The sequence below is a fragment of the Flavobacterium eburneipallidum genome (assembly GCF_027111355.2).
In the GTDB taxonomy this organism is placed as follows: Bacteria; Bacteroidota; Bacteroidia; order Flavobacteriales; family Flavobacteriaceae; genus Flavobacterium; species Flavobacterium eburneipallidum.
On sequence record NZ_CP114291.2, the window covers coordinates 634,386 to 692,056 of the forward strand.

General features: G+C 33.5%; 48 protein-coding genes (2 of these 48 cut by a window edge). 31 read left to right on the forward strand and 17 right to left on the reverse strand.

The window, feature by feature from the left end; genetic code table 11:
• On the forward strand, window positions 1–1,421 hold the 3' portion of the coding sequence (locus tag OZP15_RS02670; protein WP_281336930.1) for a CHASE domain-containing protein. 916 nt of this gene lie to the left of the window's left edge; 1,421 of the gene's 2,337 nt are visible here — the last part of the coding sequence; its start codon lies off the left edge, out of view; the stop codon is at window positions 1,419–1,421.
• A gap of 11 nt (window positions 1,422–1,432) precedes the next feature.
• Here the strand turns inward: OZP15_RS02670 and OZP15_RS02675 are convergent, their stop codons facing one another.
• The gene (locus tag OZP15_RS02675; RefSeq protein ID WP_281336931.1) at window positions 1,433–2,242 is read right to left on the reverse strand and encodes an SDR family oxidoreductase; all 810 of its coding nucleotides are present in this window, start codon (window positions 2,240–2,242) and stop codon (window positions 1,433–1,435) included.
• A gap of 270 nt (window positions 2,243–2,512) precedes the next feature.
• Here OZP15_RS02675 and OZP15_RS02680 point away from each other — a divergent pair, with 270 nt between their 5' ends.
• Window positions 2,513–3,004, forward strand: coding sequence for a hypothetical protein (locus OZP15_RS02680; protein ID WP_269226958.1), 492 nt, complete (start codon window positions 2,513–2,515; stop codon window positions 3,002–3,004).
• A gap of 225 nt (window positions 3,005–3,229) precedes the next feature.
• Here the strand turns inward: OZP15_RS02680 and OZP15_RS02685 are convergent, their stop codons facing one another.
• The 6 genes from OZP15_RS02685 to OZP15_RS02710 all read right to left on the reverse strand — a co-directional run bounded on the left by OZP15_RS02685 (window position 3,230) and on the right by OZP15_RS02710 (window position 8,665).
• Window positions 3,230–3,997, reverse strand: a complete 768-nt coding sequence (locus tag OZP15_RS02685) for a Bax inhibitor-1/YccA family protein (protein ID WP_269226959.1) — start codon at window positions 3,995–3,997, stop codon at window positions 3,230–3,232.
• Window positions 3,998–4,143: 146 nt separating this feature from the next.
• Complete coding sequence (pyk, locus tag OZP15_RS02690; RefSeq protein ID WP_281336932.1) at window positions 4,144–5,574, reverse strand: pyruvate kinase; 1,431 nt, start codon at window positions 5,572–5,574, stop codon at window positions 4,144–4,146.
• Window positions 5,575–5,579: 5 nt separating this feature from the next.
• Complete coding sequence (locus OZP15_RS02695) at window positions 5,580–6,068, reverse strand: IPExxxVDY family protein (protein WP_269226960.1); 489 nt, start codon at window positions 6,066–6,068, stop codon at window positions 5,580–5,582.
• A gap of 114 nt (window positions 6,069–6,182) precedes the next feature.
• Window positions 6,183–6,923, reverse strand: coding sequence for a ribonuclease III (gene rnc / locus OZP15_RS02700; RefSeq protein ID WP_269226961.1), 741 nt, complete (start codon window positions 6,921–6,923; stop codon window positions 6,183–6,185).
• Window positions 6,924–6,937: 14 nt separating this feature from the next.
• Window positions 6,938–8,191: a beta-ketoacyl-ACP synthase II gene (gene fabF, locus OZP15_RS02705; protein WP_281336933.1), complete on the reverse strand. Its 1,254-nt coding sequence runs from the start codon at window positions 8,189–8,191 to the stop codon at window positions 6,938–6,940.
• A 237-nt stretch (window positions 8,192–8,428) separates the two neighbouring features.
• Entirely contained in the window at window positions 8,429–8,665 is a 237-nt protein-coding gene (locus OZP15_RS02710) for an acyl carrier protein (protein ID WP_007137004.1), read from the reverse strand.
• A gap of 175 nt (window positions 8,666–8,840) precedes the next feature.
• Here OZP15_RS02710 and purN point away from each other — a divergent pair, with 175 nt between their 5' ends.
• From purN to OZP15_RS02735, 5 genes are all read left to right on the forward strand, one after another.
• Window positions 8,841–9,407 carry a phosphoribosylglycinamide formyltransferase gene (purN, locus tag OZP15_RS02715; protein WP_269226962.1) on the forward strand — a complete coding sequence of 189 codons (567 nt, stop codon included), beginning with the start codon at window positions 8,841–8,843 and terminating at the stop codon, window positions 9,405–9,407.
• Entirely contained in the window at window positions 9,407–10,009 is a 603-nt protein-coding gene (locus OZP15_RS02720) for a hypothetical protein (protein WP_269226963.1), read from the forward strand. Before purN ends, OZP15_RS02720 begins: the two co-directional genes overlap by 1 nt.
• A gap of 2 nt (window positions 10,010–10,011) precedes the next feature.
• Entirely contained in the window at window positions 10,012–10,491 is a 480-nt protein-coding gene (gene rnhA, locus OZP15_RS02725) for a ribonuclease HI (protein ID WP_281336934.1), read from the forward strand.
• 76 nt (window positions 10,492–10,567) lie between these two features.
• Window positions 10,568–11,491: a PfkB family carbohydrate kinase gene (locus tag OZP15_RS02730; RefSeq protein WP_269226964.1), complete on the forward strand. Its 924-nt coding sequence runs from the start codon at window positions 10,568–10,570 to the stop codon at window positions 11,489–11,491.
• Window positions 11,492–11,559: 68 nt separating this feature from the next.
• Entirely contained in the window at window positions 11,560–13,458 is a 1,899-nt protein-coding gene (locus OZP15_RS02735; protein WP_269226965.1) for an amidophosphoribosyltransferase, read from the forward strand.
• Window positions 13,459–13,748: 290 nt separating this feature from the next.
• Here OZP15_RS02735 and OZP15_RS02740 read toward each other — a convergent pair whose 3' ends face one another.
• A complete protein-coding gene (locus OZP15_RS02740) occupies window positions 13,749–14,354 on the reverse strand; it encodes a superoxide dismutase (RefSeq protein WP_281336935.1) in 606 nt (201 codons plus the stop codon).
• Window positions 14,355–14,501: 147 nt separating this feature from the next.
• Window positions 14,502–14,714 carry a helix-turn-helix domain-containing protein gene (locus OZP15_RS02745; RefSeq protein WP_269226967.1) on the reverse strand — a complete coding sequence of 71 codons (213 nt, stop codon included), beginning with the start codon at window positions 14,712–14,714 and terminating at the stop codon, window positions 14,502–14,504.
• 184 nt (window positions 14,715–14,898) lie between these two features.
• Here OZP15_RS02745 and OZP15_RS02750 point away from each other — a divergent pair, with 184 nt between their 5' ends.
• The 4 genes from OZP15_RS02750 (at window position 14,899) to OZP15_RS02765 (ending at window position 23,757) form a co-directional block, all read left to right on the forward strand.
• Window positions 14,899–15,966: a type I restriction endonuclease gene (locus tag OZP15_RS02750; protein ID WP_269226968.1), complete on the forward strand. Its 1,068-nt coding sequence runs from the start codon at window positions 14,899–14,901 to the stop codon at window positions 15,964–15,966.
• A gap of 152 nt (window positions 15,967–16,118) precedes the next feature.
• A complete protein-coding gene (locus tag OZP15_RS02755) occupies window positions 16,119–19,268 on the forward strand; it encodes a UvrD-helicase domain-containing protein (protein WP_281336936.1) in 3,150 nt (1,049 codons plus the stop codon).
• A gap of 220 nt (window positions 19,269–19,488) precedes the next feature.
• Window positions 19,489–20,931 (forward strand): OmpA family protein, encoded by a 1,443-nt coding sequence (locus OZP15_RS02760; RefSeq protein ID WP_269226969.1) that lies wholly within the window; start codon window positions 19,489–19,491, stop codon window positions 20,929–20,931.
• 63 nt (window positions 20,932–20,994) lie between these two features.
• Window positions 20,995–23,757 (forward strand): PD-(D/E)XK nuclease family protein, encoded by a 2,763-nt coding sequence (locus OZP15_RS02765; protein WP_281336937.1) that lies wholly within the window; start codon window positions 20,995–20,997, stop codon window positions 23,755–23,757.
• 118 nt (window positions 23,758–23,875) lie between these two features.
• Here the strand turns inward: OZP15_RS02765 and OZP15_RS02770 are convergent, their stop codons facing one another.
• Complete coding sequence (locus OZP15_RS02770; RefSeq protein ID WP_269226970.1) at window positions 23,876–24,658, reverse strand: alpha/beta fold hydrolase; 783 nt, start codon at window positions 24,656–24,658, stop codon at window positions 23,876–23,878.
• Window positions 24,659–24,853: 195 nt separating this feature from the next.
• Here OZP15_RS02770 and OZP15_RS02775 point away from each other — a divergent pair, with 195 nt between their 5' ends.
• Window positions 24,854–25,048: a hypothetical protein gene (locus tag OZP15_RS02775; protein WP_269226971.1), complete on the forward strand. Its 195-nt coding sequence runs from the start codon at window positions 24,854–24,856 to the stop codon at window positions 25,046–25,048.
• 90 nt (window positions 25,049–25,138) lie between these two features.
• On the opposite strand, the gene OZP15_RS02780 is transcribed toward OZP15_RS02775, so the two are convergent.
• Window positions 25,139–26,431, reverse strand: a complete 1,293-nt coding sequence (locus tag OZP15_RS02780; RefSeq protein ID WP_281336938.1) for an aminopeptidase P family protein — start codon at window positions 26,429–26,431, stop codon at window positions 25,139–25,141.
• Window positions 26,432–26,768: 337 nt separating this feature from the next.
• Between OZP15_RS02780 and OZP15_RS02785 the strand changes: the two genes are divergently transcribed.
• The 7 genes from OZP15_RS02785 (at window position 26,769) to OZP15_RS02815 (ending at window position 33,990) form a co-directional block, all read left to right on the forward strand.
• Entirely contained in the window at window positions 26,769–27,437 is a 669-nt protein-coding gene (locus OZP15_RS02785; RefSeq protein ID WP_269226973.1) for a succinate dehydrogenase cytochrome b subunit, read from the forward strand.
• Window positions 27,438–27,452: 15 nt separating this feature from the next.
• The gene (locus OZP15_RS02790; protein ID WP_269226974.1) at window positions 27,453–29,462 is read left to right on the forward strand and encodes a fumarate reductase/succinate dehydrogenase flavoprotein subunit; all 2,010 of its coding nucleotides are present in this window, start codon (window positions 27,453–27,455) and stop codon (window positions 29,460–29,462) included.
• A 7-nt stretch (window positions 29,463–29,469) separates the two neighbouring features.
• Complete coding sequence (locus OZP15_RS02795; protein ID WP_281336939.1) at window positions 29,470–30,231, forward strand: succinate dehydrogenase/fumarate reductase iron-sulfur subunit; 762 nt, start codon at window positions 29,470–29,472, stop codon at window positions 30,229–30,231.
• 113 nt (window positions 30,232–30,344) lie between these two features.
• The gene (locus OZP15_RS02800) at window positions 30,345–32,000 is read left to right on the forward strand and encodes a sensor histidine kinase (RefSeq protein WP_281336940.1); all 1,656 of its coding nucleotides are present in this window, start codon (window positions 30,345–30,347) and stop codon (window positions 31,998–32,000) included.
• Window positions 31,997–32,629, forward strand: a complete 633-nt coding sequence (locus tag OZP15_RS02805; RefSeq protein WP_269226978.1) for a response regulator — start codon at window positions 31,997–31,999, stop codon at window positions 32,627–32,629. Before OZP15_RS02800 ends, OZP15_RS02805 begins: the two co-directional genes overlap by 4 nt.
• Before the next feature lie 115 nt (window positions 32,630–32,744).
• Window positions 32,745–33,068, forward strand: coding sequence for a hypothetical protein (locus OZP15_RS02810; protein WP_281336941.1), 324 nt, complete (start codon window positions 32,745–32,747; stop codon window positions 33,066–33,068).
• Between the two features lie 154 nt (window positions 33,069–33,222).
• Window positions 33,223–33,990, forward strand: coding sequence for a nitrilase family protein (locus OZP15_RS02815; protein ID WP_269226980.1), 768 nt, complete (start codon window positions 33,223–33,225; stop codon window positions 33,988–33,990).
• On the opposite strand, the gene OZP15_RS02820 is transcribed toward OZP15_RS02815, so the two are convergent.
• The gene (locus OZP15_RS02820) at window positions 33,979–35,646 is read right to left on the reverse strand and encodes an Ig-like domain-containing domain (protein ID WP_281336942.1); all 1,668 of its coding nucleotides are present in this window, start codon (window positions 35,644–35,646) and stop codon (window positions 33,979–33,981) included. The genes OZP15_RS02815 and OZP15_RS02820 overlap by 12 nt on opposite strands.
• A 79-nt stretch (window positions 35,647–35,725) precedes the next feature.
• Window positions 35,726–36,409, reverse strand: a complete 684-nt coding sequence (locus OZP15_RS02825) for a ComF family protein (protein ID WP_269226981.1) — start codon at window positions 36,407–36,409, stop codon at window positions 35,726–35,728.
• A 98-nt stretch (window positions 36,410–36,507) separates the two neighbouring features.
• Here OZP15_RS02825 and OZP15_RS02830 point away from each other — a divergent pair, with 98 nt between their 5' ends.
• The 11 genes from OZP15_RS02830 to OZP15_RS02880 all read left to right on the forward strand — a co-directional run bounded on the left by OZP15_RS02830 (window position 36,508) and on the right by OZP15_RS02880 (window position 52,423).
• Complete coding sequence (locus tag OZP15_RS02830) at window positions 36,508–38,049, forward strand: glycine--tRNA ligase (protein ID WP_281336943.1); 1,542 nt, start codon at window positions 36,508–36,510, stop codon at window positions 38,047–38,049.
• A 355-nt stretch (window positions 38,050–38,404) separates the two neighbouring features.
• Window positions 38,405–39,241 (forward strand): LytR/AlgR family response regulator transcription factor, encoded by an 837-nt coding sequence (locus OZP15_RS02835; RefSeq protein WP_269226982.1) that lies wholly within the window; start codon window positions 38,405–38,407, stop codon window positions 39,239–39,241.
• Window positions 39,242–39,419: 178 nt separating this feature from the next.
• Window positions 39,420–39,719 carry a 3-oxoacyl-ACP reductase gene (locus OZP15_RS02840; protein ID WP_269226983.1) on the forward strand — a complete coding sequence of 100 codons (300 nt, stop codon included), beginning with the start codon at window positions 39,420–39,422 and terminating at the stop codon, window positions 39,717–39,719.
• 179 nt (window positions 39,720–39,898) lie between these two features.
• Window positions 39,899–41,848, forward strand: a complete 1,950-nt coding sequence (locus tag OZP15_RS02845) for a tetratricopeptide repeat-containing sensor histidine kinase (protein ID WP_281336944.1) — start codon at window positions 39,899–39,901, stop codon at window positions 41,846–41,848.
• A 12-nt stretch (window positions 41,849–41,860) separates the two neighbouring features.
• Window positions 41,861–42,553: a response regulator gene (locus OZP15_RS02850; protein ID WP_269226986.1), complete on the forward strand. Its 693-nt coding sequence runs from the start codon at window positions 41,861–41,863 to the stop codon at window positions 42,551–42,553.
• Window positions 42,554–42,687: 134 nt separating this feature from the next.
• Window positions 42,688–44,790: a prolyl oligopeptidase family serine peptidase gene (locus tag OZP15_RS02855; RefSeq protein WP_432419383.1), complete on the forward strand. Its 2,103-nt coding sequence runs from the start codon at window positions 42,688–42,690 to the stop codon at window positions 44,788–44,790.
• Between the two features lie 134 nt (window positions 44,791–44,924).
• Window positions 44,925–45,140 (forward strand): helix-turn-helix domain-containing protein, encoded by a 216-nt coding sequence (locus tag OZP15_RS02860; RefSeq protein ID WP_269226987.1) that lies wholly within the window; start codon window positions 44,925–44,927, stop codon window positions 45,138–45,140.
• Window positions 45,127–46,353 (forward strand): DNA cytosine methyltransferase, encoded by a 1,227-nt coding sequence (locus OZP15_RS02865; protein WP_281336945.1) that lies wholly within the window; start codon window positions 45,127–45,129, stop codon window positions 46,351–46,353. The genes OZP15_RS02860 and OZP15_RS02865 overlap by 14 nt, the downstream gene beginning before the upstream one ends.
• Window positions 46,338–48,554, forward strand: coding sequence for an ATP-binding protein (locus OZP15_RS02870; protein WP_281336946.1), 2,217 nt, complete (start codon window positions 46,338–46,340; stop codon window positions 48,552–48,554). The genes OZP15_RS02865 and OZP15_RS02870 overlap by 16 nt, the downstream gene beginning before the upstream one ends.
• A 3-nt stretch (window positions 48,555–48,557) precedes the next feature.
• Window positions 48,558–49,835: a hypothetical protein gene (locus OZP15_RS02875; RefSeq protein ID WP_281336947.1), complete on the forward strand. Its 1,278-nt coding sequence runs from the start codon at window positions 48,558–48,560 to the stop codon at window positions 49,833–49,835.
• Window positions 49,836–49,948: 113 nt separating this feature from the next.
• Entirely contained in the window at window positions 49,949–52,423 is a 2,475-nt protein-coding gene (locus OZP15_RS02880; protein WP_281336948.1) for an AsmA-like C-terminal region-containing protein, read from the forward strand.
• Here the strand turns inward: OZP15_RS02880 and OZP15_RS02885 are convergent.
• From OZP15_RS02885 to OZP15_RS02900, 4 genes are all read right to left on the reverse strand, one after another.
• On the reverse strand, window positions 52,409–53,563 hold the full coding sequence (locus OZP15_RS02885) for a beta-ketoacyl synthase N-terminal-like domain-containing protein (RefSeq protein ID WP_281336949.1): 1,155 nt from the start codon (window positions 53,561–53,563) through the stop codon (window positions 52,409–52,411). The genes OZP15_RS02880 and OZP15_RS02885 overlap by 15 nt on opposite strands.
• A gap of 225 nt (window positions 53,564–53,788) precedes the next feature.
• Window positions 53,789–55,060 (reverse strand): adenosylmethionine--8-amino-7-oxononanoate transaminase, encoded by a 1,272-nt coding sequence (gene bioA / locus OZP15_RS02890; RefSeq protein WP_269226994.1) that lies wholly within the window; start codon window positions 55,058–55,060, stop codon window positions 53,789–53,791.
• Window positions 55,061–55,118: 58 nt separating this feature from the next.
• Entirely contained in the window at window positions 55,119–55,736 is a 618-nt protein-coding gene (bioD, locus tag OZP15_RS02895; RefSeq protein ID WP_269226995.1) for a dethiobiotin synthase, read from the reverse strand.
• Between the two features lie 124 nt (window positions 55,737–55,860).
• Complete coding sequence (locus OZP15_RS02900; protein ID WP_269226996.1) at window positions 55,861–57,012, reverse strand: aminotransferase class I/II-fold pyridoxal phosphate-dependent enzyme; 1,152 nt, start codon at window positions 57,010–57,012, stop codon at window positions 55,861–55,863.
• Window positions 57,013–57,343: 331 nt separating this feature from the next.
• On the opposite strand from OZP15_RS02900, the gene OZP15_RS02905 reads away from it, so the two are divergent.
• On the forward strand, window positions 57,344–57,671 hold the start of the coding sequence (locus tag OZP15_RS02905; protein WP_281336950.1) for a DUF8693 domain-containing protein. 4,406 nt of this gene lie beyond the right edge of the window; 328 of the gene's 4,734 nt are visible here — the first part of the coding sequence; the start codon lies at window positions 57,344–57,346; its stop codon lies off the right edge, out of view.

The following is a 57,671-nucleotide window of genomic DNA, read 5'->3' on the forward strand; positions in this document are numbered from 1 at the left end:
TTTCTCAATCTTCCGAAAACGCATTTTTTTCTACCAAAATAGTATTTATATCCATAGGAGGAATTGTAATAAGCCTGTTGCTATCTGCCTTGTCCTACTCGTTACTTATCACCAAACAACGTGCAAAAAGTATTGCAGAACGATTGAGTTATGACTTGTCAGTTAAAAACCAAGAGTATGAAAGCATTAACAAAACACTCCATAAAAACTACAAAAAATTAATTTCATCCAGAGAAAAATTAAAAAAAGCCAATGATCAATTAGAAAAGGCCTTGATGAAAGCCAAAGAAAGTGATCAGTTGAAATCGGCTTTTCTGGCTAATATGAGTCACGAAATTCGAACTCCCATGAACGGAATTATGGGCTTTACGGAATTGCTAAAAGAAACCGATTTTAGTAGCGAAGAACATCAAAATTATATTGAAATTATCGAAAAAAGTGGTACTCGACTGCTCAATATCATCAACGATATTGTCGATGTTTCTAAAATTGAAGCAGGTCAAATGAATGTCAGTCTTTCGGCAACAAATATTGACGAGCAAATGCAGTACATACAAACTTTTTTTAAACCCGAAACTCATGACAAAGGAATTGAATTGGTTGTGAAAAGTTACTCAAACATGCAGCAAACAGTTATCACTACTGATAAAGAAAAACTATATGCTATTCTGCTCAATTTGGTCAAAAATGCTATAAAATATACCGTTAGAGGCACCATCGAGTTTGGGTATGAAATAAAAGGAGATTTCATAGAATTCTTTGTAAAAGATACCGGAATTGGAATTTCAAAAGACAGGCAAAAAGCTATATTCGAGCGTTTTATTCAAGCTGATTTCAATGATAAAATGGCTAGACAAGGAGCTGGTTTAGGTTTGTCTATTGCAAAAGCTTATGTAGAGTTACTTGGTGGCAAAATATGGGTTGAAAGCGAACTTCAAAAAGGGTCAACATTTTATTTTACGCTTCCAAATCATGCCGCTTCAAAGCTAGTTGATGAATCTCAAAAAGGCTTGGCAGTTCCTCCTGATGACTGGCAATTTCAAAAACTAAAAATACTGGTAACAGAAGATGATGCCATATCCAAGATGTTAATTCTAAAAGCGGTTGAGCCGTTTAGTAAAGAAATTCTAACGGCTCAAACAGGTTTAGAAGCTATAGAACTGTGTCATAATCATCCTGATATCGATTTGATTTTGATGGATATTCAAATGCCTCAAATGAACGGTTATGAAGCTATTAAAGAGATAAGAAAGTTCAATAAAAAAGTAATTATTTTGGCTCAAACCGCTTTTGCGCTTGAGGGTGATAAAGAAAAAACAATAGCTGCAGGATGCAATGGTTATATCTCTAAACCCATCAAAAAACAAGAATTAGCCATTATGATTCAGCATTATTTTGGCAATCGACCTAGTTTGAACTAGTAAAATTGGAATCACAAATTGGGTTTTACAAAAGTATAGCTTAAAATAGTTTCAATTTTAGTGCTCGAAATTGTTTTGCCAAAAGAACTGTTTTCGTCATTAAATTGAGGAAGTTCCAAATTCAAATCAATCGCTTTTTGAGTGTAATATTCCTTTCGACTCGGATGAAAAGGAGTTACGGCATTCAGTGTTTCGTTCCAGAAATTCAGTTCTATAATTTTCAGCATAATGCCAATGCAATCCTCCTGATGAATGAGATTGATAGGAGCGTTTGGGTTTTCTAAATTCGTTTTTCCAGCCAAGAATTTTATCGGATTTCGGTCTTCGCCAATTAATCCGCCAAAGCGTAGAATGGTAGTTTCAAAATTGGAATTGTTTTGCAAAAGCTGTTCGGTTTCCAGTAATTGCTTGCCACTTTCAGTTTGAGGATATGCAGCGGTTTCTTCTGTCACATCAAGCGCAGTCGAAGTATCGCCATAAACTGATGTGGAACTAACGAAAAGCACCTTCTCAACAGCAGATTTTTCTATAAATGGAACAGTGTTTTTAATCTTGGCTACAAAATTTTCTTTGGATAAGCCACGCAATTTAGGTGGAATATCAATGATTAGAATCTTCGAATGGTCTAAAAAATTCTCAAAATTTCCAGTTGTTTTGTCTTCTGAAAGTGTAATCACAAAAGGTTGAATTCCTGAATTTTCTAAAACAGAAAGTTTATCAACAGAAGTTGTCGAACCTTTTATTGAAAACCCTTTATTAAGTAAGGCTTTCGCCAATGGCAAACCCAACCAGCCACAACCTAAAATGCTAATTTGTGTCATTATATAAAAAATTGAATGCTCAAAAGTAGATTAAATTATTGCTATAACTACTTGAAAAGTGAAGAAATGATGACTTTGCAACCCACAAAATTAATCAAGCAAAACAAATGCTTATTTGTAATAAAAGACTATTATATTTGGATAATTTTACAAAAAATAAGGAGTATTGATTTTTTGAAAGTTAGAACTGTATATTGTAAAAGGGTACGAAGTCTCCCGACTTCGTACAGTGTTATTCTCCTTAATGTTAACCCAGAAAAAAAATAAATTATGAAAAGCGTACTGTTTATTAGCCTAATTCTTTTGACTTCTTGTATTTCCAGACAAGCAGATTATTCTGACGTTCAAATTGAAACCTTCAAAAAAAACATAATGAACAATAAAGACATCAATAGTTATGAAGATTATAGTTTGTATGTTATTAATGGGGAGGCGCCATGTGATATTTTGCCTTATGCCTTGAGAATGAAAGATGTTTATCCTGATGCGTATTATAATCTTTTTTATGCTTTTTTAAAAATAGATAATAAGGGGGAATATAGTATTCATAACCTTCTAAAACTCCAAAAACCAGAACAAGATTTACTTGTACACTATTTAGAAGAGGGAGCAAGAAAGGAATCTAGTTTATGTTTAGGTGTGTTAATAGAACTTTATAAAAATGAAATTTATTTCGAAAAAAACACCAAAAAATTAGATAGTTTAGAGTTCGTTGCAGACAGTCTTTCTAAAGATTTTGTTGAAAATCCAAAGTTTGAATAAAATCAAGATAGGCAGGAAACGAGGTGCTGTGCGAAGTCTCCCGACTTCGTACCCATTCCAATAGGCAACTTACGATGGCAACCAAAACAAAGAATTAAGATGAAAAATAAAGTAGGAATGGCATATAGAGATATTAAAGTAGGTTAAATCACTTCAATAATAATTTTTGTTCTAATAAAAAAACCACGCCAAATAGCGTGGTTCTAATTTCGTTAATCTTTATTTTTAATCTCTACTCGAAAGTTTAGAAAGCAATCTTAAAAACTCGATGTACAACCAAACCAAGGTAATCATCAAGCCCATTGCACCAAACCATTCCATGTATTTAGGCATTTTTTGTTGAACTCCTTTTTCGATGCTGTCAAAATCCAAGAATAGGTTTAAAGCTGCAATTACAATCACAAAAACACTAATTCCAATACTCATCATCGAACTACCGTGATGAACTGGAGTGAAGCTGGTAAACATAGAAACAACCCATGAAATAAGATAATATGTAGCAATGGCCAATGTCGCCGCCACAACTACTGATTTGAACTGTTCGGTCACTTTTACAATTTTAAATCGGTACAATCCCAAGCAAACCGCAAAGGTTACAAAGGTAGCTCCCACTGCCTGAATAACAATGCCAGGATATTTAATTTCAAAAATAGCAGATACTCCACCAATGAATAAACCTTCAAACAAGGCATAACCTGGTGCTAAATAACCCGAAAGTTGTGGTTTGAAAGAAGCAACTACCACTAAAATCAATCCTATAATCGCTCCGCCAATAGCAGGAACAATTGGATTCAATCCATTAAAAGCCATCCACCAAACTACAATAGCCGATGCACAAAGCAATAAAAATAAGATTAAAGTTTTGTTGATAGTTCCCGCAAGACTCATTTCTTGGTCGTGACCAATAACGGTAGCTTCGTGTACTTGTTCTGCTCTTGAAGTAGCTGAAAATGATTTATTAGTTAAAAACGGATTTTTCGATTCGAAAGCCATAGTTTATTATGTTTAATTTATTCAAATGTAAAATATTTTGAGCAGAAGATTGTTTATTTATTCTTAAAATTTTTCAATCCAATTAGAAACAAAAAATCCGTGTCATTATAAAACGACACGGATTTAATATTCTTGAATATTATGAATTATTCTATTTCAGAAACTCTCAAGGTGTTTACCATTCCTTTGTCTAAAAGAGGCATTGCCGAAAGGTTTACAACAAAATCACCTTTAGTAACATATCCTTTTTGTCTAGCAATTTCATTTACATCCGAAACGGTGTCATCTGTACTTACTGAACTGTCATAATAGAATGTTTTTACTCCCCATAATAAGTTCAAACGAGTTAAAATTCTTTTGTTAGAAGTAAATACTAAAATATGAGATTGTGGTCTCCAAGCCGAAATCTGGAAAGCCGTGTAACCACTGTTGGTCAATGTGCTAATGGCTTTGGCTTTAATTCCGTTAGCCATTTGTGTAGCGTGATGACAAACAATTTTAGTAATAAAACGATTGGTTTTAATCTGTGGTGTGTTTTGTGGTACTTGAATTAGCGGAGAATCTTCTACTGCCTCAAGAATTTTTGTCATTTGCTGAATTACCTGAACAGGATAATTACCTGCAGCTGTTTCTCCGGAAAGCATTACAGCATCCGCACCATCCATAACAGAGTTGGCAACGTCGTTTACTTCGGCTCTGGTTGGAGTCAAACTTGTAATCATTGTTTCCATCATTTGAGTCGCTACAATAACAGGAATTCTAGCAGTTTTTGCTCTACGAATCAAGTCTTTTTGTACCAATGGTACTTCGTGTGCAGGAAGTTCTACCCCTAAATCACCACGGGCTACCATCAAAGCGTCAGAATAAGCAATGATTTTGTCAATGTTTTCTAATGCTTCTGGCATTTCGATTTTGGCAACGATTGGAATTTTAAATTCCGAATGCTCTTCGATTAATTCCTGAAGATCTTGTAGGTCTCTTGGTGTTTTTACGAATGAAAGCGCAATCCAATCTACTTTTTGACCAATAGCAAAAATCGCATCGGCAATATCTTTTTCTGTTAAAGCAGGTAAAGAAATTTTTGTATTAGGTAGGTTTACTCCTTTTTTAGATTTCAATTCACCTCCTTGAAGTACTCTTGCTAAAACTTCGGTTTTTTTGTCTGTTTCAACAATTTCGAAGATTAATTTACCATCGTCAAGTAATATTTTTTCTCCAGGATTCACATCATTTGGAAAATTTTGATACTTCATGAAAACTTTTTTGGCAGTACCAATAATGTCTTCAGCAGTTGTAAAGGTGATTAAATCGCCATCATTTACAACTACACCATCTTCCATTACACCTACACGAAGTTTAGGCCCTTGTAAGTCTCCAAGAATAGCGGTTGTGTATCCGAATTCATCGTTTAGACCTCTAATTATATTGATTTTATTTTTAACATCTTCGTAGTCTGCGTGCGAAAAATTTATTCTAAACACATTTACACCTGCTTCGACCATGTCTTTTATGATCTCTTTAGTACTACATGCAGGCCCTAGTGTGGCTACAATTTTTGTTTTTTTCTTTGTAATCATTGGTATTAAAAAATTAAATTGTTTTTTGCTTTTATTTTATTAATGTCAATTTGATAAGCTGTTGATAAGTTATCAATTGTATTTAATTGCGTTAGTATTGCTTCTAAATTCTTGGTTTCGTCTAAATTTTCTATTTTTAAAAAATAATCTACTTTCTTAAATTCTGAAAGTAAATAAACTTTTGTAGCCACCTCCATGGTTACATTCGAAAATAGATTTTGGCTATTGTTATTCTTTTGTTGAATGACTTCGTTTTTGTTTTGAATTAAATTCCAAGAGATTCCTTTTTCGACGTCGAAAGAATAAAATCTTGTGAATTTTGTTTCTCCTTCTTTTATATTAATCAAAATTTCATTTTCATTTTTACTCAAATTGATGAATAATTTCTGATTGATGAAATAAGCTAATCTGTAGTCTTCTAACGACGTGTGAATAGCGATAAGTTGATAATCAATTTCGTCAAATTCGCCAAAATCCAGTTTATGAATAGCCATTTATGAAACAAATAAGTTGTAAATATAGCATTTCTATTGAAGCAGAAATGCCTCAAAATAAATGATTTTGTTATTTTTATAAACGAAAACGTTATAGGATAGAGTGTATTCTGATTATTTGTTGTCTATTTTATTTTGAAATGCAAAATAAGCTCGTTGAGATGCTTTTTCTTCGGCTTTCTTTTTTGAGGTAGCTCTTGCTTTAGCAATCACTTTGTCGTCGATACTTAATTTTACACCAAATAAGCGTTGACCGTCTATTCCGTTATCGTCAAAAATGTCGTAGTGAAATTGTCTTTTTTCTTTTTGACACCATTCTATTAGTAAACTTTTGTAGCTAATGACTTTTCCTTCCAGTCGAGCAATATCTACATAAGGAATTACTACTCTCTTTTGAATGAATTTTTCGCAAAATTCATATCCTTTGTCTAAATAAATAGCGCCAACTAAAGATTCGAAAATATTGCCATGAATGTTGTCGCCAAAATGCTGTACAGGCACTTTGCTTTCTATAAATCGAACCAAATTCAAATCCTTGCCAAGTTCATTCAGGTGTTCTCTACTAACAATTTTGGATCTCATTTTGGTAAGATAACCTTCGTCACCTGCTGGAGCTTTGTCAAATAAATGAGCAGCAATTACAGCGCTTAACATAGCATCGCCCAAAAACTCAAGTCGTTCGTAATTGACAGGATTGCCTTGTTGGTCTTGCTTGTTTGAAGAACGATGGGTGAATGCTTTTTTGTAATATTCTAGCGTTTTTGGTTCGAAACCCAAGATTTCGTGCATAGCATCAAAAAAAATCCCGTCTTCAAGAGAACGGGATTTTGAAAATATTTTTTTAATTATACGCATTTGCACAAATATAATTAGTAACCTAATTTTTTAACTAACACGCAAGCATTATGTCCACCAAAACCAAAAGTGTTACTCATCAAAACATTTACTTCTCTTTTTTGAGCTACATTAAAGGTAAAGTTTAGTTTAGGATTAATGCTTTCATCATCAGTAAAATGATTGATTGTTGGAGGAATAATTCCATGTTGTATAGAAAGAATCGCCGAGATAGTTTCTACTGCTCCAGCTGCTCCAAGCAAGTGTCCTGTCATTGATTTTGTTGAATTCAAATTCATTGTGTAGGCGTGTTCTCCAAAAACATGTTCAATAGCTTTCGATTCGGCTAAATCTCCAAGAGGTGTTGAAGTTCCGTGCATGTTTACACCATCAACATCTGTTGGTTTTAGTCCAGCATCACGCAAGCAGTTCAACATTACATTTTTTGCTCCCAATCCTTCTGGATGGGGTGCTGTAATATGATGCGCATCTGCTGACATTCCGCCACCACCAATTTCGCAATAGATTTTGGCTCCACGAGCTACTGCATGTTCATATTCTTCTAGGATTAAAGCTCCTGCACCTTCACCTAAAACAAAACCATCGCGTTCTTTGTCCATAGGTCTGGATGCGGTTTTAGGATCGTCATTTCTGGTAGAAAGGGCGTGCATTGCATTAAATCCGCCCATTCCTGCAATGGTTACAGCTGCCTCTGAACCTCCAGTCACCATAATGTCAGCATGACCTAATCTAATGTAATTGAAAGCATCAATAATAGCATTTGTAGATGATGCGCAAGCCGAGACAGTACCAAAATTAGGGCCTCTAAATCCATATTTTATAGAAATATGTCCACAGGCTATGTCTCCAATCATTTTTGGAATAAAGAAAGGATTGAATTTTGGTGTTCCGTCACCTGCTGCAAAATTAAGAACCTCTATTTGAAAAGTTTCTAATCCTCCAATTCCTGAACCCCAGATTACTCCAGCACGATCTTTGTCAATTGTATCTAAATCAAAATTAGCGTCTTTCATTGCTTCTTCTGAAGAAACCATGGCGTATTGAGCATAACGATCCATTTTTCGAGCTTCTTTTCTTTCGACGAAATCTTCAATATTAAAATTTTTCAGTTCGCAAGCAAACTGTGTTTTAAATTTTGAAGCATCAAAATAAGTTATCGGAGCAGCCCCGCTAACGCCGTTAATAAGACTATTCCAGTATTCTTGAATGTTATTTCCAATAGGAGTAAGAGCACCCAAGCCTGTTACAACAACTCGTCTTAATTCCATAATTTTTTAGATTAGTATTTTTAAACAAATAAAACCCATGCTTTCTTGCTGTTTTAGTCACAAAAGAGCTATGGGTATTCTATTATATATTTTTTGATTGAAATTCAATCTGGAATTTAATTTTTTAAAATAATAACACCCGATTTTTATTAAATTCCAATTTTCAAAAAACAAATTCCAATTTTTGGAATTCGGAATTTCTATAATTTGAGATTTTTAAAGATCGGGTGTTTTTTATTATTTCTTAGCTTCTTCGATATAAGAAATTGCTTGACCTACAGTAGCGATATTTTCGGCTTGATCGTCTGGAATTTGAATATCAAATTCTTTTTCGAATTCCATAATAAGCTCTACAGTGTCTAATGAGTCAGCTCCTAAATCATTAGTGAAGCTAGCTTCTGTTACAACTTCGTTTTCGTCAACACCTAATTTGTCTACGATAATCGCTTTTACTCTTGATGCAATGTCTGACATAATCTTTAAATTTTAAATTTTAATTGTTGGCAAAAATAAAAAACTTTATTTGAAAACAACTATTTAGTTAATAAATGTGACTGCTAATTTATAAAATAAATTTCATAAAGACTCTCGAATACTATTTATTATGAGTTTTTATTCTTTTTTTTGCAGTATTGAAATCTGTTTGAATATGAAAAAAATTGTAATTTTTGCTTCTGGATCGGGTACTAATGCCGAAAATATTATAAGACATTTTAAAAACACGAGCATAGGAAATGTGGTTGCTGTATTTACTAATAACCCAAAGGCTTATGTGATTGAAAGAGCTAAAAACTTTCAAATCCCTGCAGAAATTTTCTCTAAAGATGAATTAAATACTAGTAAAATACTACAAAAATTAAATGCTATTCAGCCTGATTTAATCGTTTTGGCTGGATTTTTATTGAAATTTCCCGAAAATATTATTGAACAGTTTCCCGATAAAATAATAAATGTGCATCCTGCTTTGTTACCGAAGTATGGCGGAAAGGGAATGTACGGTATGAATGTACACAAAGCCATTGTCGAAAATAAAGAAAAGGAAACTGGAATTACCATTCATTACGTCAATGAAAATTACGACGAGGGAAATATTATTTTTCAAAAGAAAGTAACCGTTTTAATTACTGACACTCCAGAAGTGGTGGCCGAAAAAATACACGAGTTGGAGCAAAAATATTTTCCAGCGATCGTTGAAGACGTTTTAAATCTTAAATAATGAAAAGGTATTTGATTGTATTAGTAACTGTATTATCAATTTCAAACGGATTTTGTCAGGAAAGATTTGAAGTTAAAAAAATTGGATTTTCTATTGATGTTCCTGAAAATTGGATTTCAATGGAAAACGAAGCCATTCTGAAAAACTTAAATCAGTATGATTTTACAGACAAGCAAATAGAAGAATTGTTAAAGTCTAATAATTCAGCCGTAGATCTTGCTACTTATACTAAATATGATCCTAAAAAACACAGAGGAATAATTCCAACCATAAAAATTAGAACGCATAGTAATCAAACCGATAATATCAATGATTTTAAAACGGTTATCGAAAAATCTACTGAAAACGTCAAAAAAGCATTAACAAATTTTAGATTTATAAATCCACCAGTTATTACTGAAATAGCAAAACAAAAAGCAGTTCAGTTTTTGGCTCAATTCACACTCAAAAACGGAGGTGTTGATTATGAGATAATTAGTAAGACCTGTTACATTCCAAAAAAAGGCTATTTCATTTCTTTAAATTTTATTGAAGAAGTAGGAAAAGAAGATAATCAACTGTTATTTGAAACATTAATCAAGAGCATACAATTGACTAATTAAATTTGGAACACGAAGTACATATATATACTGACGGCGCAGCCAAGGGAAATCCTGGTCGCGGTGGTTATGGCGTTGTGATGGAATTAGTAGGTACGCCACATAAAAAAGAATTCTACGAAGGTTTTCGCCATACTACTAATAATAGAATGGAATTGTTAGCAGTAATTGTGGGTCTCGAAAAACTAAAAAATCCAAATATGAAGGTTTTAGTTATTTCAGATTCTAAATATGTGGTGGATTCTGTTTTGAAAAAATGGGTTTTTGGCTGGGAGAAAAAAGGTTTTGCCGACAAAAAAAATCCTGATTTATGGAAACGCTTTCTAATCGTTTACCGAAAACACAAAGTAGATTTCAAATGGATAAAAGGACACAACAATCACCCTCAAAATGAACGTTGCGATGAATTGGCGGTTTTTGCTTCTAGTCAAAAGGAGCTTTCTGTAGATGCTTTTTATGAAAAAGAAGAAGCTAAACTTTTGTGAAAACTTTGAGTGCATCATCCTTTGCAACTCTAAAACTTATGAACTATCTTTGCACCTTTAATTCGAAAAACATATAATGAATAAATTATTGATTGTTGGAACCGTTGCTTTCGACGCTATCGAAACCCCTTTTGGTAAAACAGATAAAATTTTGGGTGGAGCAGGAACTTATATAGGACTTTCTGCAGCTCATTTTAAATTACAATCTGCAATCGTTTCTGTTGTTGGTGATGATTTTCCACAAGAATATTTAGATTTATTAACGGATAGAAATATTGATATTTCAGGTCTTGAAGTGGTCAAAGGTGGAAAAACATTCTTTTGGAGTGGTTTGTACCACAACGATTTGAATTCCAGAGATACATTGGCAACCGAATTGAATGTATTGGCGGATTTTCAGCCAAAAGTGCCTCAAAATTTCAAAAATGCTGATGTTGTAATGCTTGGAAACTTGCATCCATTAGTACAAAGTAGCGTTTTAGATCAAATGGAAACCAAACCTAAATTAGTAGTTTTGGATACCATGAATTTTTGGATGGATTGTGCTTTGTCAGAATTATTAGATGTAATCAAACGTGTGGATGTTATTACAATTAATGATGAAGAAGCTAGACAATTGTCAGGAGAATATTCATTAGTAAAAGCTGCTGCAAAAATCCATGCTATGGGACCAAAATACATAGTGATTAAAAAAGGAGAACACGGGGCTTTATTGTTTCATGATAAAGAAATTTTCTTTGCACCAGCCTTGCCATTAGAAGAAGTTTTTGATCCAACAGGAGCAGGAGATACTTTTGCAGGCGGATTTGCGGGGTACATCACACAAAGTGGTGACATTTCCTTTGAGAATATGAAAAATGCCATTATTTATGGATCTAATTTAGCTTCATTCTGTGTAGAAAAATTTGGAACTGAAAGAATGGTCTCACTTGAAAAAGACGAAGTGGTGTCGAGATTGAAGCAATTCAAGTCATTGACCCAATTTGATATAGAATTATAATGCAAAATTATGAAGCCTCGGAAACGGGGCTTTTTTGATATAAACAACAACTACATAACTACTTTACGATGAGCGACGCAATTAAACACGAATGTGGTATTGCCCTTTTAAGATTGAAAAAACCGTTAGAATTCTACAAAGAAAAATACGGAACAGCTTTTTACGGAATACAAAAAATGTATCTCTTGATGGAAAAGCAACACAATCGTGGGCAGGATGGAGCAGGTTTTGCCAGTATCAAATTGGATGTTGAACCAGGTGAGAGATACATCAGCCGTGTGAGATCTAATCAAGCACAGCCTATTCAAGATGTATTTGCTCAAATCAATGATAGAATCAATGAAGAAATGGCGGCTCATCCTGAATATGCGGATAATGTAGCTTTGCAGAAAAAAGAGCTTCCTTATTTGGGGGAGTTGTTTTTAGGTCATGTCCGTTATGGAACCTTTGGGAAAAACAGTATCGAAAGTGTTCATCCATTTTTACGTCAGAACAACTGGATGCACCGAAACTTGATTTTGGCCGGAAATTTTAATATGACCAATGTAAAAGAACTTTTTCAAAATCTTATTGATTTAGGACAGCATCCAAAAGAAATGGCGGATACTGTAACGGTTATGGAAAAAATCGGACACTTCCTAGACAATGCAGTTACTGATTTATATCAGGAATGTAAAAATGAAGGTTTAAATAAAAGAGAAGCATCACCTGTAATTGCCGAAAGATTGGATGTGGGTAAGATATTAAGAAGAGCTTCTAAAAATCTCGACGGAGGTTATGCTATGGCAGGGCTTCTAGGTCACGGAGACGCTTTTGTTTTTAGAGATCCAGCAGGAATTCGTCCGGCTTATTTTTATGAAGATGATGAAATTGTTGTAGTAGCATCAGAACGCCCAGTTATCCAAACGGTTTTCAATGTTGATTTTGATAAAGTGCAGGAATTACAGCCTGGTAATGCTTTGATCATAAAGAAAAACGGACTGGTAACCGAACAGCAAATTCTAGAACCAACTGTTAAAAAAGCCTGTTCTTTCGAAAGAATATATTTCTCTCGTGGAAGTGATGCAGAGATATATCAAGAAAGAAAAAATCTTGGTAAATTAATTCTTCCAGCGGTTTTGGATGCTATTGAAAGTGATACTGATAATACTGTTTTTTCTTATATTCCAAATACAGCCGAAACATCATTCTACGGAATGGTCGAAGCAGCACAGGATTTCCTGAATCAAAGAAAAAACAATTATATCCTAGAAAACAGAAATACATTAACCAAAGAAACGCTTCAAGAGCTTTTGGCAGTTAAGATTAGAACCGAAAAAGTAGCCATCAAAGATGCGAAATTAAGGACTTTCATCACCGAAGACAGTAGTCGTGATGATTTGGTTGCACACGTGTATGATGTAACTTATGGTGTGATAAAACCAACGGATAATTTGGTAATCATTGACGATAGTATTGTTCGTGGAACGACGCTTAAAAAGAGTATCATTAAAATGATGGATCGCTTGAAACCAAAGCGTATTGTTATTGTTTCATCGGCTCCACAAATTCGTTTTCCTGATTGTTATGGAATCGATATGGCAAAACTAGAAGGTTTAATTGCTTTTCAGGCGGCATTAGAATTGCTAAAAGAAAGAAACCTGTATCATATCGTTGACGAGGTTTACGCCAAGTGTAAAAAACAAGAGGATTTCCAAGATACCGAAGTAGTGAATTTTGTAACCGAAATTTACGCACCATTCCAACCGCAGGAAGTTTCAGATAAAATATCAGAATTGTTAAGTTCGCCAGAAATCAATGCCGAAGTGAAAATTATTTTCCAAACGGTTGAAGATTTACACATTGCTTGTCCTAAAAACCTAGGCGATTGGTACTTTACAGGAGATTATCCAACTCCTGGAGGTAATCGTGTGGTAAACAGAGCGTTTATGAATTTTTATGAAGGAAAAGATGCTAGAGCCTATTAAATTTGTTTTTGGTACTTTAACGACTATTTAGGCATTTCGTCTATTAAGTTTTTGGATAGTACATTACATAGATACCTTTACAGAACCATAATATTAGTAGGTTAAGTTTATGGTAGATTTGGGGCAAAAAAGGTGGAAGCAATTCCACCTTTTTTATTGGAATAAACTCCCTAAAAAGATTTCAGACTTCAGATTGTAGATTTCAGATTTATGAAGTGTACAAAAAAAATAGACGAACAAACTTTTCAGTCTATTCGTCTATTATCTAAAAGTCTATTTTCTTAAAAAGACTATTTTGCCGCAGCATATCTTTTTGCTACTTCATCCCAGTTAATTACATTAAAGAAAGCTTCAATATAATCTGGTCTTCTGTTTTGGTAGTTCAAGTAGTAAGCGTGCTCCCAAACATCCATTCCCAAGATTGGAGTTCCACCACAACCTACACCTGGCATCAAAGTATTATCTTGGTTTGGAGTTCCACAAACTTCTAATTTTCCGTCTTTCACACACAACCAAGCCCATCCAGAACCAAATTGAGTTGCTCCAGCTTTTGCAAAAGCCGCTTTAAAAGCATCAAAAGAACCAAAAGCACTGTCAATAGCAGCAGCTACTTCTCCTGTTGGTAATCCGCCACCGTTTGGAGACATTACAGTCCAAAATAAATTGTGATTAAAAAAACCACCACCGTTGTTACGAACAGCACCATTTTTCAAATCCAAATTGGATAATATTTCTTCGATAGTTTTACCTTCTAATTCTGTTCCTGCAATAGCAGCATTCAAGTTAGTAGTATAAGCATTATGATGTTTAGAATGGTGGATTTCCATTGTTCTAGCATCAATATGTGGTTCTAATGCATCGTAAGCATAAGGTAATTGTGGTAATTCAAAAGCCATAATATTGTTGTTTAAATGATTTATAAAAATTTTATTCAAAAATAAACAATTAACTTTGAAAAGGAAATTCTATTTTGTTATAATTCTATTAAATAAATGGGGGGTGTGTTTTTAGCAACGTAACCAACGTTGTTAAGGAACTAATCGTTAAAACTTAAATAATTCAATTACTTCTATTTCCAAAGCTTTTGATACTATCTCCAAAGTAGAAAGTGTTGCATTTGCTCTACCAGCTTCTAACCTAGACATATTACTTTTCTCAAAATTACATTTGGCAGCCAAATCCTGTTGAGAGATATTTTTCTCATTTCGGATTTTCTGAATGCGTTTGCCAACCTGTATTTGTATTGATTCTTCCAAACTCTACTTATCATTTACGATAAGTCAAAATTTGTTTTATATTTGCTCAATACGGTTATCGTAAATGATAACTATAAAAATATTTTGCTCAAATGTGGAAACCCGTAAAGTAATGCGTTTTTTCCTTGATAGATTTGGTGGGAAATAAAAATAGAAAGTAACAATTTAAACTAAACAACAAATTATGGATTTAAAAGACCAACTTAAATTAATTGCTGACCGAACAAAACACAAAGACAATATTCAAACCGAAGAAGCTACAAAAAACGCATTCGTAATGCCATTTTTGCAAAGTTTAGGTTACGATGTTTTTAATCCATTAGAAGTTGTTCCTGAATTTATTGCAGATATTGGGATTAAAAAAGGAGAGAAAATTGATTACGCCATTTTTAAAGATGGAAATCCGACGATTTTAGTCGAATGTAAAGATTGGAGACAAAATTTGAATGTTCACGACGGTCAGCTTTTAAGGTATTTTCACGTTTCAAAAGCAAAGTTTGGTTTGTTGACAAACGGAATAGTTTATCGGTTTTATTCGGATCTAGTAATGCCAAATAAAATGGACGAAAAACCATTTTTAGAATTTAATATTACCGAAATCAAAGACAATCAAATTGAGGAATTGAAAAAATTTCACAAAGCCAATTTTGATGCCGAAAGCATTGTTAATACGGCTAGTGAAATGAAATTTATGAATGAACTCAAACATTTATTGAACAAAGAACTTACAGAACCAACTCCGGAGTTTGTAAAGCATTTTGCAAAACAAGTTTATCCAAGTGTTGTAACGGCTAAAGTTCTAGAGCAATTCACAGAATTGACTAAAAAATCTATTCAGCATTATATTAGTGATTTAATTACTGATAGGTTGAAAACTGCCTTGTCTAAAGAGGATGAGAAAAATAAACCTGAAAATTCAAATGAAATTTCAGCCGAACAAAATCTGGAAGATATTAGCAAAATAAATACGACTGAAGAGGAGCTTGAAGGATTTTTGATTGTTAAAACTATTTTGAGACAAAACATTCCAGCAACAAGAGTGACTTATAGAGATGCACAATCGTATTTTGCCATTTTTCTGGATGATAATAATCGAAAAGCAGTTTGCAGATTGTATTTAAACGGCGGAAAAAAATGGATTGGATTATTTGACGAAAACAAAAAAGAAACAAAAAATGAAATAGAAACTTTGGATGATATTTTTAAATATTCAGTAGAATTATTGAAGACTATCGAAATGTACGAAAAGTAAAAAATACATTCTGCTTCAATATTTTGAATTGCCTTTGGCTTTATCCAAAGGTTTTTTTGTTGAATTTATTGGCTTCAACTATTAAGATTATAAAACAATAGAAAGTTAGAAATCTTTGTATTACTTTTAATCCTGATTAATCAAAAATCAAAATGCAAAGACCCTCATTCTCCATATATGACGCATCCGCGGGTTCGGGAAAAACCTATGCACTTGTCAAAGAATACCTTAAAATTATTCTTGTTGCTAATAAAAATGATGCCTATCGCAACATTCTCGCCATTACGTTTACCAACAAAGCGGTTCACGAAATGAAAAGTAGAATCGTGGGTAATTTATCTGAATTTGCCAAAGACGAACCGAGTCAAAAAGCACAGGATTTAATGAGGGATTTGGCAAAAGACACGGAGCTTTCCATCATTCAAATCAAAACCAAATCACAGCAAATCATCAAACACATCATTCATAATTATGCGGCTTTTGATATTTCTACGATTGATAAATTCACGCACAAAGTCATTCGGGCTTTTGCTCACGATTTAGGTTTGCCAATGACTTTTGAAGTGACTTTGGATACTGAAAACTTGCTCATTGAAGCGGTCGATGCCATCATTGCGCAAGCGGGTGAAGACGAAACTTTGACCAAATTACTCATCGATTTCACGATGGAAAAAACCGATGATGACAAATCCTGGGATATTTCCAGAGAAATTTTAGAAACGGGTCGTTTGGTTCTCAATGAAAACAATCGGAATGAAATTACTCATTTTCAAGACAAAACTATTGCTGAATTTGTCGAAATAAAAAATAAACTCGCCGAAGCCTGTAAAGTTCTGGAAAAAGAAAACACAGTATTTGCCGAAAACGCTTTGGGATTAATCGAAAAAAACAGAATTGATTTAAAATCCTTTTCAAGAGGAACGTTTCCAAATCATCTTCAAAGTATAGTGGATGGAAAATTCAATCCAAAAAATAAAATGTTTCGGGAATTTGAGGATATTTCTATCAACAAAACTGCCAAAGACGGAGCAATTATCGAAAGTATTATCCCTGAATTATTACAAATTCTCGGCACAATTTATAAAAACTTCGAAAAGCGGGATTTCTACAAAGCTTTCCTGAAAAACATTACGCCATTATCTTTGTTAAATACCGTCAGCAATGAATTGGCCAAGATTCAGGAGGAACAAAACGTGCTTTCCATTTCGGAATTCAATGCTATTATTCATCGGGAGATTCAAAACCAGCCAGCTCCTTTTATTTATGAAAGATTGGGCGAACGTTACCGTCATTTTTTTATTGACGAATTTCAGGATACTTCCGAAATGCAGTGGCAAAATTTGATTCCGTTGATTGACAACGCTACATCTAGTGAAATTGATGGCGAAAAAGGAACTCTAATGATTGTGGGCGACCCGAAACAATCCATTTACCGTTGGCGTGGCGGAAAAGCCGAGCAATTTATAGAATTGAGTAAAGAGCACAATCCGTTCAATAATCCCGAGAAAGTTTTAGAACATTTAGACAAAAATTACCGTTCGTATTCGCAAATAATCGAATTCAACAATGACTTTTTTCAGTTGTTGTCCAATGAATTCGAACATGAAGATTACAAAGATTTGTATCAAAATCATAGCCATCAGAAAACGAATGCGAAAACAGGTGGTTACGTCAATATTTCTTTCATCCCAAAAATAGAAGAAAGCGAAGAAGATGAAGAGGCATTGGACAAAACCGAATTGTATTTATTGGCGACATTAAATACCATTTTAAAAGTAAAACAGCACCGTTTTGAATACAAAGACATCGTAATTTTGACCCGAAAACGCAGTCACGGAATTGCCGTTGCCAATTATTTGACTGAGCAGGGAATTCCGCTTTTATCATCGGAAACCTTGATGATTCAAAATGCAACTGAAGTTCGATTTATTATTCATTTATTGAAATACCTGAAAAATAGCTCCGATTTAGAAGCTAAAGCGCATTTCCTTCATTATGTTGCCGATAATATTCAGGATCAATTGCCTGTTCACGATTTTATTGCGCAAGGAATGGATAAAAAACAGGAAGCTGAATTTGAAAATTGGCTAACAAATTTTGATATTTCACTTTCCTTTCAAGACATTCGAAAAAAATCTTTGTATGAATCGGTGGAACTTATAGTGAGTAAATTCCTGAATTCACAAAGCGGCAATGCTTATATTCAATATTTCTTGGATATTGTTTTGGAGCGAGATGTTCGCAACCAAGCGGGTATTTCGGATTTCTTGAATTTTTGGAACAAGAATGGGGAGAAATTCAGCATTCCGTCTCCCGAAGGTAAAAATGCAGTTCGAATTATGACTATTCATAAATCGAAAGGATTGGAGTTTCCGGTCGTGATTATGCCTTTTGCTGATGAAGATTATGCCAAAAGTCCAAAAAGTAAATTATGGATTGATGCCGAAGCTGATGATTTTGGTTTACCTAAAGTTTTAGTAGATAATAGCAAAGCCGTTGAGGGTTTTGGAGAATCCGCAAAAACGGTTTACGTTCAAAAATCGCAGGAAGAATTATTGGACAATATTAATGTTCTGTATGTGGCTTTGACTCGTGCCGAAGAGCAGTTGTTTGTGATTTCGGATATGAATTTAGATGCTAAAGGAATTCCAGGAAAGAACAAAATGTCCACTTTTTTTGTTAATTATTTAGACAGTAAAGGGAAATTCAACGAAGGTCAATCAGAGTACGAATTTGGAGTTTCAAGCAAATTATCTTCCGAAAGCGACACAACCGAAGAAGTTCAATTGATTCAATCTGTTAGCGAAGTTTTGAATCCAAAAAACATTAAAATTGCCCAAAGGGAATCAGTAATGTGGGGAACGCACCAGCAAGAAGCTATAGAATACGGAAATGTAGTTCACGAGATTTTATCTTTTGTAAAAACTAAGGACGATATTGATATGGCAATTACAAAAGCCGTCGAAAGTGGATTGATTAATTACGCTCAAAAAGAGGCTGTTTATAAAACCATTCAAGAAATTGTAAATCATCCTGAACTTTCAATTTGTTTTGAAGAAGGAAATCAAGTCTTGAATGAACAAACTATTATTCAAAAAGAAGGTCGAACCATTAAACCGGATCGAATGGTTGTGAATATTGTAAATGAAGTCTATTTATTAGATTATAAAACAGGAATACACAATCCAAAATACGAATTACAATTAGAGAATTACCAAAAAGCCATTGAATTGATGGGTTATAAGGTTGTAAAAAAGGCTCTGATATATATTGGACAGCAAATAAGAGTAGTGAATTTTTGAAATTCAAGTAAATTCGGGGTAATTTCATTAAGAAAAAACTTTCAATCATTAATTGTGATGAATAATATAAATTTTAGAATCCTTAATTATAGGTAGAGAAAGGGAGCGAATATGGTTATTTTTAATCAATTGGTTGTATTTTTTTTAACGTTTCGTTTTGTAGTTAAAAAAGTACACATTATATTTGTATCTTAAAAATAGTAATCTAACAAAATTAAGTATGAAACATCTTAACAAACTTTTATTTGCTGGAATGATGCTGATGACCATGGGTTCTCAAGCACAAGACAGTAACAATCCATGGGCATTGTCTTTTGGAGTTAATGCCGTTGACACAAGAACTAGTGCTGGAGGAGGGAAAAATTTCTTTAATTCACACGTATCACAGCCATTCAATGTAAGTGAAAATTGGAATATTCTTCCATCTGTATCTTACTTAAGTATTGCTAGATCAGTAGGAAATAATTTTTCTGTTGGTATTCAAGGATCTATTAACAAAATTGAAAAATTTGTTGTTTTTAATCCAAGTTCTCCATTGGCAAACTCTGCTGGTTATGCTGTAGTTAACCCTGGAGATTTGATGTACTACGGTATTGATGGAAATGTTAAATACAGTTTTAAAAATGCAATTAAATCTAAAGTAATTGATCCTTCTGTACACGTAGGTGGAGGTTATACTTTCCTAGGAGATAATAGCTTTGGAACTGCAAATGTTGGATTTGGTTTAACTTTATGGTTTACTGATAATGTTGGTTTAGCTTTGGCTTCAACTTTCAAATCTGCAGTTGGTAATGATAGAAATGTTGCTGGAGATATCAATACTCCTAAAGCTCCTTCTCATTTACAACACACTGTAGGTATTACTTTCCAATTTGGAGGAAAAGATACTGATGGAGACGGAATTTATGACAAAGATGATGCTTGTCCAGAAGTTGCTGGTTTAAAGCAATTCAACGGATGTCCTGATACTGACGGAGACGGAATTATCGACGGAAGCGATGCTTGTCCAGAAGTTGCTGGTTTAGCTGCTTTAAACGGATGTCCTGATACTGACGGAGATGGTATTGCTGATAAAGATGATGCTTGTCCAGAAGTTGCTGGTTTAGCTGCTTTCAAAGGTTGTCCAGATACTGATAAAGATGGAATCGCTGACAAAGATGACAAATGTCCTACTGTAGCTGGTCCTAAATCTAACGGTGGTTGTCCAATCGTTGACACTGATAAAGATGGTGTTGAAGATAAAGATGACGCTTGTCCTACTGTAGCTGGTCCTGCTAGCAACAAAGGTTGTCCTGAAGTAACTCCTGAAACTATCAAACAATTAAACGAATATGGTAAAACTATTTTGTTTGATTCTGGAAAATCTTCTTTCAAAACTCAATCTTTCGCAGTATTACAATCAATTGCTGGAATCTTAAAAGAGTATCCTAACTCAAACTTTATGATCGAAGGTCATACTGATAGCGATGGTAGTAACCAATTAAACCAAACTTTATCTGAAAACAGAGCTGCAGCGGTTAAAAATTACTTAATCGAAAAAGGTATTGCTACAGAAAGATTGAAATCTACTGGTTTTGGTGAAACTAAACCACTTGATACTAACAAAACTGCTAAAGGTAAAGCAAACAATAGAAGAGTAGAAGTTTCTTTAATTAAAGAATAATTTACTTTCAAATAATTTTTCAAAAGCCATTCTTAATTGAATGGCTTTTTTTATTTTTATAAAATGATAGATACTTCATTTTTAGATAAAATTGCTCAAGTTTTAATTGAGAACTATTCACAGAAACTTTCGAATACTATTGTGGTTTTGCCCAACAAGCGAGCCAAAATATTTTTGATTGAAGCCTTAAAAAAACAAGTTTCAACTAATATTCTATCTCCAGAGATTATTAGTATTGAGGATTTTATTCAGGATATTGCCAACATTCGTACTATCGACCCCATAGAATTATTATTTGAATTCTATGAAGTTTATCTGTCTATTACTGAAAAACCAAATCAGCAATCCTTTGAACTTTTTGCCAATTGGGCTAAAACATTACTACAGGATTTCAACGAGATTGATCGCTATTTATTAGATCCGTCACATGTGCTTTCTTATTTAAAAGATATTGAAGACATCAAAAAATGGGGAATTGAAGTTGAGAACAAAACACAATTACTCGAAAATTATATTGATTTTTGGAAATTACTACCCAATTACTATCAATCACTTTACAGTCATTTATTGAACAAAGGAATTGGTTACCAAGGTTTGATTTATCGAGAAGCCGTAAACAACCTTAATCATTTTTCGGATTCCATAAAAGAGAAACAATTCCTTTTTGCGGGTTTTAATGCCTTGAATGCTGCCGAAGAACGAATCATTCAACATCTGATAGCTTCTGATCAAGCTGCCATTTATTGGGATATTGATCAAACTTTTTTAAACGATCCCTATCACGATGCTGGATTGTTTGTGAGACGTTTCAAATCGAGTTGGAAACACTATAAATCCAATCCTTTTGAATGGATTGTGGACGATTTTTCGCAATCGAAAAACATACAAGTTATAGGTACTCCTAAAAGTATTGGTCAAGCCAAAATTGCGGGCAGTATCATAGAAAACATAGTTACTGATAATCCTAATACAACACTCGACAAAGTGGCTGTAGTGCTGGGAGAAGAAAATTTATTAGTTCCACTTTTATATTCTTTGCCTTCCACAGTTGGTGCTTTGAATATTACGATGGGCTATTCGAGCAAGAACAATCCAGCTCAGATTTTGATTGCCAAATTGTTTAAAATGCACACCAATGCCTTGTCCCGGAATGCTAAAAGTTATGTGTTATATTACAAAGATGTTTTGGATATTTTAACGCATCCTTTGGTTGAACCTTATGCCAAAACCAATGCTTTGGTGAATCTAATCAATAAAAATAACTATACATTTATTTCGCATCAGAAATTAATGGAATTGAATCCCAATCCAACGGATTTGTTCTTGTTGTTGTTCCAAAAATGGGAGAATGGTTCGATGGAAGTTTTGGAAACCATTTCGAGTTTATTGCAAACCATTAAAACGAATTTGAGCAACGACAACGAAGAAGAAAAAATCACCAAAGCCTTTGTTTATGCTATTTTTAAAGTAATCAACAAATTGATTAATTACTATTCACAGCATTCCCATATCGAAAAAATTGAAACGCTTTATGCCATTTACAAACAAGTAATTGATTTGGCCGAAGTGTCTTTTGAAGGAGAACCTTTGAATGGTTTGCAAATAATGGGAGTATTGGAAAGTCGGGTTTTGGATTTTGAAACCGTGATTGTCACTTCAATGAATGAAGGAAAATTTCCGGCGGGAAAATCGCAGAATTCGTTTATTCCGTATGATGTTAAAAGGGAATTGGGCTTGCCTACTTTCAAGGAAAAAGATGCTATTTATACCTATCATTTCTATCATTTATTGCAACGAGCCAAGAATATTTATTTGATTTACAACACCGAAAGTGAAGGTTTGGATGCAGGCGAAAAAAGTCGTTTCATTACCCAATTGGAAGTCGAAAAACAAGCCAAACATACATTAACCCACGAAATCTACAATGCTGTTTTACCCGAAACCGCTTATCAGCCAATTGTCGTTCCAAAGTCGGAATCGGTGATGATACGATTAAAGGAAATTGCCGAAAAAGGATTTTCACCTTCGGCATTGACGAGTTATATCCGAAATCCGATTGATTTTTATTTCCAAAAAATTCTCCGAATTAGCGAAGTCGAAGAAGTGGAAGAAAACATTGCCCTGAATACTTTGGGAACTATTATTCACGAAACTTTAGAAGATTTATATACGCCTTTTATTGGGAAATTTTTGTCTGAAAATGATATTTTGGGTTGCTTCAAATTGTTGGATGCCGAAGTGTTGAAACAATTCAAGTTGGTTTATAAAGAAGGCGAAATCAAAAAAGGACGCAATCTGTTGGCTTTTGAAGTAGCGAAACGCAACGTTTCTAATTTCTTGAAAGTCGAATTGGAAAGCATTAAAAATGGCGATGCGATAAAAATACTTCATTTAGAAAAAGCTTGTGAAGCAATTTTGGAACATACGAGTTTGCCTTTTCCAATAAAAATTGCTGGAAAAGTGGACAGAATAGAAGAACGCAACGGAATTATCCGAATTATAGATTATAAAACCGGAAAAGTGGATAAGCCAAACGTTACCTTGAAATCGTGGAAAGGATTAACGGACGAAATCAAAAACGACAAAATTATTCAGGTTTTGGCGTATGCTTATATGTATGAAAAGGAAGCCAACGGAAAACCGATGGAAGCTGGAATCATTTCGTTCAAAAACTTGAAATCGGGTTTTTTACCTTTCAGTTTTAAAGAAGGAAAAGAAGAAAATACAACAATTGATACCGCTATTTTAAATGATTATCTGGAGCAAATGGTTTTGTTGCTGAATGAGATTTTGGATGTGACAAAAGATTTTGTGGAGAAAGTTTAATTATTGAGTTTAGCAGAAACTGTTATTTTGTCATTTCGACGAAGGAGAAATCACATAACGAGAGCAACTAATGTGATTTCTCCTTCGTCGAAATGACAAATTGAATTCATTAAAAATTTTAAACTCCTTTGAAAAAGTCCAATAAAACGGTTTTCAATTCGTCTCGATTTTCAATATGGCTCATGTGTCCGTCTGCGAATGTAACGAGTTCTACAGTAGTGTCTTCAATTTGATCTAGGGAATCTTCATAATTCAAAACAGGATCTTTTTCTCCCAAAATCAGCATTTTTGGATAGGGAGTAAGATGCAATAAAACCTCTCGATCTTTGCGGATTTTCATTCCTTCGAGTGAAGCCACAACGCCTTGTAGTGGAGTTTTCAATGCTTCGATTTTTACCTTTTCGATTTCGTCAATTAATCGTTCGCGATTGTCGGGACTAAAAAGATTGGCAATAGAAAGTCTAATAAATGTAGTATAATCTTTCTTCACCGCTTTGATGGCGCGATCTCGATTGGCTTTTCGTTCGTCGCTGTCGGCTTTGGAAGTGGAATTCAGTAAAACCAAAGCTCTCACATTTTCAGGATACAATTCGGCGAAAGCCAAAGCTACATAACCACCCATAGAATGCCCGACAAAAACCGCTTTTCGGATTCGTAATTTGGACAAAACGGCCTGAACTATTTCGGCGTTGTCTTCCATAGAATGAACGTAACCCAAACATTCTGTTTCACCGTGACCCAATAAATCGATGGTGATAATACGATGTTTTTTGCTCAATTCCGGAACTAAATCTTCCCACATTGTTTGGTTTTCTAAAAAACCGTGAAGCAACACAACGGCATTACCTTTTCCTGTATCGGAATACGAGATATTCGTGTTTTTGTAGAGGATTTGATTCATTGGTTTAAACTTGGAGCAAAAATAAGGCTAATTTTTTTTTAAATCATTTAAGTAATATGAAAAATATTTTAAAGTAGTTAACCCAAAAAATGGACTGAAAATGTTACGGTAATAATACAAGTTTTACAAAGAATAGTATAACAAATTAAATGAGTAAGATTATAAATTTGTTAGTAACTTTTAAATACAGAAATTATGAATCTAAAAAGATTTTTCGGAGGATTGCTAACCATTTTGGGAATTGTTGGACTTATTTATACAGCAGTTATATTTGCTGGTACATCTGGCGAAACAAGAGATATTAAGTCATTAATTATTTATGGAATATTAGGAATCGTGTTTTTTATGTCTGGAATTAGTTTGGTTCGTGGCACAAAAGATGAATCATAGATTTTAGTTACACAAATGATTATTGTACTGAAAAACGGCTCACAATCCTGCAAGCCGTCTTTTCTCTTTATTCTTGAATCTTTTTTCTAATCAAGAATTCATAAGCGTTTCAATTTCCTCAATTTCAATCGGAATATTGCGCATCAAATTGAACGGCTCGCCAGTTTCCTGAATGACCACATTGTCTTCTAACCTAATTCCGAAACCTTCTGCTGGAATGTAGATTCCGGGCTCGACGGTGAAAACCATATTGGCTTGCATTGGTTCGGTTAGAATTCCGTAATCATGAGTGTCTAATCCCATGTGGTGGGAAGTTCCGTGCATGAAATATTTTTTGTAGGCTGGCCAATCCGGGTTTTCGTTTTGTATATCGGCTTTGTCCAAAAGTCCCAAGCCTAGCAATTCCGAAGTCATTATTTTGCCCACTTCAGCCTGATATTGTTTCCAAAGAGTTCCTGGAGTCAGCATTTTGGTGGCTTCGTTTTTTACTCGTAAAACAGCATTGTAAACCGCTTTTTGTCTGTCGGAATAACGACCAGAAACAGGAATGGTTCTCGTTAAATCGCTGGAATAATTAGCATATTCTGCAGCGACATCAAGCAGAATCAAATCACCAGCTTTGCATTGTTGGTTGTTTTCGATGTAATGCAACACATTGGCATTATTTCCGGAAGCGATAATGGGTGTGTAGGCAAAACCTTTGGAACGATTGCGGATGAATTCGTGAATCAATTCGGCTTCGATTTCGTATTCCATTACGTTGGGTTTTACAAAAGAGAGAATTCTTCTAAAACCTTTTTCGGTAATGTTACAGGCGTTCTGAATTAAATCCAATTCTTCACTTTCCTTGACAGAACGTAATCTTTGCAAAATCGGATTGCTTTTGGCAACCTGATGAGCAGGATATTTATCTTTCCACCATTTCACAAAACGTGCTTCTCGGGTTTCGGTTTCTACAGTGGCGCGATAATGCTCGTTGGTGTTGATGTAAATCGTTTCGGAATAACTCATTATTTCGGCTAAAACCTTTTCAAAATCTTGCAACCAATGCACGGTTTTGATTCCCGAAACTTCAAAAGCTCGGTCTTTAGTCAGTTTTTCACCTTCCCAAATGGCAATGTGTTCACTGGTTTCTTTCAGGAACAACATTTCTTTTTGGTTTTCATAAGGTGCATCAGGAAAAAGCAATAATATACTTTCTTCCTGATCTACGCCCGATAAATAGAAGATATCACGGTGTTGTGCAAAAGGCAAAGTGCTGTCGGCAGAAACAGGATAAATATCGTTGGAGTTGAAAACCGCCACACTTTTCGGCTTCATTTGAGCCGTGAATTTTGTGCGGTTTTTTATAAAAAGTTGGCGGTCTATTGGATAGTATTTCATTTTGTGCAAAATTTTTTTGAATACTCAAAAGTAAATACTTTGAAGGCAAAAAAGGAAAAATAACATTTTAATTTTTCTTTGTTTAAAAAAATAATTTTTTTGAAGAATCAAAACGAAATTTCAGATTGAGATAATTCGAATAATACGTAAAAATACGTAATAATGTAAAAATACGTATTTAATAATGATAATAGTTCAATGTTTTGCTCCTGAAAAGGGTAAAATAGTTCTCTTAAAAATCACTTTAGATTTATTATAAATAGTAACGAAAAGGTTGTAGTTCATTACTATTTGGTTTATTTTTGCCTAAATTTTATAAATAATTTATTCAAATCTTATGGCAAAATCTACGTTGTTGAAGTCGTCAATAGCAAAAAAAGTGGCTATGGCACTTTCTGGAGTTTTTCTGATTTCGTTTCTAGCTTTACATTTCTTTATCAATTTTGTTTCTGTTTTTAGTGCAGAGGCTTTCAATGAAATGTCTCATTTTATGGGGTATAATCCTGTAATACAATATGTAATGCAGCCTGTTTTAGTAGCTGGAGTTGTTTTTCATTTTGTGATGGGATTTGTATTAGAACTCAAAAATAGAAATGCAAGACCAATTGCTTATGTAAAATTCGATGGTGGCGCAAATTCTACTTGGGCATCAAGAAATATGATTATTTCTGGTTTGGTAATTTTGGCATTTTTAGGATTACACATGTATGATTTTTGGTTTCACGAAATGGTTTACAAATATGTAGAAGTAAATGCAATTGATGAAACTAGATATTTCCACGAATTGGTGGCTAAATTTGAAAGTCCAGTTCGTACAGGTTTGTATAGCCTTTCTTTCGTGTTACTAGCATTGCACTTGTGGCATGGTTTTACGTCGTCTTTGCAATCCATTGGATTTGATAACAAAATTGGAAAATCATTGCATACCATCTGTTATTCATTTGCGGTAATAGTTCCTGCTGGATTTATTTTCATTGCAATTTTTCACCATTTTATTAATAATTAATATCAATCTATCATAATGAAACTAGATTCTAAAATACCAGAAGGTCACATTTCACAAAAATGGACTGATTATAAAGATCACTTAAGGTTAGTTGCTCCAAACAACCGACCAAAAATAGATATTATCGTAGTAGGAACAGGATTAGCTGGTGCTTCGGCAGCTGCTTCTTTTGCCGAAATGGGTTATAATGTAAAAGCATTTTGTTACCAAGATTCACCACGTCGTGCGCACTCAATCGCTGCACAAGGAGGTATAAATGCTGCAAAAAATTATCAAAATGATGGTGATAGTACTTTCCGTTTGTTTTATGACACTATCAAAGGTGGAGATTACAGAGCACGTGAAGCAAACGTACACCGTTTAGCTGAAGTTTCTGGAAACATCATCGACCAATGTGTGGCTCAAGGAGTTCCTTTTGCTCGTGATTATGGTGGAAATTTAGATAACCGTTCTTTTGGTGGTACTCAAGTACAACGTACTTTTTACGCTGCAGGACAAACAGGGCAACAACTGTTATTAGGGGCTTATTCTGCTTTGTCAAGACAAATTGGTTTAGGAAGAATCGATATGTACAACCGTCACGAAATGTTGGAACTGGTAAAAGTTGACGGAAAAGCTCGTGGAATCATTGCTCGTAACTTGGTTACAGGAGAGTTAGAAAGACATTCTGCTCACGCTGTAATTATTGCAACGGGAGGATACGGAAACGTATATTTCCTTTCTACTAATGCCATGGGATCGAATGTAACTGCTGGTTGGAAAATTCACAAACAAGGAGCTTATTTTGCAAATCCTTGTTATGTTCAAATTCATCCAACTTGTATCCCAGTTCACGGAACCAATCAATCGAAATTGACCTTGATGTCAGAGTCGTTAAGAAACTCTGGACGTATTTGGGTTCCAAAGAAAAAAGAAGATGCAGAAGCTATTAGAGCAGGAAAATTAAAACCAGTTCAAATTGCTGAAGAAGACAGAGATTATTACCTAGAAAGAAAATATCCTGCATTTGGTAACTTGGTTCCTCGTGATGTGGCTTCAAGAGCAGGAAAAGAAGTTTGTGACGCAGGTCACGGAATTGAAGCGAATGATACCAATGAAGGAGTTTATTTGGATTTCTCTACAGAGATTCAAAATAAAGGAAAACAAACGGCTTACGCCAAAGGAAACCACAATCCTTCTCAAGAAGAAATTCTTACTTTAGGAAAAAAATGGTTGGAGGAAAAATACGGTAACTTGTTTACCATGTACCAAAAAATCACGGACGAGAATCCTTATGAAACTCCAATGAAAATTTACCCTGCAGTTCACTACACCATGGGTGGAGTTTGGGTTGATTATAACTTACAATCTACTATTCCAGGTTGTTTCGTTGCAGGAGAGGCTAACTTCTCTGACCACGGAGCGAACCGTCTAGGAGCTTCTGCTTTGATGCAAGGTTTGGCTGATGGATATTTTGTATTACCTTACACTGTTTCTAATTATTTAGCGGACGATATTCGTACTGGAAAAATTTCTACAGATTTGCCAGAATTCGTAGCTGCTGAAAATAGTGTAAAAGAGCAAATCAACAAATTCTTATCTAATAATGGATCTAAAACGGTGGATCATTTCCACAAACGTTTAGGACACATTATGTGGAATAAAGTGGGTATGGGTCGTAATGAGAAAGGTTTAACTGAAGCCATTTCTGAAATTGCAGCTTTAAAAGAAGAATTCTACAAAGACGTTTATGTTCCTGGTAGTGCAGACGAATTGAATCCTGAATTAGAAAAAGCGCTTCGTGTTGCCGATTTCATCGAATTAGGACAATTGATGGCTATGGATGCTTTACAGCGTAAAGAATCTTGTGGAGGTCACTTCCGTGAAGAGTATCAGGATGCTGAAGGAGAAACACTTCGTGATGACGAAAACTTCTCTTTTGTAGGAGCTTGGGAAAACAAAGGATACGATGTTACAAAATCGGAACTTCACAAAGAGGAATTGAAATACGAGTTTATTAAAATAGCCGCAAGAAATTACAAATAAAAAAATTATGAGCGCAGCAAAAAATATCAATATAAGCCTTCAAATTTGGCGTCAAAAAAACTCCAAAGAAAAAGGAAAAATGGAAACATACAAATTGAACGATGTCTCTACGGCTAGTTCATTTTTGGAAATGTTAGACCAATTGAACGAACAATTAGTAAACGAAAGAAAAGAGCCAATCGCATTTGATCACGACTGTCGTGAAGGAATCTGCGGAATGTGTTCTTTGTATATTAACGGACGTGCACACGGACCAGATACAGGAATCACTACTTGTCAATTGCATATGAGAATGTTCAACGATGGAGATACAATTGTTATCGAGCCATGGCGTTCTGCAGCTTTTCCTGTAATTAAGGATTTAGTAGTAGATAGAAGTGCCTTTGATAGAATTCAGCAAGCAGGAGGTTTCGTTTCTGTGAATACTTCTGGAAACACTATTGATGCAAATGCAACTCCAATTAACAAACAAGATGCAGACAAAGCTTTTGAAGCAGCAGCTTGTATTGGTTGTGGAGCTTGTGTAGCGACTTGTAAAAATGGTTCAGCCATGTTATTCGTTGGAGCAAAAGTATCTCAATACGCATTGTTGCCACAAGGAAGAATTGAAGCTACAGACCGTGTACTAAATATGGTGCGTCAAATGGATGAAGAAGGTTTTGGTAACTGTACCAATACTGGAGCTTGCGAAGTAGAATGTCCTAAAGGAATTTCTTTGGAAAACATCGCTCGTATGAACAGAGAATTTTTATCAGCCAGTTTGAAATAATATTTCAAAAAAATTATATCATAAACGTCTCGAGCAATCGGGACGTTTTTTGTTTGTAAAAGTTTACCTCTTCTGGGATAAAACAGTTATATTTAGACTTTAAAATAGATTTAATGAACATTAAAACATTAATACTAATTATAATCAATAGCTTGATCGCACTGGTAATTGCTTTGTTGTCTTTTTCTTCATACAAGCAATTTTCAAACGTTTTAAATGATCGTATTTTGTTGCAATTAAATTCTATTAAAACCCTAAAGCAAAACCAGATTGAGCATTTGTTAAAATCAGAATGGGAACGATTTGAGGCTTCTGAATTGTACAATCAAAATATTGACACTACTGTATTAAAGCTTCCAGACAGCATTAAAAAAATAAATGGAATTCACGATTTTACAGGTTTTCAGATTGATAATAAAACAACAATAGGTTTTATATCGAATTCGGAAAGAGGTACAAAAATTAAAATTTTAGATTACAATAAAATAAAAAAAATACTCCTAGAACGAACAGGAATGGGTGACAGTGGCGAATCCTATCTTGTTGGCGAAGATTTCCGAATGCGTTCTCAATCTCGTTTTTATCCCAATAAAATTCCATATACCTTATTTGTTAAAACAAAAGGAGTCACCAATGCTTTTAAAGGTATAAATGGCAGAGGCGTTTTTGAAGACTATAGAGGAATTGATGTATATAGCGTTTATAGTCTCATGATAGTTGGGAAATTAAAATTGGTTATTCTATCTGAAATAGATGTTGATGAGGTTACTCTACCTTTAAAAGAACTAAAGGAAAGACTTGCAGCTTTAACTCTTGGAATTTTTTTACTGGCTGTTATGCTTTCTCTTTTCCTGACAAGAATTATTACCAACCCCATTAAAAATATGCAAAAAAGTCTCCGAATTATGGCAGAAGGAGACTACAACCAAACCAATGAATTTATAAAAAATTCGAAGGAAATAAAGGAAATGTTTGACGCCTTGGCTAATTTGAAAGCTTCTTTGCAAGGTGCCGTAAAATTCTCTGATGATATTGGAAAAATGAATTTACATAGCGATTTTAAACCTAAAAGTTCTAATGATTTGCTTGGAAAAAGCCTTTTAGCAATGAGAGATAAGTTGATAGAGTTTAGAAATAATGAAGAAAATACCCGAATACTATCCAAACGAATGCTGGTAAACGGTATGGAAGATGAAAGGCGCCGACTTTCGCGAGAGCTCCATGATGGTGTAGGCCCTTATTTAACATCATTAAAACACTATATTGAGAATAGGGTTCAAAATGAATCGAAAAAAGCAGAAATGAAAAAAATAGTGGACGATACCATTGCTGAAATCAGATTGATGTCAAATGCCTTGATGCCTGCCTCAATAGATGATTTTGGAATTGGAGTCACCTTAACCAACTTTATCGAAAGCCTAAAAAAATCAACAACGGTAACTATTGAATACGAAGATTTAACCCAACAGGAAAATTCTAATATTACAAACCATCAGGCGATTAATCTTTTTAGAATAAGCCAGGAACTGATTAATAATTCATTAAAACATGCTAATGCAAAAAATATCAGGATTACACTTTCGGAATTTGATGAATTTATTTCTCTTTTTTATTTTGATGATGGTATTGGTTTTGATATCAAAACTGTTAAATTAGGTTTAGGAATTACTAACATCAAAGAACGTGTAGAAATTTGCAATGGTACAATTACCATCAATGCAAATCCCGGAAATACAACTTTTGAAATTGAATTACCCGTAGAATTATGAACGAAATCAAATTAATAATAGCTGATGATCATGAGCTTTTTAGAAACGGACTTGCAGAACTGTTAAGAAAACATGACGATATAAAAATAGTTAAAAGTGTTGGGGATGGCATTGAGTTTATGGAGCTTATCAACAGCCTATTTGAGGCTGATATTGTATTGCTGGACATTACTATGCCCAAAATGGATGGTTTTCAGGTTTTAAAAGAATTAAAAACTTTAAATTCTGATATAAAACCTATTGTAATTTCGATGCACAATGATGGAAATTACATTGCAAAATGCGCTAAAATGGGTGCTTTCGGATATCTATTAAAAAACACAGATGAAGCCGAATTAATCCTTGCAATAAGGAGCGTTTATAATGGAAAAAAATATTTTAGTGCTGAAATTTCTGAAAAAATGATAAACTTTATGTCAACACAAAGCATCAGTGAAAATGTTTTATCCAATAAAGAAACCGAAGTTTTAGGATTAATTGCTAAAGGCTTAACAACTAAAGAAATTGCTGAAAAACTATTTGTGAGTTCGCGCACCATAGAAACCCATCGTGCCAATATTTTAAAAAAACTAGAAGTAAAAAATACCGCCGAACTCATTAAAAAAGCAGCAAAAATGAATTTAGTATAACACATTAAAAACATCAATATCCGTATAAATACGGATGCAAATTGGGTAGATTCACATAATCCTAGAAGCCTATTACTGATTGTAACTTTGAAAAAACAATAAAAAAGTAATAGCCATGAAAAAAATAGCATTGATTTTAGGAGTTTTATTAGTATCTTTAGGTGCATTTGCACAAGAAAAAAGTAATATGAAACAAAGTGATTTAACAGGTCCAGATTATAAAAATTATAAACACTGGATGCATAAAACAGAACCTGTAAAAATATATTCAGAAACCAATACTACTACACTCCAAGGCCCAGCCTATAAAAACCAACAGCCAGGTACAAACAATTCTAAAAAAGAATTAGTTGAAGTGAAGATAGGCGGTAGTGAAAGACAAAAGTTAACTGGACCAGCATACAAAAACCATGGTCCATGGAATGCAAAAACAAAATAGAGATAATTTCTAGTCTAGTTATTAGAAGTGGTATCTATCAAATGGAAAAAAAATCTCGCGAATTAGCGAGATTTTTTGTTTTTACAAAATAAGAATCCGTGTAAATCTGTTTGATCCGTGTTATCTGCGTTCCATTTTTTATTAATTTTATAAAATGAAAATCGCCATAATCCAATCTTCGTTATCTTGGGAAAACCCAAAAACTAACCGAAATCATTTCGAAGAAAAAATCAATTCTATTTCTGAAAAAGTAGATTTAATTGTGTTTCCTGAAATGTTCTCAACTGGTTTCACGATGAGTCCTGAAGTTGTTGCAGAAACTATGGATGGCGAAACGGTTTTGTGGCTACAATCTTTGGCGAAAGCCCAAAAAACAGCTATTACAGGAAGTTTAGTAATCAAAGAAAACGATAATTTTTATAACCGATTGGTATTTGTTTTTCCGTCAGGTGAAATCCAATTTTATGATAAACGACATTTGTTTACTTTGGCTGGAGAAGATAAAGTATATACTTCTGGAAAGCAAAAATTGATTGTTGATTATCTAGGTTGGAAAATTTGTCCTTTGATTTGCTATGATTTGCGTTTCCCTGTTTTTGCCCGAAATAATGAAGAATACGATGCGTTGCTTTATGTTGCCAATTGGCCAAAAGTGAGAATTCAAGCTTGGGATATTTTGCTCAAAGCGCGGTCGGTCGAGAATTTGTGTTATACTGTTGGTGTGAATAGAGTGGGCTTTGATGGAAATAATTTAGAATATAACGGACATTCGCAAACAGTCGATTTTCTTGGAAATTATATGCTCGAACCACAAGAGTCTGATGCTATTTTTATCGTTGAATTAAATAAAGAAAAACTGTTAGAAACTAGAAACAGATTAGGTTTTCTTAAAGATAAAGATATTTTTGAATTAAAATCTTGATTTTTTTTCAAGCTTCTTTTTATTGTCTTCTTTCTTTTTAGGTTCAGGTGTGTACGGAATACTCAAATCGAAAACCTGATCCACATCCCAATTGGCTCTGACATCAATGGCTTTTGATAAATAAATAATTTCTTCGGCTTGGCGTTTTTCTAAATAATTTCCTGAATCCCATTCCTTGTTTTTGTTATCATCATAAATAGCTCGAAGCCATAATAGTGCAGGTTCAATAAGATTAAATTCAATTTTAGAAGTGCTGTTTTCTGCATATTGTGAGGTCAGAACTTCTCCTTTTTCATTAGTTAGCTCTACAATTACTGGAAACTGTTTTGCATTTTGTAAGTTCACTTTCAAATTACCGTAATCGGCTAAATCTTTAGTCGAAAAACTATAGTTTAAAGTGTCGTTTGATTGTTCTAAATAATCGGTCAAAGCACCCGGTAAAATTTGAAAAGTATATCTTTCTTGAGGAACTTTTTTAAAATCAAAAAACAATTCTTGGTTGAACTCGTCATATTCTGTTTTGAAGGCTACTACAGTAGAATCTTTGGTAATCAGTTTCATTTTAGAATTGTCAAATTTGTTTAGAGGTGTACTGCTGGTCAACGTAAAACGTTCATTCAAATGCAATGTGCCTGATTGAATTGAAGTAATATTCAAACTATCTTTTTTCTGATCTTTAACTTTAATGGTATAATTTTTATTGTATTTTTCTTGAGAAACAGCTACTGACAAGGAATCTACCTTCAGTGGTTTGTACCAAATTTGGAGTGAGTCTTTTTTAGGGAATTTAGTGATAATCGTTTGTAGCTCCTCTGTGCCATTTTTAATTGTGATTTTAGTGTTTTTTGCAACGCCTTCATAAGGGAGAACGAGTCTGTTTTTAGAAACTTGAAAAGGTCTTGTTGTTTTAAAGGCTTGTTTTTCTTTAAATAATTTCAACTCATAAACCGTATCGCCAGGAATGGTGATAAACTCTTTGTGAAAACCAATTTTGTCTTTTTTAGAACTGAATTTATTATTAGAATCATAATCTTTCATAGCTACTAAAAGATACTTTCCTGCTTTTAAATTTTCTATTTTAAAAGTCTTCAAACTGTCTAATGTATTGGTGATATATCTTGGATTTTCTTTATAAACTACAGAATCTTTAAATTTGTCATTTACATCATAGAGCATAATTGAAACGAAAGATTCTACGTCTTTGCTGTATGCGTCTTTTACTGTTCCGCCAATGCTTAAAGAATCGATAAAGCTTCCTGTAGAAAAAACATATTTGAATTGGTTTAGCGGATTTCCTTCATTATTATCAGTAATACTTTGACCGAAATTAAAACTGTAAGTAGTATTTTCTTGTAGCGTGTCTAGCAATTTTATGGAGATGTATTTACTAACATTCGTTGGTAAAATAGCGGGGTCATATTTCATTGGAGGAGAAATAATCAATTGCTTGTTCATGTCTTTCAACTTAATATATTCGTCAAAAGTTAATTTGATTTCTTTTGTTTTAAAATTGGTGCTATAATTTTTAGGAAAACTATTGATTAAAATAGGAGCTAGAGTATCTTTTAAACCACCAGTAATACTGCCTCTTTTGGCGCAACTTGTTAGTATTAAAATCAGCAGAAACAAAATATAGTTACAGTTGTTTTTCAACATAGTCATCATAATTTAGAAGCTACAAAATAACAATTATATTCGCTGTAAAAGAAATGTTTTAAATTTTAATTAAGAGCTATTAGCTATGCGCCATCGCCATGCAAACAATGCTGATTTTTATCTTTGGAATTTTCAGTAAAGCGTTTGAGCAAGCTTCTAGTGTAGAACCAGTAGTAAGTACATCATCAATCAACAAGAAATGTTTGCTGTGGTCTTTTTCAGTAAAAACAACATCAAAAACAGTATCGATGCCTTCGCTTCGATTTAAAAAACTTTTTCTCGATTGAGTTTTTGAGTAAATGTTTCGAACCAGTAGATTGGAATTATATGGAATCTTCAATTCCTTGGAAAGCATTGTCCCAAAATTAGTTAACTGATTAAAACCTCGTTCACGAAGTTTTCTTTTGTGTAAAGGCACAGGAATAATTTCATCAACCGATTGCAGTATTTCTAATTTTTTTAAATCTTCAGCGTACCATTCGCCAAGGACAGTTCCAATTTCTTCTTGTTTTCTGTATTTTAGACCATGAATCATTTCCTGAACAATTCCCTTTTTATGAAAATACAATAATGCCGATGCGTATTCGACAGGAATTCGTCCGTAAAACTTTTTGAAAGCTTCATTTTCAGGGTTCAAATGATGATTCGTTAGCGGAATATGGTGTCGGCAAACGGTACAAATCACATTTTCATTTGATACCAAAAACGAATGACAACCAGCACAAACGGGAGGAAAAAAGAGATTGATAATGCTTTTGAACATAAATAAGGAGATATTATTTATAAAAATAAGAAAATCAATGCTTCAAACTTCAACTATTTTCTTTTTTTTATGTTCACTTTTTATATTTTTGCACCACTATGGCAAAACAAGAAGATTTATTTAAGAATGTAGTTTCGCACGCAAAAGAGTACGGATTTATTTTTCCGTCAAGCGAAATATACGATGGTTTAAGTGCAGTTTACGATTATGCACAAAACGGAGTAGAATTAAAAAAGAACATACGCGAATATTGGTGGAAATCAATGGTTCAGATGAACGATAACATCGTTGGATTAGACGCAGCTATATTGATGCATCCAACGACTTGGAAAGCATCTGGTCACGTTGACGCCTTCAACGATCCATTGATTGACAACAAAGATTCTAAAAGAAGATACAGAGCTGACGTTTTGATTGAAGATTACGCCGAAAAGCTGAATCTAAAAGCAAAAAAAGAAATCGAAAAAGCGAAAGTTCGTTTTGGAGACGCTTTCAACGAACAAGAATTCATCACAACCAACACAAGAGTGGTAGAATATCTAGCCAAAGAAAGAGAAATTCTGGAAAGAATGGGGCGTTCTTTGGGTTCTGGCGACTTGGAAGACGTAAAAGCATTAATCGAAGAATTGGAAATTGCTTGTCCGGAATCGGGTTCCAGAAATTGGACAGAAGTACGTCAATTCAACCTGATGTTCGGTACTAAACTTGGAGCTTCTGCAGATACGGCAATGGATTTATATTTGCGTCCAGAAACTGCTCAAGGTATTTTTGTGAACTTCTTGAATGTTCAAAAGTCGGGAAGAATGAAAGTTCCTTTCGGAATTGCCCAAACGGGTAAAGCGTTTAGAAATGAAATCGTTGCCAGACAATTCATCTTCCGTATGCGTGAATTCGAACAAATGGAAATGCAATTTTTTGTACGTCCAGGTGAAGAAATGCAATGGTACGAACATTGGAAAACCACTCGTTTGAACTGGCACTTATCTCTTGGTTTAGGAAAAGAAAAATACCGTTTTCACGATCACGAAAAATTAGCACATTATGCCAATGCTGCTGCTGATATTGAGTTTGATTTCCCTTTCGGATTCAAAGAATTAGAAGGAATTCACTCTCGTACGGACTTTGATTTGAAAGCACACGAACAATATTCAGGTAGAAAATTACAGTATTTTGATGCTGAATTGAATCAGAATTATGTTCCTTATGTGGTAGAAACTTCAGTAGGTTTGGATAGAATGTTTTTGGCAGTTTTCGCCACTTCATTAAAAGAAGAAACTTTGGAAGATGGTTCAACCAGAACAGTTCTAAAATTACCCGCAGTTTTAGCGCCAACAAAAGCGGCTATTTTACCATTGGTAAAGAAAGATGGATTACCAGAAATTGCTAATAAAATCATTGACGATTTGCGTTGGGATTTCAACGTGGCCTATGATGAAAAGGATGCAGTTGGAAGACGTTATAGAAGACAAGATGCTTTGGGAACTCCTTTCTGTATCACGGTGGATCACCAAACTATCGATGATCAAACGGTAACGATTCGTCATAGAGACACCATGAAACAAGACCGTGTTGCTATTGCAGATTTGAAATCAATTATCGAAAATGAAGTTTCGATGAAAAATTGGTTGATGAAAATGTAATTCTTTCATAATAGATAACAAAAAGCTTTCCATTTTGGAAAGCTTTTTTAGTTTTTAACACTATTAAATGAAGAATTAGTGTAAAATTTCAATCCAAATAAGTAAGTATTTTTGTTCTTAATCGGATTTATTTACCCTTTGTCAATTAGTATTTACTCTTCGTCGATTTGTCTTATTAATTAAATAATAAAATAAGTTAAATGTTTATTTTTAGCACGTTAAAAATGTTATTTTTTAATCAATAAGACAAGATTTTAATTAGTTTCCCCCAAACTACTATTTTCTTATTTATAGTTGAAAGATTTTCAGCTGCTGCTAATGTTGTGCTATCTAATTTAATTAGGCAGTGCCGCAAATGAATTACCCGTATATTGTAATTGACGATAATCAAGAAAGTGTCTTAAAAACTAAAGCTATTGCTGATGGTTTTTCGGAGCTTGTCTTCGTGGCTTCGGCTAATAACTATACGGATGGTTTGAATCTAATATTAGAACACACTCCCAAAATAGTTTTTCTCGAAATTGATCCAGCCGATAAAACCAGTAATCTGTCCTTGCAACTTATCAATGAATTGTATCGGTATTTGAAGGTGGTTCCAAAAATTATTGTTACAACTACTAAAAAGGAGTTGGCTTTTGATGCGATACAATTTGAAGTAGCAGACTATTTAATCAAGCCTGTTCAACGTGTAGATTTGGTTAAAACGCTTTTAAAATTAAAGAAAGCCATTGGAGAAGATGAAGTTTTTTTGTCTCAATCGCCAATGTTAGATGCTTCCTCAAAATTTGTTGGAGAGCCACAAGTCATAGTTTCAGAGCAAGCTAGTGTTTCAAAAAAAGAACAACCTCTAGTGTTGTGTATCAAATCGTATGGCGATTATCGTTATATTGACGCAAGAGATATTTGTTATTTCCAAGCTGATAATAATTCTACTGATATTCATCTTAATAATGGTGAAATGATTACGGCTTTCAAAACATTGAAGCATTTTGAGAGCGTTTTGCCTCATCCTTTTTCTAGAATTCACAACAGTTATATTGTAAACCGCCATTACATTTCCCGAATACATACAGGAAATGCAGTGTGTTATATTAAAAACTCTACTACAAAGCTACCTTTTTCTAAATCTTATAAGGAAAATGTAGATCTTATAATATCCGAATTTGCCAATGGTAATTATCTGGAAATTTAAAAAAATACCATCTACCATGATTTGATAGTCATTCACTATCAAACGACCACATTCTACCAAATACGCCCAGTTTTACTACAAATTTAGACAATGCTGTCCTAGATTTGCAATGTGATTATGATGTACATAACTCACGAAAACAAACAAAAAACGTATAACAATATAAAACCCCCAAATTATGAAAAAGTCAATTTTTACTATCGGATTGTTGTCATTAGTAATGATATTAACTTCATTTACTACTCCAGAAGTAACAACTCTTAATGGTTCAGGAAATACAAGTGTTGGAGGAAACGTAAGATTACAAGGTTCAGGAAATACAAGTGTTGGAGGTAACGTAAGATTAGATGGTTCAGGAAACACAAGTGTTGGAGGTAATGTAAGATTAGATGGTTCAGGAAATACAAGTGTTGGAGGAAATGTAAGATTACAAGGTTCAGGAAACACAAGTGTTGGAAGAAACGTGAGATTAGATTAAATTTAATTATTATTTTAAATAATATTAGGCTGTCAATATTTTGACAGCCTTTTTTATGTTAGTGGTTTTATTTTACTATTTTTGATGAAATTCAAAAGATAGTATTGAAACCCTATTATTATATAGCTGTTCTACTGATTGTTTTTTTTGCATGTACAAAAAATAATTCAGTAAATAAAATGTCTTCCTCTTCGGAAGATAGTTTGTCTATATATATGACAAAGGCTAATGATTTTAGTTCAAATACCAAAAAAAGAAAAGAATATACAGAAAAATCGTTTGATATTGTAATGAATCAATCAGATGATTCGTTACAAAGAGCTAATTTGTTTCGAATCGCCAATAGGTATTACAATTTGAATGATTGGACAAATTATCGAAAAATTGCATTAATTGTTTTAGAAAAAGCAGAGGCTAATAGTGATACATTGAGTAAAGCTAAAGCTTATTCTTATTTGGGGGATTATTATGGTTCCCAAAGAATATCTGATAGTGCCTTTTTGTATTATTATAAAGCTGAAAAACTATACTCTCAACTTGGTGATAATTATGATCTTGCTACAACAAGATTGAATAAAGCTTTACTACAATATAATGAAAGTGATTTTTCAGGTAGTGAAAATTCAGTTTTTAAAGCTTTAAGGGTTGTTAAAGGAAAGCAATTTTATGATATTGAATATGAATCTTATAATCTTTTAGGGTCAATTTATAGTGAACTAGGAGAGCATGATAAATCATTAGAATATCATACTAAAGCATCAAATAGTGAGTATAGTAAAACATCTCCAGTAGAATTTCAATCTAGAGCTACTTCTTTAAATAATGTAGGTTTTGTTTATCAAAATTTGAATCAACATAAAAAGGCTATACCCTATTTTGAAGAAGGACTCAAACAAAAGAAAGATTTAATTCTGTATAAAATATCATTATATGCGATGTTGTTGGATAATTTAGGTTATTCTAGACTAAAAATTAAAGAAGACAAAGGTTTGCCTGAACTGTTTTATGAATCTCTAAAGATTAAAGACAGTTTGCAATTAACGTCAAGTATGATTACCACAAAGATTCATTTATCTGAATATTTTGCTTATAAAAAAGATACAGTAAGAGCTACGCATTATTCAAAAGAAGCTTTGGCTACAGCTCGGAAGTCAAGGAATTCAAGAAATATATTGTTGCTTCTAAAACAATTAGCTTTGATAGAGCCAAATAAAGCCGCCATTTACAACAAAGAATACATTCGTCTTAACGACAGTTTGCAAAAAGCAGATCGGAATATTGCTGAAAAATTCTCTCGCATAGAATATGAAACCGATGAGATCAAACAAGAAAATACAGACTTAACAGCCAAAAACAGGAATTTAGTTTATATTTTTGGCTCTGTTTTGATACTTGGTATGTTTATGTATATCATCAAAGCGCAAAAATCCAAAAATAGAGAATTATTATTCAAGCAAGAACAACAAAAAGCCAACGAGGAAATTTATAACTTAATGATTTCTCAACAAATTGATGTTGAGTCAATTAGGGTTAAAGAGAAAAAGCGTGTTGCACAAGAATTGCATGATGGTGTCCTCGGAAGAATGTTTGGTGTGAGAATGAATCTGGATAGTTTGAATAAAATAAACGACGAAAGTGCTTCTGTTCAGAGAAATAGTTATTTAACAGAATTAAAAAATATAGAACAAGATATTCGTGAAATTTCACATGATTTGAATAGGGAAAAATCAGAATTAATTAATAACTTCGTTGCTATCGTAGAAAATTTGTTTGAAGATCAAAAAAAGACCTTTCCTGTTAAATTGATTTCCAGTATTGATTCTACTATAAAATGGGACAAAATAAGCAATGCTACTAAGATTAATTTGTACAGAATTATTCAAGAATCGCTACAGAATTGTAACAAATATGCCAAAGCCAAGAACGTTAAAATAGAATTCAAAAAAGGGGTTGAAGACAACATACTTTTAGAGATAAGTGATGACGGAATTGGGTTTAATTTAAACAAAGGAAAGAAAGGAATTGGCATACAAAATATGATTTCTAGAATCAAAGAATGCCAAGGAACATTTGACATAAAATCAAAAAAAGGAGAAGGAACCTCAATTGTGGTTTCTGTCCCAACCTAAAAATAAGAAATAATGAATGAGTCTATTGATACAGCATTAATTAAAAAAAACATATTAATTATTGATGACCATCCCTTTATAATTGAAGGTTATAAAAACGGCATTACGAGGTATAAACCCACTCAATATGAGTATTCTATCTCGCAAGCTGTGGATTGTAAATCTGGCTATGAACTTATTACTAATCCCAATACAGTGGCTTTTGATATCGCTTTTTTAGATATAAGTATGCCAACTTATGAAGAAAAAGGACTCCGATCAGGCGAAGATTTGGCTAGATTATTGAAAGAATACATGCCCAATTGCCAAATTATTTTACTCACAATGTACACCGAAGAGTTAAAAATAAAAAATATCATTGACACTATAAATCCTAGTGGATTAGTAATAAAAAATGATCTAACATTTGAAGAACTTCTTTTTGGATTTGATAAAGTAATCAATAATGAAATTTATTACAGTCAATCCATTCAAAAAATGCTAGATTTAGCACAGCAGGAAACCATAGAAATTGATGTTTTCGATAAGCAGATTCTTTTTCATATATCCAAAGGAACCAGAACGATAGATATTCCGCAATATGTACCCATATCGCTCGAGGCTATCGAGAAAAGAAAACTAAACCTAAAAAAAATATTAAACGTACATGATCAAACGGATACTGAATTAGTACGAGAAGCTAAAAATAAAGGCTTACTTTTTTAATCCGTTGGCAATATTTGTTAGAAGTAAAACCCTGTAAATCATTAATGTTTACAGGGTTTTTTGGTTTGATTATTGTTAGTTTACCATCCAGAAATTCTTTATTTTTGTGATACCTCATACACAAACCATTACCAATGAAAAAAATAATATTTACACTAGTTACAATGACTGCAATAGCATCCTACGGACAACAAAACCTAAAATACCCAATAACCCAAAAAGGAGAAACAGTAGATACTTATTTCGATACGAAAGTTAGCGATCCCTACCGTTGGTTAGAAGATGACAAATCCGAGGCAACTGCTGCTTGGGTCAAAGCAGAAAATGAAGTGACTTATGATTATTTGTCGAAAATTCCGTTTAGAGCAGCTCTCAAAAATCGAATGCAAAAACTTTGGAATTACGAAAAAATAGAAGAGCCTTCAATAGAAGGAGATTTTACCTATTATCTTAAGAATAATGGTTTGCAAAATCAATCGGTTTTATATCGAAAAGATCGTACTGGAAAAGAAGAAATTTTCTTGGATCCGAATACTTTTTCCAAAGACGGAACAACTTCTTTGGGTGAAATCGATTTTTCGAAAGACGGTTCCATGTTGGCTTATTCTATTTCAGAAGGCGGAAGCGATTGGCGAAAAGTGGCGATTATGAATGTTCTTACCAAAAAAATTACTGAAGACACTTTGGTCGATGTCAAATTCAGCGGATTGTCTTGGCGAGGAAACGAAGGCTTTTATTACTCTAGTTACGACAAGCCCAAAGGCAGTCAATTATCCGCAAAAACCGATCAACACAAATTATATTTTCATAAGTTAGGAACGGCTCAAAAAGAAGATCAGATTATTTTTGGCGCAGACCAAAAGCGAAGATACGTAAGAGGAAGCGTTACTCAAGATGGTAGGTTTTTAATCATCACAGCAGCTAACACAACCTATGGAAACGAGTTGTATTTCAAGAATTTGACTAAAAACAATAGCCCGATTGTTTGTGTCGTGGATCATTTCAAAAGCGATAGTGATGTTTTAGACAGTCAAGGCAATACATTATATATCAAAACCGATTGGAATGCGCCCAACAAACGCATCGTTACTGTGGATATAAAAAATCCAAAACCTGAAAATTGGAAAGACTTTATTCCTGAAACCAACAATGTTTTAACACCTACTACTGCTGCGGGTTTTATTTTTGCCAATTATATGAAAGATGCCGTTTCGTTCATCCAGCAGTATGATTATTCAGGAAAATTAATTCGTAACATTCAACTACCAGGATTGGGTACAGCAAAAGGTTTTGCTGGTGGTAATAAGGAATCAATAGTGTATTATTCGTTTGCTAATTATACCTCGCCGCTAACCATTTATGCGCTAGAACCAAAATCAGGAAAATCAACACTGTATCAAAAACCAAAAGTAGGTTTCAATAGTGAAGATTATGTTTCCAATCAAGTTTTTTATACTTCCAAAGACGGTACCAAAATCCCGATGATGATTACCCACAAAAAAGGATTGAAACTCGATGGTAAAAATCCAACAATTCTCTATGGTTATGGCGGTTTCAATATCAGTTTGACGCCAAGTTTTAATATTACCAATGCCGTTTGGATGGAAAACGGAGGGATTTATGCCGTAGCCAATTTGCGAGGCGGAGGCGAATACGGCAAAAAATGGCATGATGCAGGAACCCAAATGCAAAAACAAAATGTGTTCGATGATTTTATCGCAGCAGCCGAATATTTGATTACCAACAACTATACTGCTTCTGATTTTCTAGCCGTTCGTGGCGGGTCTAACGGAGGTTTGCTAGTTGGAGCTGTGATGACGCAACGTCCTGATTTGATGAAAGTCGCTTTGCCAGCCGTTGGTGTTTTGGATATGTTGCGCTACCACACCTTTACTTCAGGAGCAGGTTGGGCTTATGATTATGGAACTTCTCAAGACAGCAAGGAAATGTTTGAGTATATCAAGAAATATTCTCCTGTGCATAACGTAAAAAAAGGAATCCAATATCCAGCCACGATCGTCACCACAGGCGATCACGACGATAGAGTAGTACCCGCACACAGTTTTAAATTTGCTGCCGAATTGCAAGAAAAACAAAGTGGAACCAATCCTGTTTTGATCCGTATTGATGTCAAAGCGGGTCACGGTGCCGGAAAATCAGTAGAAGCTACCATTCAGGAAAATGCCGATATTCAGGCTTTTACTTTGTATAATATGGGATTTAAAGAATTGCCGTAGTTGTAGCCTAGTTTTACTTTAAATTTTATAAACGTCAATCGAGAGATTGGCGTTTTTTTTATGCTAAAAATTATTTATTAATGATGACAATTGTAAGCAGGTCAATTGTCCGCACAAAACTACATTTATAGGTTATGAATCTGAAAGAAAAATTTGGACATAAAATAAAATTCTTACGAGAACAAAAAGAATACTCCATTGAGTATTTGGCAAATATTGCCAACATCGACAGAACTTACATTTCTGATATTGAAAAAGGTAAAAGAAATGTTTCACTACTAATTATTGAAAAACTTGCGAAAGCACTTGAAGTAACTATTCAAGACTTATTCGATTATGAAAAATCTTAACTTTATTGATTTATTTGCTGGGGCATCTGGTATGTCTGAAGGCTTTATAAAGGCAGGATTTAATCCAATATCTCATATTGAAATGAATCCTGAAGCGTGTCTAACCATAAAAACACGAGCAGCTTATCATTATTTGAAATCAAAAAAGAAGCTTGAATTATATTATCAATATATTAAAGGAGAAATAACACAAGAAGCTTTTTATAAAGAAATTCCAAATAAAATCCTTAATTCTGTTTTGAATGTTGAAATTAATGATGATACAATCACTGGTCTTTTCGAAAAAATAAAACAATCAGGAAAGCAAATAGATTTAATTATTGGCGGACCACCTTGTCAAGCTTATTCTTTATTAAGGAGGCATCAAGATAAAATTGAAGAAGATCCAAGAAATAAATTATACATTCAATACGGAAGATTTCTTGAAGAATTTGAACCAAAAGCATTTGTGTTCGAAAATGTTCCTGGTTTATTGAGTGCTCACAAAGGGCAACATTTTGAAAATCTTAAAATTTATTTCAAAGAACTTGGTTATGAAGTATATCCAAAAACTTTAATTGCTTCTGATTTTGGAGTTTTACAAGCCCGTAAAAGAATTATTATTGTGGGTTGGAAAAAAGAAAATGATTTTGGATTTCCAGAATTTGAAAAGATAATCCAAGAATTCAAAGTTAATGATGCTTTTCAAGATTTGCCTAAATTAAAGCCTGGAGAAGGTTTTAAAACTACAAATTATACTCAAAGCAAAAATGAATATCTAGAGAAATTTGAATTGAGAAATGGTGTTGATTTTGTGACGCAACATATTTCAAGACCACACAATACAAGAGATTTGGCTATTTATAAAACAGCTATTGAACTTTGGAATAAAGGAAAAGAACGATTGAGATATCCAGATTTGCCCGAAGAATTAAAAACACACAAAAATGTAACCTCTTTCAATGACCGATACAAAGTAGTTGATGGACTTGGAATATCACATACTGTTGTAGCCCACATTGCCAAAGATGGTCATTATTATATTCATCCCGATGTAAAACAATGTCGCTCTATATCTGTTCGCGAAGCAGCAAGATTACAATCCTTTCCAGATGATTTCTTTTTTGAAGGATCACGTTCAGCAGCATTTAAACAAATAGGTAATGCAGTTCCACCATTAATGGCTAATGCAATTGCTAAAAAAATGAAAGAATTATTATGTCAGAAATCTTAAAAGAAAAACATTTTAATCCAAAAGCACATATTTTAACTTTATTAGGAAATGAACTTATAAAGAGCCCAGTTATGGCTATTTATGAGCTTGTTAAAAACAGTTATGATGCTGATGCAAAAAAAGTTGATGTTAGGTTTAGAGATATAGAAAAATTAGACGAAGCAGTAATTATTATTGAAGATGACGGAATTGGAATGACTTCTGAAATAATTGAGGATGTTTGGTTAGAACCAGGCTCCGATTTTAGAAAACCAATTGATAAAATAACAGGGGAAAGACAAATTATCAAATCTCCCATATTTGAAAGAGTTCCAATGGGTGAAAAAGGAGTTGGAAGATTTGCTGTTCACAAATTAAGCAGTCAAATTTTACTTATTACAAGACCAACTTTAATAAAGTTTAAACCCAATTCAAGAGAAATAGAAAGTACTGAATTAGCAAATTACGAAATTCAACTTTATATTGATTGGAAAGATTTTAATCAATCGAAACACTTGTCTGATGTTCCTATTAAATGGAAAATCAAAAGTGATCTTGAAAGTTTTAGATTCAAGGAAAAAGGAGGTACATATATTCGTTTAAGTGGGTTAAAGGAGACTTGGACAAAAGGAATGGCAAGAGATTTAAAAGGTCAAACACTCTCTATGTTATCACCTAAAGTAAGAGAAGTTGATTTTAAAATCAACTTAAACTTTAATAATCAATGGCTTGTTGATTTTCCATCAGTTGAAAAAATTTTAAACGAAGCTCCATTCAATATGACAGCTTTGATAGATAAAGATTATAATTTAGATTTTGAATATGGGTTTTCTCTTAAAAATAATAATAATATTGGACAAAGAATTATAAAGAATAATCCAGATTTTAATAAAAACATAAGAGGTTTAGTAAAGAAAGAGTTGATTAAAGTTTTAGAAAAAAAGGAACTTGAACAAGATAAAATAGATGAAGTTTTAAAAGATTTTGACAATAAACCATTGCCATTCGGGGATTTAATTATTGAATTATATACTTTCGATTTAGACTCTTATTCAATGAGGGATTATACTGCTGATGCTGATCTTGTTAAAAAAGTTTTAAAAGAACATTCTGGAATAAAAGTTTTCAAAAATGATTTAAGAATTTACGACTATGGTAGTCCAAGTAATGATTGGCTAGGTTTGGATTTAGAGAGAATTCAAAACAAAATGTGGTTCTCAAATAACAATAGTATTGGATATGTTTTTTTAGATGCTGAAACTTCAAATAGTTTGACTGAAAAAACAAATAGAGAAGGATTTGTTGAAAACGAAGCATATTTAAGCTTTTATATGGTTTTAAAAGCAATTTTACGTGAATTTGCTGCAACTAGGTTTTCTGATAGAACAAAATGGTTAAAACTTAATCAAAAATCTTCTTCTAATTTATTTGATTCTAAAGTAAGTGCGTTTAAAACTCTTTTAGAATCTTCCGATCTAGATAATGAAGAAAAGAAAAAGAAATTACTTGAAGAAGCTGAAAAGTTAGAAGAAAAATATGAGGAAGATAAAAAAATATTATTAATTCCAGCAGGTGTTGGGATGACCGCGTCTGTAGCTTTACACGAAATCGAAAAGCTTGTTCCTCGAATGGAGGAAACTATAAAATCTGAACCATTCAAAAAAGATATTATTACAGAACAAGTTGATGAGTTAAGACAATATACAGATGGAATTATATCAGTTTTAAGGAAAGGTGGAGATAAACCAATTGATATTAAAGAATCAATAAATAGAGCTTTTAATAATTATAAATTGAAATTATTAAACAGGAATATTACTACCATAATAGAAATTGATGATAATGTTACGTTGATGAATTGTGATAAAAGATTTTTTATTACAATGCTTATGAATATTATTGATAACAGTATTTATTGGTTAGAAACGGTTTATAAAGAAGAAAAAATAATTTTTCTAAAATGCTCGAAGATTAATGATATAGTTACAATTATTATTGCAGATAATGGCCCTGGATTTAAAGATGATATTTCGGAATTAATTCGCCCATTTTTCACAAGAAAATCAGATGGAATTGGAATTGGAATGTATTTGATTGATACTATTATGATGAAATATGGAAAATTGGATATAATTACAGGTGGAAATGAATTTTTAGAATTAGGAATTCCTGAAAAGTTTGATGGAGCAATTGTGAAATTAGTATTTAATAAGAATCAATAAGATATGAAATTTTTAGAACCTAACATTGTTGTAGTTGATGATAAAATTGACGAGATTCAAGGAATAATTAAACATTTTAATGATTTAGGATTAGGTTGTAAATATTTCAATTCTGATTTAATTGAAGGAGATAATCATCCGGAAAAAGAATATTCAGATGTAAATCTCTTTTTCTTGGATTTGTTTTATTCTGACAATCCATTTGATGCGGAATTATGTGCAAATTGGGTTCAAGCTGTTATTCCTGAAAAATCATTTTATATATTAATCCTCTGGACAAAAGATGTTGCAAAAGCAACTGAAGTTTTAGAACAATTAAAAAAAGTAAACAGAAATCCTTTTATTTGCCTAATAGAAAGTAAAATTGATTATACTATTCAAAGTGACGAAAAATATGATTTTACTAAACTTTTTGAAAATATAAACAGTGAATTAGACAAAGTATCTGGGTTGTCAGAAATTCAACTTTGGAAAAAAAATATTAAATTTTCGTATAATAAAATTATTGGTAATTTGACAAAAACTACAGATTCAAAAGCTTTTAATAATAAATTAAAAAAAATTATTATTAGTCACGGAGGAACTGCAATAAAATCTGAAGTAGATAGTAAACGCAAACGGTCAATTTTATTTGATGCTCTAGATAGTGTTCTAGTTTCAAATAGAAGCGATTTTCAAGAAGAAATAAGTGAAATTAACAATCAAAATTTATATAACTTAAATGAAATTGTAGAGCCAATTATAGATAAAGAATTAAATAGCTGGTTTCATTTCAAAATTGATAAAAAAGATTTAAAAGGAAAAATTTTACCAGGTCTAATTGCCTACAATAATCATAGTTTATTTAGAAAATTATATTCTATTCAAGACGACCCTAAACTTGAAAAAATATTATTAAAACAAAAAGAAGAAAATGTTATAATTCAAGATGTTGTTTTAGTACTATCAAGACCTTGTGATATTGCTCAAAATAAATTTGGAAAAAACATCAAATTATTAAGTGGTGTAATTCTTAAAAAAGCATTTCGCAATCAAAAAGGAAAAATTCATTTTAATGAAACACTTCCTGATTCAGTAAAAATTTATGAGCATCTTTATTTTAATGATGAAGAGAATGATATAACATTAATGTTTGATTTTAGATACAGTTTTTCAGTCCCAGAAAAAATATTCAACGAGAAATTTCAAAATTTAAAAATATTCAATAAAGAATTATTGTCCGAAATGCAAGTTGAATATAGTAGTTATTCTAGTAGGCTAGGAATTACTCAAATAATTTAATTTTCTTTCTAAATAAATGAGTTAGAAATACTGACTAGATTAAAGACTCATCTAAAATCCTCCTTCCCCCCAACCCAATTTTCACTACCTTTATTGCAAACCCCAAAGTATTTATGACAGCGTTTTACAATAAAGTCAAAGATTTTTTCAGTTCCAATAGCTTTAAAAAGATAGCTAGAATAATGGCGTTTGGCTTCCTTGGATTATTTGCTTTAGTATTAGTCAGCGCTATTGGTTTGCATATTTATTTTGAGAGCAACAAAACCAAAATCATTGCCAAAATCAACAACCAAATCAACGAAAATATTCAGGGAGAAGTAAAAATTAGCGACATTAGTTACCAGTTTTTGAGGAGTTTTCCCAATTTTACACTTGTTGTCAATCAGGTGGAGATTCGAGACAATTCTTGGCAATTTCACAAGCGTTCGTTGCTAAAAGCAAAGGAAATTGAGTTGCGATTGAATTTGTTGATGTTGTTGCAAAACGAAGTCCGTTTTCATAAAATGGTAATTCACGATGCGACGATCGATATGTTTAGAGACAAAAACGGCAATAGCAATTCGGATATTTTTAAACCCAAAAAAATAAAATCGACAAGCACTACAACAACCTCTATCGGGGAAATCGATTTTCAAAATGTGATTTTTATTTCTGAAAACCAAAAGGGAAAAAAACTATTTCGTTTTGAAATGGAATCCCTAAAAGGCAAAATTGATCATAGTACAGGCGATTGGAAAACCAATATGCAATTGAGAGTTCGGGCAAAAAGTATGGCTTTCAATCAAGAAAGAGGCAGCTTTATCAAAGACCAACTCGTGCAAGGCAACTTGGCAATTGATTTTTCTGAAGCAGGCAACAAGATTAGCGTACTTGCCGAGAATTTGAATATTGGCAACGATCTTTTTCGTATCAAGGCTCATTTTAATCTTGATTCAACCAACGCTTTGTTTGACATTGACATTCGAACTAAAATTTTGTGGAAAAACGCCTCTAATTTATTGGCGAATAACATTAGTTCTAAACTCAATCGTTTCGATTTGCAAATGCCGCTTCAAGCCAGTTGTACCATCAAAGGCGATATGAATGCGGCTGGCGATCCCGAAATTGTAGTAAATGCTGTGGTACAAAACGATGAATTGACAACTTCTTATGGTTTGGTCAAAAAATGCAGCTTTAAGGGGAAGTACACTAATAACTTTAAAACGGGACAACCGTTTACAGATGCGAATTCAGCGGTAATAATTGAGCATTTCAAAGGCAAATGGAACGAAATTCCCATGGCTGTTCCGTTGATGATTATCAGTAATTTTGATCAACCAATTGCAAGGGGCAAACTCAATTCTAAATTTGATGTGGTCAAACTCAAGAATTTGATTGATGAGGATTTTATACAATTTTCAGCAGGAACCGCCAAGGTGAATCTGAATTTTGAAGTCGCTATTGTCGATTTAAAACTGAATAAACCTCGTTTTACAGGAGCCATTAACATTCAAAAGGCGAATGTTTATTTTCATTCTAAAAATGCACTTTTGGAGCAAACCGATATTGATTTGTATTTTATAGAACAAGCTTTATGGATTAAAAAAATTAAATTTAAAAACCAAAAAAGTAGCGTTTCAATGGAAGGAAGAGTGGATAACTTCCTCAATTTGTATTATGACGCTCCCGAAAAAATGGTGGTCAACTGGAAAGTGCGAAGTCCTTATTTGGATGTCAAGCAAATTATTGGGATTTTATCTCATCACGATACATCGGCTCCAAACAAGTCTGAAACGAAAAGCCAATCTATAAATCAATTGCAGGAAGTATTTGATAAATCCAGAGTAGCTATTGATTTGCAAGTAGATAAAATGGCGTTTAATAAAATGATTGCTAATCAATTAAAGGTTGAGGTGTCTCTGATTAATGGTGGCTTGTATGTCAAAAAAGGAACGATGCAGGGTGATACAGGAAGTTCGATTACTTTTGATGCGCAACTGGTTCCTAAAAATGACAGGATGCTTTTTCGGTCGAATGTAAACGTGAAAGAGACTCTGATTTCTAATTTTTTGGCTTCCTTCGACAATTTTGGAGTGCAATCTTTTAAGCCAAAAGACATTAAAGGTAGGCTTTCGTTTAGGGCCAAATTATCGGGAGCATTAGATTCTAAAAAAGATTTGGATCAAAAATCGCTTGCAGGTAATTTTAATTTTCAAATAAAGAAAGGTGCTTTAGTCAATTTTGAACCTATTCAAAAAATTGGAAAATTCGCTTTCCCAAATAGAAATGTAAGTCATATTCGTTTTAGCGTTTTGGAGGGATTCACAGCCATTAAAGGCGATAAAATTGAGGTTAAAGATTTTAAAGTCACCTCAAATGTGTTGAATATGGATGTCAAAGGCGTGTATTCGTTATCGAATCAGGGAACGAATCTCGGCTTGAGAATTCCTTTGAGAAACCCCAAAGACGATTATAAAGTAGTAAACAAAAGAGAGAGAGATTCGCTTCGCTACAGAGGAATCATTTTGAGTTTGCTGGTTGTTGATGATGAAGATGGAAAAACCAAAATCAAATTGGGAAAATTAGATGAAGAATTAGATACTCAATAAAACACTCACGGCGTTGCCACCAAAACCTACTGCATTGACTAAAACTTTACGAATTTGTTTTCTTGGATTTTGCGTTTTTGCATAAGGAACGCTAATAAATTCTTGATGTTGCATCATCAAAATAGCCATTTCGATGCTTAAAATTCCAGAGGCGCCAAAGGTGTGACCTATTTTCCATTTATTGGTTGTCAGCATGGGTAAATTGGTTCCGAACACTTTTTGAATCGCTTTGTATTCTGTCAAATCACCCGCTTTGGTTCCTGGAGCGTGCATCACAATAGCATCCACTTCGGATAAGTCTGTATTTTGCAAAGCCATTTTCATTGATTTCTGAAAACAAGTCGCCTCTGCCGAAATGGAAATGTTGTGTTCCAAAATTTCGGTAGCATAACCAATGTCTTCTACAAAAGCTAAAGCGTTTTCTTTTTTGCCAATTTCTAAACAACAAACCGAAGCACCTTCACCCAAAATCATTCCGTTTTGGGTTTTTTCTAAATCGAAAGCTCTGTTGGGATATTGTTCTTCACTATTGGAATAAATCTTCAAAGCCCGCATCTGACCAATCGTAAAATCCGTCAAAGGCGCTTCACTTCCGCCCACTAAAAATTTATCTGCCATTCCTGATTTCAACCAAGCTACACCATTCAATAAAGCATGTAAAGCAGTGGAACAAGTTATGGAATGCGAAATTTCAGGTCCAGTACTTTGCAAATCGTGCGCTACCCAAGAGGAAATATTTCCTAAAGTAGTTGTTGGCGAAGCCAGTGTTTGTGCCTTTCCAGTTGCTAAATATTCTTGAAAATGTTTTTCGAATAAATCAGTCGCTCCACGAGAAGAACCAATATTGATTCCGAAAACGTCATTTGAAGTCCAACCTGCATTTTGCATCGCTTTGCGGGAAGCAACCATGGCATACAAAACCGATTTGTCTAAAGATTTGTATTTAATGTCGGACTGTTTTAACTCCTCAACAATTGTTTTGGAATCTTCATCTAATTGGGCAACAAATGTTTGTTTGTGATCTAAAAAATGATTCGTAAAACAATGATTGATGCTTTTATAATTTTCCCAAATCGTCTTCGGGTTATTACCCAATGGCGAAATGGAGGCAAGTGCGGTTATAGAGATAATTTGTGACAAGGGTTATTTGTTTTGGGTCAAAGGTCGTAAAAAAATGGTACACGGATGACACGGATTTAAATGGATTTTCCAAACCATATAAGTCATAAAGCCCTAAATTTATATTTTAACACTTAAAGAAAAATAGAAGTGCATAAAAGTTTTAAATTATCCGTTCAATCCGTAATATCTGTGGCTCAAAAATAGCGTACTTTGTGCCTTCTTTGTGTTCTTTGTGGTTAAATTTTAAACTATTTCCAAAGCTTTTTCGACCACTTCATACACTTTTTGCAATTGTTCGTCGGTGATGATGTAAGGAGGCAAAATGTAAACAATATTGCCAACTGGACGCAAAATGATTCCGTTTTCGATAAAGAAATTATAGAGTTTGTTGCGCAAAGTTCCGTAGTAACTAGCAGAACTTTCGGTTAGAATTTCCAAGGCAAAAATAGTTCCTAGCACTCGTGTTGTCGTTACTTTGGGATGCGATTCAATCTGTTTTTGAAACTCTAAATGTTTTTGATTCACTCTAGCAATATTGTCTTGCATTTCTTGGGTTTGCAATAACTCAAAACTCGCCAAAGCAGCTGCACAACCTGTTGGATTTGCCGTAAAAGTATGTCCGTGAAATAAAGCTTTATTGATATCTTCATCATAAAAAGCTTCGAAAATATCTTGGGTAAAAGTAGTAATCGCCATCGGAATGGTTCCGCCTGTCAAAGCTTTGGACAAACACATCATATCAGGTGTTTCGGTTAGATAATCGCAGGCGAAAGTTTTTCCTGTTTTTCCAAAACCGGTCATCACTTCATCGGCAATGGTTAGTACGTTGTTTTCTTGGCAAATTTTGATTAATTCATCCAATGCCTCTGGTTCATACATCACCATTCCGGCAGCTCCTTGAACCAATGGCTCAAAAATAAATCCGGCACAATTGTGGTTTTTTATCACTTTTTTTAAAGCATCAAAGCTTTCTTGTTCGTTGCCTTTTGTTGGAACAGGAATTCGCACCACATCAATAAACATTCCTTCAAAAGCTTGGGTATAAAAGGAAATTCCGCTGGCAGCCATTGCGGCAAAAGTATCTCCGTGAAAAGCATTTTCGAAAGCAATTATCGTAGTTTTCTTTTCGCCTTTATTAAAAAAATATTGCAAAGCCACTTTAATCGCAACTTCAACGGCTGTAGAACCATTGTCCGAAAAGAATATTTTTTGCTGGTTTTTGGGTAAAATTTCCATCAGCTTTTCTGCCAAAAGTATAGCTGGTTCGTGGGTGAATCCGCCAAAAAGGACGTGTTCTAAAGTCGTCAGTTGTTTGTAAATGGCATCGGCGATAAACTTATTGGAATGACCATAAGGATTCACCCACCATGAAGCGATGGCGTCAATGTATTCTTTGTTGTTTTCGTCCCAAAGCAAAGCGCCTTCGCCTTTTTTGATAGCAATAGGAAGTGCTGCGGTTTTGTGCTGGGTATATGGATGCCAGATGTTGTTTTGGTCTCTTTCTGTTAAATTCATTTTTTATAAAATATGCCACAAAGATACACAGAGAAAGACACAGAGATTCCCAAAGATTTTATAAATTCAACAGATTTTCTCGAAACAAATCGGCGTATTCTTTGACTACATTTTGATCAAAATAAGGTTCTTGTTCTATTCTTCCAATGGATTTGACTCCAGTTTTATTGAGAATTATTGCTTCAGAAGATTGATTTTCGTCACCACTAAAAATGATTCCAGCAATGTCAATTTTTCTATTTTTTAAGGCTTCGATGGTTAGCAAAGTATGATTGATACTTCCTAAATAATGTCTGGAAACGACAATTACTTTATAGTCGGATTGAATTAAATCAATCACACAATCATTATCATTTAATGGAACGAAAAGACCACCAGCTCCTTCAATCACGAGATGATTTTGGGTTTCGGGTTCTTTGATGTTTTTTAAATCGATAGTGATTCCGTCCAATTCAGCTGCGAGATGTGGACTCGCTGGTGTATTCAGAGCATAACTGTTTGAAAAAAAATGGGATTTAGAGTTTGAAATTTGGGATTTCACCTTATGGCTATCGGAATTGTCCAAATCGCCTGCTTGGATGGGTTTCCAATAATCGGCTTGGAGCGATTCTACAATGATGGAGGAGGCAATGGTTTTGCCTACATCGGTTGATATTCCTGTTATAAATAGTTTCATAGATTTTTCGTTTCACAAAGATTCACAAAGTTAAAAGGAGATTCGCAAAGATTCTTTAATGATTTCTTGGTGTGTCTTTGTGTTTTTCTTTGGGAATCTTTGTGTAATAATTTTAGATTTATTTCTAAAAAACAAAGTTACTCAACAAAGCCAAGACTTCTGATATTTCTTCTTTGGTATTGTAACTATGCAAACAAAATCGCAATCGTTCTTGACCTTCGGGAACGGTTGGCGAAAGAATCGCTTTGACATCAAAGCCTTTTTCTTGAAGTTGAATGGCAATGGATTTTACGTTTTGGTTTCCAGGAATGATAGCGCTTTGAATGGCTGATTTACTGTGAACAAACATCGGTTTTAATCCCAAAATATTTTTTTGTTGATTGAAATGATTTATATTTTTTCTTAATTGTTCAATAGCCGATTGCTCTGTTTGCAAATGTTGATAGGCTACTAAAATCGTAGCAACCGAGTGTGGCGAAAGTCCTGTGGTGTAAATAAAACTTCGGGCAAAATTCACGAGATAATTGTATAATTCCTGACTTCCAACTATGGCTGCTCCGTGACAGCCCAACCCTTTTCCGAAGGTCATTATTCGGGCAAATAAACGGTCTTGCAACCCTAACATTTGAATCAGTCCTTCGCCATGCTCGCCAAAAATGCCCAACGAATGGGCTTCGTCAACTACTAAATGGCAATTGTATTTTTCGGCAACAGCAATCAATTCTTCCATATTTGGGCAATCGCCATCCATCGAAAAAACGGTTTCGGTAACAATGTAAATAGTTGTTGGTTGCTGGTTGTTGGTTGTTGGTTTTAAAATTAACCGTTCCAAATCCTCAAAATCATTATGTTTGAATTTATAGGATTTGGCATTCGAAAGCTGAATTCCATCACGAATAGAAGCGTGACACAATTCGTCATATAAAATTAAATCTCCTTTTTGCGGGACAGCACTAAAAAATCCCACATTGGCATCATATCCTGAATTGAAAATTAGAGCCGATTCCGATTGATGGAATTCGGCAATATACTTTTCTGCTTCTTGATAGATTTGATGATTTCCAGATATTAAGCGTGAACCTGTGGCTCCGTTTTGGATAGAATTATTATTGATTAAATACTGATGCGTTTCTTCAAAAATGGTTTTGTTTTTTGAAAAACCCAGATAATCATTAGAAGAAAAATCAATTAAATTATTGGGTATTGGTAATTTCCGAAGGGCATTGTTTTGCTCACGGATTTCGAGTTTGGAAGCGAGATTTTTTGGAAATTTCATAAAAGCAAAGTTATATAAAATTACTCGTTGGGTGTAATTCAAAATTTATGATTTTTAAACACATAGAAATATAGTTTTTAATTTTAAAATCAAGACGTTTCACTATTTTTAAGTAAATCATAGCTATGTGAACCAATAATTTGGCTATCTAATTCTTTTTTTTCTATGATTCTATGTGTTTAAAATTAGTTTTGTTTTAGTAAAATAAAACACATTTGCATTCAAACGGTTTTATTCGAATTAATTAGGTGTGCTTTATTTAAAATGATTCTTTAAAAGATTTATATTTGCACCGAAATTAATCTATTTTGGTTTTAAAAATCAACATCTTATGCTTGTAAAACTACATTCTCAAAAAACAAAAAACCTTTTTTTACTATTCTTTTTATTATTGACAGTTTCTTTTGCAAATGCAGCCAATCGTTTTTCGGTTGCTTCTGGTAACTGGAGTTCTACTGCAGTTTGGTCTGCTACATTAGGTGGTGCTCCAGGAGCTTCAGCGCCTACAACTGGTGATGTTGTTACTATTGCTGGAGGTTTTACGGTTACTTCTGTAGGAACTGTAACTGTAGCAAGTGTAACTGTAAATGCAGGATCAACATTAAATCAGAATTCTAGAAATCTTACTGTTACTGGTTTTTTTACTAATAACGGAACTG

Coding starts and splice junctions, on each gene's coding strand:
- OZP15_RS02710 (WP_007137004.1), bottom strand. CDS start 8,665: ATGTCAGACATTGCATCAAGAGTAAAAGCGATTATCGTAGACAAATTA.
- OZP15_RS02740 (WP_281336935.1), bottom strand. CDS start 14,354: ATGGCTTTTGAATTACCACAATTACCTTATGCTTACGATGCATTAGAA.
- OZP15_RS02815 (WP_269226980.1), top strand. CDS start 33,223: ATGAAAATCGCCATAATCCAATCTTCGTTATCTTGGGAAAACCCAAAA.
- OZP15_RS02875 (WP_281336947.1), top strand. CDS start 48,558: ATGAAATTTTTAGAACCTAACATTGTTGTAGTTGATGATAAAATTGAC.
- pyk (WP_281336932.1), bottom strand. CDS start 5,574: ATGATTACAAAGAAAAAAACAAAAATTGTAGCCACACTAGGGCCTGCA.
- OZP15_RS02785 (WP_269226973.1), top strand. CDS start 26,769: ATGGCAAAATCTACGTTGTTGAAGTCGTCAATAGCAAAAAAAGTGGCT.
- OZP15_RS02780 (WP_281336938.1), bottom strand. CDS start 26,431: ATGAAATACTATCCAATAGACCGCCAACTTTTTATAAAAAACCGCACA.
- OZP15_RS02880 (WP_281336948.1), top strand. CDS start 49,949: ATGACAGCGTTTTACAATAAAGTCAAAGATTTTTTCAGTTCCAATAGC.
- fabF (WP_281336933.1), bottom strand. CDS start 8,191: ATGGAATTAAGACGAGTTGTTGTAACAGGCTTGGGTGCTCTTACTCCT.
- OZP15_RS02900 (WP_269226996.1), bottom strand. CDS start 57,012: ATGAAATTTCCAAAAAATCTCGCTTCCAAACTCGAAATCCGTGAGCAA.
- OZP15_RS02870 (WP_281336946.1), top strand. CDS start 46,338: ATGTCAGAAATCTTAAAAGAAAAACATTTTAATCCAAAAGCACATATT.
- OZP15_RS02845 (WP_281336944.1), top strand. CDS start 39,899: ATGTCTTCCTCTTCGGAAGATAGTTTGTCTATATATATGACAAAGGCT.
- OZP15_RS02675 (WP_281336931.1), bottom strand. CDS start 2,242: ATGACACAAATTAGCATTTTAGGTTGTGGCTGGTTGGGTTTGCCATTG.
- OZP15_RS02855 (WP_432419383.1), top strand. CDS start 42,688: ATGAAAAAAATAATATTTACACTAGTTACAATGACTGCAATAGCATCC.
- OZP15_RS02795 (WP_281336939.1), top strand. CDS start 29,470: ATGAGCGCAGCAAAAAATATCAATATAAGCCTTCAAATTTGGCGTCAA.
- OZP15_RS02680 (WP_269226958.1), top strand. CDS start 2,513: ATGAAAAGCGTACTGTTTATTAGCCTAATTCTTTTGACTTCTTGTATT.
- OZP15_RS02765 (WP_281336937.1), top strand. CDS start 20,995: ATGATAGATACTTCATTTTTAGATAAAATTGCTCAAGTTTTAATTGAG.
- OZP15_RS02805 (WP_269226978.1), top strand. CDS start 31,997: ATGAACGAAATCAAATTAATAATAGCTGATGATCATGAGCTTTTTAGA.
- OZP15_RS02835 (WP_269226982.1), top strand. CDS start 38,405: ATGAATTACCCGTATATTGTAATTGACGATAATCAAGAAAGTGTCTTA.
- OZP15_RS02790 (WP_269226974.1), top strand. CDS start 27,453: ATGAAACTAGATTCTAAAATACCAGAAGGTCACATTTCACAAAAATGG.
- OZP15_RS02850 (WP_269226986.1), top strand. CDS start 41,861: ATGAATGAGTCTATTGATACAGCATTAATTAAAAAAAACATATTAATT.
- OZP15_RS02735 (WP_269226965.1), top strand. CDS start 11,560: ATGAGCGACGCAATTAAACACGAATGTGGTATTGCCCTTTTAAGATTG.
- OZP15_RS02775 (WP_269226971.1), top strand. CDS start 24,854: ATGAATCTAAAAAGATTTTTCGGAGGATTGCTAACCATTTTGGGAATT.
- OZP15_RS02865 (WP_281336945.1), top strand. CDS start 45,127: ATGAAAAATCTTAACTTTATTGATTTATTTGCTGGGGCATCTGGTATG.
- OZP15_RS02825 (WP_269226981.1), bottom strand. CDS start 36,409: ATGTTCAAAAGCATTATCAATCTCTTTTTTCCTCCCGTTTGTGCTGGT.
- purN (WP_269226962.1), top strand. CDS start 8,841: ATGAAAAAAATTGTAATTTTTGCTTCTGGATCGGGTACTAATGCCGAA.
- OZP15_RS02720 (WP_269226963.1), top strand. CDS start 9,407: ATGAAAAGGTATTTGATTGTATTAGTAACTGTATTATCAATTTCAAAC.
- OZP15_RS02820 (WP_281336942.1), bottom strand. CDS start 35,646: ATGTTGAAAAACAACTGTAACTATATTTTGTTTCTGCTGATTTTAATA.
- OZP15_RS02685 (WP_269226959.1), bottom strand. CDS start 3,997: ATGGCTTTCGAATCGAAAAATCCGTTTTTAACTAATAAATCATTTTCA.
- OZP15_RS02800 (WP_281336940.1), top strand. CDS start 30,345: ATGAACATTAAAACATTAATACTAATTATAATCAATAGCTTGATCGCA.
- OZP15_RS02695 (WP_269226960.1), bottom strand. CDS start 6,068: ATGGCTATTCATAAACTGGATTTTGGCGAATTTGACGAAATTGATTAT.
- OZP15_RS02830 (WP_281336943.1), top strand. CDS start 36,508: ATGGCAAAACAAGAAGATTTATTTAAGAATGTAGTTTCGCACGCAAAA.
- OZP15_RS02840 (WP_269226983.1), top strand. CDS start 39,420: ATGAAAAAGTCAATTTTTACTATCGGATTGTTGTCATTAGTAATGATA.
- bioD (WP_269226995.1), bottom strand. CDS start 55,736: ATGAAACTATTTATAACAGGAATATCAACCGATGTAGGCAAAACCATT.
- OZP15_RS02730 (WP_269226964.1), top strand. CDS start 10,568: ATGAATAAATTATTGATTGTTGGAACCGTTGCTTTCGACGCTATCGAA.
- OZP15_RS02810 (WP_281336941.1), top strand. CDS start 32,745: ATGAAAAAAATAGCATTGATTTTAGGAGTTTTATTAGTATCTTTAGGT.
- bioA (WP_269226994.1), bottom strand. CDS start 55,060: ATGAATTTAACAGAAAGAGACCAAAACAACATCTGGCATCCATATACC.
- OZP15_RS02770 (WP_269226970.1), bottom strand. CDS start 24,658: ATGAATCAAATCCTCTACAAAAACACGAATATCTCGTATTCCGATACA.
- OZP15_RS02750 (WP_269226968.1), top strand. CDS start 14,899: ATGGATTTAAAAGACCAACTTAAATTAATTGCTGACCGAACAAAACAC.
- OZP15_RS02760 (WP_269226969.1), top strand. CDS start 19,489: ATGAAACATCTTAACAAACTTTTATTTGCTGGAATGATGCTGATGACC.
- rnc (WP_269226961.1), bottom strand. CDS start 6,923: ATGCGTATAATTAAAAAAATATTTTCAAAATCCCGTTCTCTTGAAGAC.
- OZP15_RS02860 (WP_269226987.1), top strand. CDS start 44,925: ATGAATCTGAAAGAAAAATTTGGACATAAAATAAAATTCTTACGAGAA.
- OZP15_RS02755 (WP_281336936.1), top strand. CDS start 16,119: ATGCAAAGACCCTCATTCTCCATATATGACGCATCCGCGGGTTCGGGA.